Source organism: Rhodococcus sp. T2V (assembly GCF_029269925.1).
GTDB classification, from domain to species: domain Bacteria; phylum Actinomycetota; class Actinomycetes; order Mycobacteriales; family Mycobacteriaceae; genus Rhodococcus_F; species Rhodococcus_F koreensis.
This window is the reverse complement of the sequence record NZ_JARJBD010000061.1, coordinates 1-57035: the sequence shown is the minus strand read 5'-3', so window position 1 is coordinate 57035 and position 57035 is coordinate 1. Positions and strand designations below refer to the sequence as shown.

General features: G+C 68.8%; 55 protein-coding genes and 2 riboswitches (1 of these 57 running past the window's edge). Of the genes, 29 read left to right on the top strand and 26 right to left on the bottom strand.

Features of this window, described 5'->3' with window-relative positions:
• A protein-coding gene (pta, locus tag P3H15_RS36195) for a phosphate acetyltransferase (RefSeq protein WP_276141643.1) crosses the window boundary here: on the top strand, positions 1 to 702 show its end. The gene continues 1419 nt to the left of window position 1, outside the view; 702 of the gene's 2121 nt are visible here — the last part of the coding sequence; its start codon lies beyond the left edge, outside the window; the stop codon is at positions 700 to 702.
• Complete coding sequence (locus P3H15_RS36190; RefSeq protein ID WP_276141642.1) at positions 699 to 1901, top strand: acetate kinase; 1203 nt, start codon at positions 699 to 701, stop codon at positions 1899 to 1901. The genes pta and P3H15_RS36190 overlap by 4 nt, the downstream gene beginning before the upstream one ends.
• A gap of 3 nt (positions 1902 to 1904) precedes the next feature.
• On the opposite strand, the gene P3H15_RS36185 is transcribed toward P3H15_RS36190, so the two are convergent.
• Genes P3H15_RS36185 through P3H15_RS36175 form a run of 3 tightly spaced genes read right to left on the bottom strand, consistent with a single transcriptional unit; the run spans position 1905 to position 6623 of the window.
• The gene (locus P3H15_RS36185; RefSeq protein ID WP_276141641.1) at positions 1905 to 4262 is read right to left on the bottom strand and encodes a serine/threonine-protein kinase; all 2358 of its coding nucleotides are present in this window, start codon (positions 4260 to 4262) and stop codon (positions 1905 to 1907) included.
• A gap of 7 nt (positions 4263 to 4269) precedes the next feature.
• Positions 4270 to 5244 carry a glutamate ABC transporter substrate-binding protein gene (locus tag P3H15_RS36180; RefSeq protein ID WP_276141640.1) on the bottom strand — a complete coding sequence of 325 codons (975 nt, stop codon included), beginning with the start codon at positions 5242 to 5244 and terminating at the stop codon, positions 4270 to 4272.
• Entirely contained in the window at positions 5241 to 6623 is a 1383-nt protein-coding gene (locus tag P3H15_RS36175; protein WP_276141639.1) for a hypothetical protein, read from the bottom strand. The genes P3H15_RS36180 and P3H15_RS36175 overlap by 4 nt, the downstream gene beginning before the upstream one ends.
• Before the next feature lie 123 nt (positions 6624 to 6746).
• Here P3H15_RS36175 and P3H15_RS36170 point away from each other — a divergent pair, with 123 nt between their 5' ends.
• Positions 6747 to 7505, top strand: a complete 759-nt coding sequence (locus P3H15_RS36170) for an NUDIX hydrolase (RefSeq protein WP_276141638.1) — start codon at positions 6747 to 6749, stop codon at positions 7503 to 7505.
• Here the strand turns inward: P3H15_RS36170 and thiE are convergent, their stop codons facing one another.
• Positions 7506 to 8204, bottom strand: coding sequence for a thiamine phosphate synthase (gene thiE, locus P3H15_RS36165; protein WP_072948505.1), 699 nt, complete (start codon positions 8202 to 8204; stop codon positions 7506 to 7508).
• A gap of 24 nt (positions 8205 to 8228) precedes the next feature.
• Positions 8229 to 8343, top strand: a riboswitch (TPP riboswitch).
• On the opposite strand from thiE, the gene thiO reads away from it, so the two are divergent.
• The 7 genes from thiO to P3H15_RS36130 all read left to right on the top strand — a co-directional run bounded on the left by thiO (position 8340) and on the right by P3H15_RS36130 (position 14749).
• A complete protein-coding gene (thiO, locus tag P3H15_RS36160) occupies positions 8340 to 9407 on the top strand; it encodes a glycine oxidase ThiO (RefSeq protein ID WP_276141637.1) in 1068 nt (355 codons plus the stop codon). Its footprint overlaps the riboswitch before it by 4 nt.
• Positions 9408 to 9409: 2 nt before the next feature.
• Positions 9410 to 9634: a sulfur carrier protein ThiS gene (thiS, locus tag P3H15_RS36155; protein WP_087558912.1), complete on the top strand. Its 225-nt coding sequence runs from the start codon at positions 9410 to 9412 to the stop codon at positions 9632 to 9634.
• On the top strand, positions 9627 to 10394 hold the full coding sequence (locus P3H15_RS36150; RefSeq protein ID WP_072948501.1) for a thiazole synthase: 768 nt from the start codon (positions 9627 to 9629) through the stop codon (positions 10392 to 10394). The genes thiS and P3H15_RS36150 overlap by 8 nt, the downstream gene beginning before the upstream one ends.
• Before the next feature lie 112 nt (positions 10395 to 10506).
• Positions 10507 to 11448, top strand: coding sequence for an ABC transporter ATP-binding protein (locus P3H15_RS36145; protein ID WP_011594987.1), 942 nt, complete (start codon positions 10507 to 10509; stop codon positions 11446 to 11448).
• The gene (locus tag P3H15_RS36140; RefSeq protein ID WP_276141636.1) at positions 11448 to 12242 is read left to right on the top strand and encodes an ABC transporter permease; all 795 of its coding nucleotides are present in this window, start codon (positions 11448 to 11450) and stop codon (positions 12240 to 12242) included. The genes P3H15_RS36145 and P3H15_RS36140 overlap by 1 nt, the downstream gene beginning before the upstream one ends.
• A 145-nt stretch (positions 12243 to 12387) precedes the next feature.
• Positions 12388 to 13842: a M20/M25/M40 family metallo-hydrolase gene (locus tag P3H15_RS36135; RefSeq protein WP_276141635.1), complete on the top strand. Its 1455-nt coding sequence runs from the start codon at positions 12388 to 12390 to the stop codon at positions 13840 to 13842.
• 52 nt (positions 13843 to 13894) lie between these two features.
• Positions 13895 to 14749, top strand: a complete 855-nt coding sequence (locus P3H15_RS36130; RefSeq protein ID WP_276141634.1) for an adenylate/guanylate cyclase domain-containing protein — start codon at positions 13895 to 13897, stop codon at positions 14747 to 14749.
• Between the two features lie 32 nt (positions 14750 to 14781).
• Here P3H15_RS36130 and thiD read toward each other — a convergent pair whose 3' ends face one another.
• Complete coding sequence (gene thiD / locus P3H15_RS36125) at positions 14782 to 15627, bottom strand: bifunctional hydroxymethylpyrimidine kinase/phosphomethylpyrimidine kinase (RefSeq protein ID WP_276141633.1); 846 nt, start codon at positions 15625 to 15627, stop codon at positions 14782 to 14784.
• 10 nt (positions 15628 to 15637) lie between these two features.
• Positions 15638 to 17284: a phosphomethylpyrimidine synthase ThiC gene (gene thiC / locus P3H15_RS36120; protein WP_276141632.1), complete on the bottom strand. Its 1647-nt coding sequence runs from the start codon at positions 17282 to 17284 to the stop codon at positions 15638 to 15640.
• A riboswitch (TPP riboswitch) is annotated at positions 17277 to 17385 on the bottom strand. It overlaps the preceding gene by 8 nt.
• Before the next feature lie 135 nt (positions 17386 to 17520).
• Here thiC and P3H15_RS36115 point away from each other — a divergent pair.
• From P3H15_RS36115 to P3H15_RS36105, 3 genes are all read left to right on the top strand, one after another.
• Entirely contained in the window at positions 17521 to 17898 is a 378-nt protein-coding gene (locus P3H15_RS36115; RefSeq protein ID WP_276141631.1) for a GNAT family N-acetyltransferase, read from the top strand.
• Positions 17899 to 17998: 100 nt separating this feature from the next.
• Entirely contained in the window at positions 17999 to 18403 is a 405-nt protein-coding gene (locus tag P3H15_RS36110) for a GNAT family N-acetyltransferase (protein ID WP_276141630.1), read from the top strand.
• Positions 18404 to 18495: 92 nt separating this feature from the next.
• Entirely contained in the window at positions 18496 to 19173 is a 678-nt protein-coding gene (locus P3H15_RS36105) for a hypothetical protein (protein WP_276141629.1), read from the top strand.
• On the opposite strand, the gene P3H15_RS36100 is transcribed toward P3H15_RS36105, so the two are convergent.
• Genes P3H15_RS36100 through P3H15_RS36090 form a run of 3 tightly spaced genes read right to left on the bottom strand, consistent with a single transcriptional unit; the run spans position 19140 to position 21523 of the window.
• Positions 19140 to 19943, bottom strand: a complete 804-nt coding sequence (locus P3H15_RS36100; RefSeq protein ID WP_072948485.1) for an exodeoxyribonuclease III — start codon at positions 19941 to 19943, stop codon at positions 19140 to 19142. The genes P3H15_RS36105 and P3H15_RS36100 overlap by 34 nt on opposite strands.
• 34 nt (positions 19944 to 19977) lie before the next feature.
• Positions 19978 to 20943, bottom strand: coding sequence for an N-acetyltransferase (locus tag P3H15_RS36095; RefSeq protein ID WP_276141628.1), 966 nt, complete (start codon positions 20941 to 20943; stop codon positions 19978 to 19980).
• Positions 20933 to 21523, bottom strand: a complete 591-nt coding sequence (locus P3H15_RS36090) for a peptide deformylase (RefSeq protein ID WP_276141627.1) — start codon at positions 21521 to 21523, stop codon at positions 20933 to 20935. Before P3H15_RS36090 ends, P3H15_RS36095 begins: the two co-directional genes overlap by 11 nt.
• 178 nt (positions 21524 to 21701) lie before the next feature.
• Between P3H15_RS36090 and P3H15_RS36085 the strand changes: the two genes are divergently transcribed.
• The 5 genes from P3H15_RS36085 to P3H15_RS36065 all read left to right on the top strand — a co-directional run bounded on the left by P3H15_RS36085 (position 21702) and on the right by P3H15_RS36065 (position 25990).
• The gene (locus P3H15_RS36085) at positions 21702 to 22040 is read left to right on the top strand and encodes a DUF3263 domain-containing protein (protein ID WP_072948479.1); all 339 of its coding nucleotides are present in this window, start codon (positions 21702 to 21704) and stop codon (positions 22038 to 22040) included.
• A 24-nt stretch (positions 22041 to 22064) separates the two neighbouring features.
• On the top strand, positions 22065 to 22613 hold the full coding sequence (locus tag P3H15_RS36080) for a LytR C-terminal domain-containing protein (protein ID WP_276141626.1): 549 nt from the start codon (positions 22065 to 22067) through the stop codon (positions 22611 to 22613).
• 73 nt (positions 22614 to 22686) lie between these two features.
• Positions 22687 to 23388 (top strand): superoxide dismutase family protein, encoded by a 702-nt coding sequence (locus P3H15_RS36075; RefSeq protein ID WP_276141625.1) that lies wholly within the window; start codon positions 22687 to 22689, stop codon positions 23386 to 23388.
• Positions 23389 to 23463: 75 nt separating this feature from the next.
• On the top strand, positions 23464 to 24588 hold the full coding sequence (locus P3H15_RS36070) for a glutamate--cysteine ligase (RefSeq protein ID WP_095862474.1): 1125 nt from the start codon (positions 23464 to 23466) through the stop codon (positions 24586 to 24588).
• A 118-nt stretch (positions 24589 to 24706) separates the two neighbouring features.
• A complete protein-coding gene (locus P3H15_RS36065) occupies positions 24707 to 25990 on the top strand; it encodes a phosphatase PAP2 family protein (protein WP_276141651.1) in 1284 nt (427 codons plus the stop codon).
• Here the strand turns inward: P3H15_RS36065 and mnhG are convergent.
• The 6 genes from mnhG to P3H15_RS36035 are packed head-to-tail and all read right to left on the bottom strand — an operon-like array spanning position 25959 to position 32139.
• Entirely contained in the window at positions 25959 to 26297 is a 339-nt protein-coding gene (gene mnhG / locus P3H15_RS36060) for a monovalent cation/H(+) antiporter subunit G (RefSeq protein WP_005264391.1), read from the bottom strand. The two genes, P3H15_RS36065 and mnhG, sit on opposite strands and share 32 nt — an antisense overlap.
• Positions 26294 to 26554 (bottom strand): monovalent cation/H+ antiporter complex subunit F, encoded by a 261-nt coding sequence (locus P3H15_RS36055; protein ID WP_005251754.1) that lies wholly within the window; start codon positions 26552 to 26554, stop codon positions 26294 to 26296. The genes mnhG and P3H15_RS36055 overlap by 4 nt, the downstream gene beginning before the upstream one ends.
• Complete coding sequence (locus P3H15_RS36050; protein ID WP_012689088.1) at positions 26551 to 27123, bottom strand: Na+/H+ antiporter subunit E; 573 nt, start codon at positions 27121 to 27123, stop codon at positions 26551 to 26553. Before P3H15_RS36050 ends, P3H15_RS36055 begins: the two co-directional genes overlap by 4 nt.
• On the bottom strand, positions 27120 to 28742 hold the full coding sequence (locus P3H15_RS36045) for a Na+/H+ antiporter subunit D (RefSeq protein WP_276141624.1): 1623 nt from the start codon (positions 28740 to 28742) through the stop codon (positions 27120 to 27122). Before P3H15_RS36045 ends, P3H15_RS36050 begins: the two co-directional genes overlap by 4 nt.
• The gene (locus P3H15_RS36040; protein WP_276141623.1) at positions 28739 to 29308 is read right to left on the bottom strand and encodes a Na(+)/H(+) antiporter subunit C; all 570 of its coding nucleotides are present in this window, start codon (positions 29306 to 29308) and stop codon (positions 28739 to 28741) included. Before P3H15_RS36040 ends, P3H15_RS36045 begins: the two co-directional genes overlap by 4 nt.
• The gene (locus tag P3H15_RS36035) at positions 29308 to 32139 is read right to left on the bottom strand and encodes a Na+/H+ antiporter subunit A (RefSeq protein ID WP_276141622.1); all 2832 of its coding nucleotides are present in this window, start codon (positions 32137 to 32139) and stop codon (positions 29308 to 29310) included. Before P3H15_RS36035 ends, P3H15_RS36040 begins: the two co-directional genes overlap by 1 nt.
• Positions 32140 to 32340: 201 nt before the next feature.
• Here P3H15_RS36035 and P3H15_RS36030 point away from each other — a divergent pair, with 201 nt between their 5' ends.
• Positions 32341 to 32751, top strand: a complete 411-nt coding sequence (locus P3H15_RS36030) for an NUDIX domain-containing protein (protein ID WP_276141621.1) — start codon at positions 32341 to 32343, stop codon at positions 32749 to 32751.
• On the opposite strand, the gene P3H15_RS36025 is transcribed toward P3H15_RS36030, so the two are convergent.
• Positions 32748 to 34100, bottom strand: a complete 1353-nt coding sequence (locus P3H15_RS36025) for a hypothetical protein (RefSeq protein WP_276141620.1) — start codon at positions 34098 to 34100, stop codon at positions 32748 to 32750. The genes P3H15_RS36030 and P3H15_RS36025 overlap by 4 nt on opposite strands.
• A 111-nt stretch (positions 34101 to 34211) precedes the next feature.
• Between P3H15_RS36025 and P3H15_RS36020 the strand changes: the two genes are divergently transcribed.
• Complete coding sequence (locus P3H15_RS36020; RefSeq protein ID WP_276141619.1) at positions 34212 to 34964, top strand: isocitrate lyase/phosphoenolpyruvate mutase family protein; 753 nt, start codon at positions 34212 to 34214, stop codon at positions 34962 to 34964.
• Positions 34965 to 35003: 39 nt separating this feature from the next.
• On the opposite strand, the gene P3H15_RS36015 is transcribed toward P3H15_RS36020, so the two are convergent.
• The 6 genes from P3H15_RS36015 to P3H15_RS35990 form a co-directional block, all read right to left on the bottom strand.
• Positions 35004 to 37187 carry an AAA family ATPase gene (locus tag P3H15_RS36015; protein WP_276141618.1) on the bottom strand — a complete coding sequence of 728 codons (2184 nt, stop codon included), beginning with the start codon at positions 37185 to 37187 and terminating at the stop codon, positions 35004 to 35006.
• A gap of 27 nt (positions 37188 to 37214) precedes the next feature.
• Positions 37215 to 38078, bottom strand: a complete 864-nt coding sequence (gene pssA / locus P3H15_RS36010) for a CDP-diacylglycerol--serine O-phosphatidyltransferase (RefSeq protein ID WP_276141617.1) — start codon at positions 38076 to 38078, stop codon at positions 37215 to 37217.
• Positions 38075 to 38788 carry a phosphatidylserine decarboxylase gene (locus P3H15_RS36005; protein ID WP_276141616.1) on the bottom strand — a complete coding sequence of 238 codons (714 nt, stop codon included), beginning with the start codon at positions 38786 to 38788 and terminating at the stop codon, positions 38075 to 38077. The genes pssA and P3H15_RS36005 overlap by 4 nt, the downstream gene beginning before the upstream one ends.
• A gap of 63 nt (positions 38789 to 38851) precedes the next feature.
• Positions 38852 to 39889: a MerR family transcriptional regulator gene (locus P3H15_RS36000; RefSeq protein WP_276141615.1), complete on the bottom strand. Its 1038-nt coding sequence runs from the start codon at positions 39887 to 39889 to the stop codon at positions 38852 to 38854.
• The gene (locus tag P3H15_RS35995) at positions 39864 to 40409 is read right to left on the bottom strand and encodes a hypothetical protein (RefSeq protein ID WP_276141614.1); all 546 of its coding nucleotides are present in this window, start codon (positions 40407 to 40409) and stop codon (positions 39864 to 39866) included. The genes P3H15_RS36000 and P3H15_RS35995 overlap by 26 nt, the downstream gene beginning before the upstream one ends.
• A 34-nt stretch (positions 40410 to 40443) precedes the next feature.
• Positions 40444 to 40899: an SRPBCC family protein gene (locus tag P3H15_RS35990; RefSeq protein ID WP_276141613.1), complete on the bottom strand. Its 456-nt coding sequence runs from the start codon at positions 40897 to 40899 to the stop codon at positions 40444 to 40446.
• A 476-nt stretch (positions 40900 to 41375) separates the two neighbouring features.
• On the opposite strand from P3H15_RS35990, the gene hutH reads away from it, so the two are divergent.
• Positions 41376 to 42923, top strand: a complete 1548-nt coding sequence (hutH, locus tag P3H15_RS35985; RefSeq protein WP_276141612.1) for a histidine ammonia-lyase — start codon at positions 41376 to 41378, stop codon at positions 42921 to 42923.
• A gap of 53 nt (positions 42924 to 42976) precedes the next feature.
• Positions 42977 to 43840: an alpha/beta fold hydrolase gene (locus P3H15_RS35980; RefSeq protein ID WP_276141611.1), complete on the top strand. Its 864-nt coding sequence runs from the start codon at positions 42977 to 42979 to the stop codon at positions 43838 to 43840.
• Positions 43841 to 43847: 7 nt separating this feature from the next.
• Here P3H15_RS35980 and P3H15_RS35975 read toward each other — a convergent pair whose 3' ends face one another.
• Together P3H15_RS35975 and P3H15_RS35970 are read right to left on the bottom strand one after the other, a co-directional pair.
• On the bottom strand, positions 43848 to 45104 hold the full coding sequence (locus P3H15_RS35975) for an FAD-binding oxidoreductase (protein WP_276141610.1): 1257 nt from the start codon (positions 45102 to 45104) through the stop codon (positions 43848 to 43850).
• Positions 45105 to 45208: 104 nt separating this feature from the next.
• Positions 45209 to 46372, bottom strand: a complete 1164-nt coding sequence (locus P3H15_RS35970; RefSeq protein WP_276141609.1) for a helix-turn-helix domain-containing protein — start codon at positions 46370 to 46372, stop codon at positions 45209 to 45211.
• Between the two features lie 148 nt (positions 46373 to 46520).
• Here P3H15_RS35970 and P3H15_RS35965 point away from each other — a divergent pair, with 148 nt between their 5' ends.
• From P3H15_RS35965 to groL, 5 genes are all read left to right on the top strand, one after another.
• Positions 46521 to 47522, top strand: coding sequence for a zinc-binding alcohol dehydrogenase family protein (locus P3H15_RS35965; protein WP_276141650.1), 1002 nt, complete (start codon positions 46521 to 46523; stop codon positions 47520 to 47522).
• A gap of 12 nt (positions 47523 to 47534) precedes the next feature.
• A complete protein-coding gene (locus P3H15_RS35960) occupies positions 47535 to 48428 on the top strand; it encodes a universal stress protein (RefSeq protein WP_276141608.1) in 894 nt (297 codons plus the stop codon).
• 20 nt (positions 48429 to 48448) lie between these two features.
• Positions 48449 to 49228: an HAD-IIA family hydrolase gene (locus P3H15_RS35955; protein ID WP_276141607.1), complete on the top strand. Its 780-nt coding sequence runs from the start codon at positions 48449 to 48451 to the stop codon at positions 49226 to 49228.
• An 80-nt stretch (positions 49229 to 49308) separates the two neighbouring features.
• The gene (locus P3H15_RS35950) at positions 49309 to 49863 is read left to right on the top strand and encodes a DUF6764 family protein (protein WP_276141606.1); all 555 of its coding nucleotides are present in this window, start codon (positions 49309 to 49311) and stop codon (positions 49861 to 49863) included.
• Between the two features lie 229 nt (positions 49864 to 50092).
• Positions 50093 to 51718, top strand: coding sequence for a chaperonin GroEL (gene groL, locus P3H15_RS35945; RefSeq protein WP_005251801.1), 1626 nt, complete (start codon positions 50093 to 50095; stop codon positions 51716 to 51718).
• A gap of 179 nt (positions 51719 to 51897) precedes the next feature.
• Here groL and P3H15_RS35940 read toward each other — a convergent pair whose 3' ends face one another.
• Positions 51898 to 52104, bottom strand: coding sequence for a PspC domain-containing protein (locus P3H15_RS35940; RefSeq protein WP_072948529.1), 207 nt, complete (start codon positions 52102 to 52104; stop codon positions 51898 to 51900).
• A 735-nt stretch (positions 52105 to 52839) separates the two neighbouring features.
• Here P3H15_RS35940 and P3H15_RS35935 point away from each other — a divergent pair.
• Together P3H15_RS35935 and P3H15_RS35930 are read left to right on the top strand one after the other, a co-directional pair.
• A complete protein-coding gene (locus tag P3H15_RS35935; RefSeq protein ID WP_276141605.1) occupies positions 52840 to 53883 on the top strand; it encodes an alpha/beta hydrolase family protein in 1044 nt (347 codons plus the stop codon).
• 73 nt (positions 53884 to 53956) lie between these two features.
• Positions 53957 to 54790, top strand: coding sequence for an alpha/beta fold hydrolase (locus tag P3H15_RS35930; protein WP_276141604.1), 834 nt, complete (start codon positions 53957 to 53959; stop codon positions 54788 to 54790).
• Between the two features lie 49 nt (positions 54791 to 54839).
• Here P3H15_RS35930 and P3H15_RS35925 read toward each other — a convergent pair whose 3' ends face one another.
• A complete protein-coding gene (locus P3H15_RS35925) occupies positions 54840 to 56915 on the bottom strand; it encodes a prolyl oligopeptidase family protein (RefSeq protein ID WP_276141649.1) in 2076 nt (691 codons plus the stop codon).
• Positions 56916 to 57035 lie beyond the last annotated feature (120 nt).

Below are 57035 nucleotides of genomic sequence, written 5' to 3'. Positions count from 1 at the left end.
GTGGACCGCGCCCGCGAGGTGATGACCGACATCTCGTACTTCGGAACCATGATGGTGCACTTGGGAATCGCGGACGGTATGGTCTCCGGTGCCGCGCACACCACGGCGCACACCATCCGGCCGTCGTTCGAGATCATCAAGACGCAACCGGGTGTGTCCACCGTGTCGAGCGTGTTCCTGATGTGCCTGTCCGACCGGGTGCTCGCGTACGGAGACTGCGCGGTGGTGCCCGACCCCACGGCCGAGCAGCTGGCCGACATCGCGATCTCGTCGGCGCAGACGTCGTCCCAGTTCGGCATCGATCCGCGCATCGCGATGCTGTCGTATTCGACGGGCGACTCGGGCAGCGGCGCGGATGTCGACAAGGTGCGCTCCGCGACCACACTGGTGCGGGAGCGTAGGCCGGACCTGTTGGTGGAAGGCCCCATTCAGTACGACGCCGCCATCGAGCAGAGCGTGGCCGACAAGAAGATGCCCGGTTCGGAGGTGGCGGGCAAGGCGACGGTCTTCATCTTCCCCGACCTCAACACCGGCAACAACACGTACAAGGCGGTGCAGCGCAGTGCCGGAGCGATCGCGGTCGGGCCGGTGCTGCAGGGTCTCAACAAACCCGTCAACGACCTGTCGCGAGGGGCGTTGGTCGAGGACATCGTGAACACCGTGGCGATCACCGCGATCCAGGCGCAGGGAGCAGAGCAGTGAGCGAAGGCAGCGAAGGTTCCGTCCTGGTGGTCAATTCCGGTTCGTCGTCGATCAAGTTCCAGCTGGTCCACCCGGACACCGGGAAGTCCTCGGCGTCCGGTCTCATCGAGAGGATCGGGGAACCCGAGGGGCGCATCGTCTATCACCACCGCACCGGGTTGGCGGAGCGCCACGTCCACATCGCCGACCACCGGGCGGGGCTGAAGATGGTGTCGGACATCGTCGCCGAGGTGGGACGTCCGCTGCGGGAGGCGGGGATCGTCGCGGTCGGGCACCGCATCGTCCACGGCGGCGACGTGTTCTACGAGCCGACGATCATCGACGACGCGGTGGTGCAGTCCATTGCGGACCTGTCGGCGCTTGCGCCGCTGCACAATCCGGCGAACGTGATCGGGATCGAGGTGGCGCGCGAGGAGTTGCCGGACATCCCGCACGTCGCGGTGTTCGACACCGCGTTCTTCCACACTCTGCCTGCGGAGGCGTCGACGTATGCGATCGACCGGACGGTCGCGCAGGAGCACGCCATCCGGCGGTACGGCTTCCACGGCACCTCGCATCAGTACGTGTCGGGGCGGGCGGCCGAGTTTCTCGGCCGCGACCTGTCGGAGCTGAATCAGATCGTGCTGCACCTCGGGAACGGCGCGTCGGCGTCCGCGATCCGCGGGGGACTGGCCGTCGACACGTCCATGGGCCTGACTCCGCTCGAGGGTCTCGTCATGGGCACGCGGTCCGGCGACGTCGACCCCGGGGTGATCCTGCACCTGCACCGCAGCGGCATGGGTGTCGATCAGATCGACGACCTGCTGAACCGGCACTCCGGACTCAAGGGCCTGTCCGGGGTCAACGACTTCCGGGCGCTGCTGGCACTCGTCGGCAAGGGCGACGAGGACGCGGCGCTGGCGTACGACGTGTACGTGCACCGGCTCCGCAAGTACATCGGCGCCTACCTGGTGGAACTGGGCGGCGTGGACGTCATCACGTTCACCGGGGGAGTCGGCGAGAACAACGTCGACGTCCGCCGCGACAGCCTGGCGGGGCTGGGCCGCCTCGGCATCGTCGTCGACGACGACCGCAACCGCGCGGATTCCCGGGACGCCCGCCGCATCTCGGCGGACGAGTCCGACGTCCAGGTGCTGGTCGTGCCGACCAACGAGGAGTTGGCGATCGCCCGTGCGGCGGTGGAGCTGGTCGGGGTCTGAGTGTTACAGCAGGCTCCTGGGCCTGATGGCGTTGGCGAGGTCCACCAGCGTGTACCGGTGGGTGCGCTCGGGGGCGTTGCGGGCCAGCGCCCGCAGACCGGCCTCGGCGCCCTTGCGTAGTCCGCGTTCGGTGAACGGCACCCCCAGGATCTGCTCGAGTTCCGTCGCCGACGTGTGACCGGCACGCATCCAGTCCAGCGCCGTGCCCAGCACGAGTGTGCGCATTTGCAGCGCCCGGCTCTCCTCGGGTGCGAGCGCGGTGACGCGGAGCGCCGCCTCTCGCAGCGCCGCCTCGTCGATCTCCTCGATCGGCCTGCCGGACAGCAGCATCAGCACACTCGTCATTCGGGCCATGGTGAAGTGCCGGGACGTCGCGGGAACCTGATCGAGCGCGGCGATGGCGCCGGGCAGATCTCCGCGTTCGGTGAGTTGGCGGGCCAGCCCGAATGCGGCGCTCACCAGGCTGTGATCGGTGCGCCACACCGTCCGGTAGTACTTCTCGGCGAAGGTTCGCCACCGGTGGGAATCGGAGCTTTCGCAGTGCTGCAGAATCAGTTCGGCGGTGGCCGCGAGCGCAAGTTTGGGAGCCGTTTCACCGGGCATCGCCTGCAGCACCGACTCGAACCGGGAGAATGCCGTCTCGTACTCGCCGTCGATCAGCGTCGCGAGTCCGGCGTACCAGTCGACGCGCCAGTTCCCGCCCATCTCCGTCTCCAGGTCGCGGAGGAGTGTGGTCGCGGTGGCGGCGTCCCCGAGGTCGAGGTGCGCCTTGATCTCGGCGAGGGTCAGTTCCCGGGAGAACGACACGTCCAGGTCGCCGACGACCCGCTCGATACCGCTCTCGCGGGCGTGCCGAATGGAATCGAGGGTCTGCTGCGGTTCGCTGTGCACCGCGGCGGCCAGGAGCTGGGCGTTGGGATCGGCCGGGTCGATCAGCGGCACCGCCAGGGCCTGCGCCACCGACACCGGGTCGAGATTCCTGTCCCGTTCGACGCCGTCGACGTACACGTCCGTCTGCTCGACCGCCTCGTTCGTGCCGAAAGTCGTTCGCTGCTTGCTGAACACGGTCGACAGTCCGGGATGCTCCTCGCCGGTCTGTTGCGCGAGCACCTCGCGGAGTACGGCGGTGAGCTGACCGGCCATCTCCTCGGCGGACGCGAACCGCCTGCTCGGATCGGGGTCGGTGGCGCGCAACAGGAGTCGGTGGAAGAACTCGTATTCCGCCAGGAGCGGCGCCTGCTCGGGGGAGGGGATCCCGTCGAGGTACCGGCCCTTGTCGGACGGCATGTCGAGCGTCAGCACCGCGAGTGTGCGCCCCACCGTGTAGATGTCGGAGGCCACGGTCGGGCCGGTCTTGACGATCTCCGGCGCCTGATACCCCGGCGTGCCGTACAGGTAGCCGTAGTCCTCGATGCCGGCGACGGCGCCGAGGTCGATCAGCTTCAGGGCGTCCTCGGTGACCATCACGTTGTCGGGTTTGAGGTCGTTGTACACCAGACCGGTGGAGTGCAGATATGCCAGTGCGGGAAGGATTTCGAGCACGTACGCGATGGCCTGCTCGACCGGCATGCGCTCGGGCCTGATGTGCGTCGACAGGACGTCGCGCAGCGAATGACCGCCCACGTACTCCATGACGATGTAGCCCATCGGGGTTCCGTCCGACCGGGGATGCTCCACGAAGTTGAAGATCTTCACGATGCTCGGGTGCGCCACCTCCGCGAGGAACTGGCGTTCGGCCACCGCCACCGCCTGCGCCTCGGCGTCGCCGAAGTGCAACAGCCCCTTGAGAACCACCCACCTGTCGCTGACGTTGCGGTCGATGGCCAGGTAGATCCAGCCGAGGCCGCCGTGCGCGATGCAGCCCTGCACCTCGTACTGGCCGCCGATCAGTTCGTTCGGATCGAGGAGCGGCCGGAAGTCGAAAGTCGCTCCGCACGAGGGGCACAGGCCGAACTCGGAGGCCTCGGACGTGGGGCCACTGCGGCCGACCGGCTTGTTGCACTTCCAGCAGAAACGCTTGCCCTCGGGGACCTTCGGGTCGGTCATCACCGCCGACGCCGGGTCGAGTGTCTTGACGACGGGCACCTCGACGAGTCCGCCGCCGAGACGCAGACGCTGCCCGGACCGGGTGCGCGGTGACCGCGTCGAGCGACCGGTGCCGGACGCACCCGACGGCCGGGACGTCGGCGCCGCCTGGGTGGCCGGCCCCTCGTCCAGTTCTTCCCGAACTGCTGCCTGCGTGGCCTCGTCCAGTTCTTCCCGGACCGCTGCCTGGGTGGCCTCGTCCAGTTCTTCTCGAACTGCCGCCTGGGTGGCGAGGTCCGGTTCGGTGGACTCGGGGTTCTTCGAATGTTGCGGCATGCGTCCCTCAGTCCTGGTACACGGCGGACGGCGGGGCGGGGGACGGGCCCAGCACCGACAGCCACTGGTCGTACATTCTGGTCCAGGTTCCGTCGCTGCGGATCCGTTCGAGTGTGCGGTTGACGAACCGCACGAGGTCCTCGTTCGCCTTGGTGATGCCGATGCCGTACGGTTCGGCGCCCATGCTGTCCCCGACGATCTCGAGGTACGGGTCCTGGGACGCCAGGCCGGCGAGGATCGTGTCGTCGGTGCTCACCGCGTCGACCTGCCGCTGCTGCAGGACCACCAGGCAATCCGACCACATGGGGACCGTGAGGATCTCGGCGGTCGGCGCGACCTTCTGCAACCGGGTCAGCGACGTCGTGCCGCGGACGGCGCAGACCCGTTTTCCGCCCAGGTCGGCGGCGCTGCGGATCGGGGATCCCTTCACGACCAGGACCCGCTGCTGCGCCTCGAAGTACTCGGAGGAGAACGCCACCCGTTCCTTGCGGTCGCAGGTGATGGTCATCGTCTTCGCCACGATGTCGACCATCGACTCCTGCAGCGCCTTCTCACGATTCGCCGATGTGAGGATGCGGTAGTCGAGCCGGTCCGGGTCGCCGAACAGGTCCCGCGAGATTTCCCGGGCGACGTCGACGTCGAAGCCCTCGATGGCGCCGGTCGCGGGATCGCGGAAACTCATCAGGTTGCTGCCCGTGTCGAGGCCGACGACGAGACGACCCCGCGCGCGGATGGCGTCGACCGTCGGCATCGGCGTGTCGGGGTCGGGGAACGGGCGCAGGCTCGCGGTGGGGTCGCCGCAGTCCTTCTCGGGAGTAGGCGGGGCGGCGCTGGTCTCGGGGGCCGGTGCCGCGGCCGCGGGAAGCGGGGGTTCGGTGTAGGACACGCTCGGCGAGCCGACGTGCTCCGGAGCGGCCTCGGCGCACCCGCCGATCAGCAACGTGGCCGCCAGCAGCACCAGCGCGATCCGGCGCCGCCTCACTGGTATTCCCTCAACCGAGGCCACAATCCGATGATAATTCCGGCGAACGCGACCAGCGTGAGGACGAGGGCGCCGGAACCGAGTGCGGTCAGCACCCGGGCCGCGGACTCGACGTTCGACCGCAGATGGTCGCGGGCGGTCCCGATTCCGTCGGTGAGCGCGTCGTCGACGGCGGCGAACTGGGCCGCGGAATCCGAGGGGCCCGGCCCGATGGCAACCGTTGCCGCCGAGGCGAAGTCGCCCTTGGCGAGGATCTCGTTCATGCGATCGTGCGCCGAAGACCAGTTTTTCCAGGCGTCCTCGGCCCGCGCCACCTCGTCGTGGCCGACCGCGCGGTCGCCGTCGTGCGGATAGCCCGACAGCAGGGTGTCGAGCTGACCGGACTTGTCCTCGAAGACGGCGTCGTAGTCGCCGTTCGAATCCCGGCGGACCAGTTTGAGCGTCTCCTCGGTGCGCGCCTGCTGCGCCAGGATGCGCGCCGCGGTCAACTCGTGCATCGGTCGGGCACCCTGGGTCAGCGCGCGCTTGGTGTCGAGGGAGGAGACCAACCCGGCGACCAGCATCCACACCAGGAGGATCGCGGTGCACGACGACGCCAGGATCAACCCGAGATTGAACGTGCGCCTGCTGAGCCGCGCGAGGACGACCTGCGCGACGAGCAGCGCGACGAGCGCGACGAGGACCAGGATCAGCGCCGTCCAGGGCGGACGGGAGTAGTCCCGCTGGATGTCCGCGACATCGGTTTCCTGCCGGGCGTGCAACTCCTGGGCCTTCGGCAGCATGCTCGTCTGCATCAGCGTGGACGCCTCGCTGAGGTAGGCCGCGCCGACGGGGTGACCGGTGCGGTTGTTGGCCCGCGCGGTCTCGACGAGACCGGAGTAGACGCTGAGGTCGGTGGAGATGGAGGCGAGAAGGCGCCTGCTGTCCACGTCGCTGGGGGCGAGCCCGCCGGACGCGTACACGAGGTCGGCGGAGGCCGTGCCGAGCGCCTGCGCGTACGTGTCCCGGAGTTCGGGGGGTTCGAGACCGCCGGAGATGAACGCGGTGGTGGCCGCGGCGTCCGCCACCGACAGGGCGCTGTAGAGGTTCTGCGCCGAGAACGACAGCGGTTCGGTCTCGGCGAGGACGCTGTCGAGGGTGGCTTCCCTGCCGTTCACGGTCGACGCGGCCACGAATCCGGCGGTCAGGGTGAGCAGCACCAGGAGCGCGCCGAGGGCGGTGAGCTTGGCGGGCGTCGACCCCAGGAAGGCTCGAAGTTCCTTACGACGCGCGACGGCGGGGTCGACGTCGTCGTCCGCGGCGGCAGACAGGGCGCGGCTGCCGTGGGGTTCGATCGACGGCGCCTCACGCAGAACCACGTCGCACCCCTCCCGTGTCACGGCCGCACCTTGTGGGGAGCATATAAGCAGGAGTCGGTGACTGGGGATATCGGGCAGTTCCGGCAGAAACCGTTAGTGTGAGGGAACTGCAGGGAGACCCATCAGGTCGGACAGGGGTAGTCGATGCGTGGTGACGGTGACGGCTGGGCGACCGGGCCGGACGGCAGTCGTCATTGGGGCAAGCACGGTGCGGCCGGGTTGTTGCTGCGTGCGCCGCTCCCGGACGAGACGCCGGCCGTGCTCTTACAGCACCGTGCGGCCTGGAGCCACCAGGGCGGGACGTGGGCGCTGCCCGGCGGTGCCCGGGACAGCCACGAGACCACGACCCACGCCGCGGTACGCGAGGCGCACGAGGAAGCCGGCATCGAGAGTGCGGCCATCCGAGTCCGCACCGAGGTCGTCACCATGAAGGCCGCGAGCGGCTGGAGTTACACCACGGTCATCGCCGACGCCGAGCGTCCACTGCCCACCGTCGCGAACGGTGAGAGCACCGAACTGCGCTGGGTGCGGGAAACCGACGTCGCCGGGTTGCCACTGCACCCCGGATTCGAAGCGGGGTGGCCGCAACTGCGCACCACCGAGGTGCGGCTGCTGCTCGATCGGCACGACGTGCTGGGTGAGGGCGGCGCGCTCGCGCAGCTGTCGAAGGCACTGCCCCGCACCGTGCACCTGCCCGACGGCACCTACGGGTGGCTGCCGCGCGTCGAGGTGCTCGAGGCACTGGACACGGTCGGTCGCCTCGCCGAACCGGCAGGTCACGGGACCACGCTGGGAACGGTGACCGCGATCGTCACCACCGACCCCGATCTGATCGAACAGTTGCCCGCCACCGTCGTGGTCCTGCCGCCCGCCGCGGTGCGCGACTGGCTCCAGCAGGCGTAACTACGCGTTCTGCTGCAGCAGGGCGGACAGTGAGCGCGCGGCGGCCTGCGGGTCGCGGGCCTCGGTGATGGCCCGCACGACGACGATCCGGTCGGCGCCTGCGGCGAGGATCTCCGGAACCCGGGACTCGTCGATGCCGCCGATCGCGAACCACGGGCGGTTCGGCGCCGAGTCGGCGGTCGAGCGCACCAGGTCGATGCCCGACGCGGTCCGCCCGGGCTTGGTGGGGGTCGCCCACACCGGTCCGGTGCAGAAGTAGTCGACGCCGTCCTCGATCGCCGCGAGGCTGGCCTGGGCGCGGCTGTGCGTGGACCGGCCGATCAGGACGTCCGAACCCACGACGGTCCGGGCGTAGGGGACAGGCAGGTCGCCCTGGCCGAGGTGCAGGACGTCGGCGCCGGCGGCCAGCGCCATGTCGGCCCGGTCGTTGACGGCGAGCAGCGCCCCGTGCCGCCGGGCCGCGGCCGCGAGCACCGACAGTGCCGCCAGTTCGTCCCTGGCGTCCATCGTGCCGAACTTCTTCTCACCGGCCGAGCCCTTGTCGCGGAGCTGGATGATGTCGACGCCGCCGGACAGCGCGGCCTCGGCGAACTGCGCCAGGTCGCCCTTCTCGCGCCGAGCATCGGTACACAGGTACAAACGTGCTGTTCCGAGGCGGCGCCGACGGTCCGTGAGGTTGCTGTGATGTGAGGTGGTCACGGCATGACGGTAGCCTCTACGGTGAAAGTGCAACACGGGAGTCCCGGGGAACGTGGGGCTGAGAGGGGCTCACGCCGAGCCCGACCGTCATACCTGACCCGGATCATGCCGGCGCAGGAAGTGAGGTGGAGTTCAATGGCGAGATCGGTATCCGTCGTCGGAGGCGGAGTGATCGGCCTGTCGATTGCGTGGCGAGCAGCCCGCAACGGCTGGTCGGTGAAGCTGTACGACCCGTCGATCGGTTCGGGAGCGTCCTGGGTGGCGGGCGGCATGCTCGCCCCGTTGTCGGAGGGCTGGCCCGGTGAGGAGAGCGTCCTCGAACTGGGGAGCGCGTCGCTCGACCGGTGGCCCGAGTTCGGGAAGGAACTGGAGGCCGGGGCCGGCGTCGACCTGTTCACGTCGGAGAGTTCGCTCACCGTCGCGCTGGACGGCGCCGACGCCGAAGACCTCCGGACCATCGCCGAGTGGGTCGGGGCGCAGGGCCGGGATCTGCAGATCCTGAATCGCGCCGAGGTCCGCGCCCTCGAGCCGATGCTGGGTCGCGGAGTCCGGTTGGGGCTCTTGGCCGTCGACGAACTGGCCGTCGACAACAGGCTGCTCCTGCAGGCGTTGCAGCGGTGTGCCGTCGACGCCGGGGTGGAGCTGATCGGTGAGGCCGTGCGCAGTCTGGACGGGCTGGGCACGGACCAGATCGTCGTCACCGCGGGCATCGCGTCACCGGCACTGTGGCCGGGACTTCCGGTGCGCCCGGTGAAGGGCGAGATCCTGCGGTTGCGGGCCCGTCCCGGGGTGACCCCCGCACCGGGCCGGACCATCCGCGGCAGCGTCCACGGCAGGCCCGCCTACCTGGTGCCGCGTGCCGACGGCATCGTCGTCGGCGCCACCCAGTACGAATCGGGCAACGACACGCAGGTCACGGTGGCCGGTGTGCGCGACCTGATCGCGGATGCGGAGGCGCTGATGCCCGCCATCGGCGAGTACGAGCTGCGTGAGACCTCGGCGGGTCTGCGTCCGATGACCCCGGACAACCTGCCGCTGATCGGCCGGGTGTCCGATCGGGTCGTGGTGGCGACGGGACACGGCCGCAACGGCATCCTGCTCACCCCGGTGACCGCCGACGCGACGGTGGCATTGTTGGAGGGCTCGGCACTGGTCGAGGCGAAAGCCGCCGACCCCGAACGTTTCGAGAAAGTAGCGAGGTAGAGATGAGTGAGCAGCAAGTAGTGGTGCCGATCGGCATCAGCGTCAACGGCGAGGATCACGAGTTCACGGAACCGTTGACCGTCACCGGGCTGCTGGAGGCGCTGAACCTGCCGACCAAGGGCATCGCGGTGGCCGTGAACGGCGCCGTGTTCCCCCGCGCCCGGTGGGACGAGTTCGTGGTCCGGGGCTGGGAGATCGAGATCCTCACGGCGGTGCAGGGTGGCTGACGCGACGCCTGGCGTGCAGAAGGGCCTCACGATCGCGGGCCGCACGTTCGGTTCACGGTTGATCATGGGCACCGGCGGCGCCGCCAACCTGACGGTGCTCGAGGAGGCGCTCGTCGCGTCCGGCACCGAGCTGACCACGGTTGCGATGCGCCGCGTCGACGCCGTCGGCGGGACCGGGGTGCTGGACCTGCTGCGCCGGCTCGACATCGCGCCGCTGCCCAACACCGCGGGGTGTCGCGGTGCGGCCGAGGCGGTGCTGACGGCGCAACTCGCCCGGGAAGCGCTCGAAACCGACTGGGTGAAGCTCGAGGTCATCGCCGACGAACGCACCCTCATGCCCGACGCCATCGAGTTGGTCAGCGCCGCCGAGCAACTGGTCGACGACGGATTCGTCGTCCTGCCGTACACCACCGACGACCCCGTCCTGGCCCGCAGGCTCGAGGACGTCGGCTGCGTGGCCGTGATGCCGCTGGGTTCGCCGATCGGCACCGGGCTCGGTATCGCGAACCCGCACAACATCGAGATGATCGTGGAGGGTGCCGGGGTACCGGTCATCCTCGACGCCGGCATCGGGACCGCCAGCGACGCGACCCTCGCGATGGAACTCGGCTGCGACGCCGTCCTGCTGGCCACTGCGGTGACCAGGGCGAAGGATCCGGCGCTCATGGCGTCGGCGATGCGCGGGGCCGTGGTGGCGGGGTACGAGGCGCGGCATGCGGGCCGCATCCCCAAGCGGTTCTGGGCGCAGGCGTCGTCGTAGAACTCGGGGTCGTGTCGGGGTCCGGTTCGGGGTCCGACCGGTACCAGGGGACGAGTCGGGAGTAGACCTGCGGCCGATGCGCGCCGGCCGCAGGTTCCGGCATTCTTCTCACATGATTGAAGTGAGGGGACTTTCGAAGACCTTCGGTGCGACGAAGGCGGTGGACAACCTGACGTTCAACGTGAAGCCGGGCATGGTCACCGGCTTTCTCGGTCCGAACGGTGCAGGCAAATCGACGACGATGCGCATGATCCTCGGGCTGGACCGCCCGACGGCGGGCAGCGCGTTGATCGACGGCAAACCGTACAGCGACCTGGTGCAGCCGCTGCGGACGGTGGGGGCCCTGCTCGACGCGAAGTGGGTGCACCCCAATCGCTCGGCCCGCGCCCATCTCCAGTGGATGGCGGCGTCCAACTCGCTGCCGAAGAGCCGGGTCGACGAGGTGCTGCACCTCGTCGGGCTCACCGAGGTGGCGGGGAAGAAGGCCGGCGGGTTCTCGCTCGGCATGTCCCAGCGACTGGGCCTGGCCGCCACGCTGCTCGGCGACCCGAAGGTGCTGCTGTTCGACGAGCCGGTGAACGGGCTCGACCCGGAGGGCATCGTCTGGATCCGGAAGTTCATGCAGCGCCTCGCCGCCGAGGGCCGCACGGTGCTGGTGTCGAGCCACCTGCTGTCCGAGATGGCGCTCACCGCAGAACATCTGGTGGTCATCGGCCGCGGGCGTCTGATCGCCGACACCACCGTGTCCGAGTTCGTCAGCAAGTCCTCGGAATCGACGGTGCGCGTGCGGAGCCCACAGCTCGACGCGCTGCGCAGCGCGCTCACGTCCAACGGACTCACCGTGCGCGAGGACGGATCCGACGGGCAGCAAGCGCTCGTCGTGGTGGATTCGTCGACGGACGTCGTCGGTGGGATCGCCGGTTCGCAGGGCATCGTCCTGCACGAGTTGGCATCTCAGCGCGGATCGCTGGAGGACGCCTTCATGAAGTTGACCGGAGACGACGTGCAGTACCACGCAGAGGGCGTCGAAGATGTGATGAGGGGTGCACTGTAATGGCTGTTCTCAATGCCGAACGGATCAAGATCACGTCGACGAGGTCACCGTGGTGGTGCACCGTCGTCATCATCGTGCTGGGCCTCGGTCTCGCCGCGGTCATCGGGCTCAGCGCGAAGGCCAGCATCAACTCCTTCAACAACCAGATCGCGGACGGTAGGCAACCCGATTTCGATCCGTTCCTGCCGCAGATGGCGGACGCCGTGGGCGGTGTGTCCGGTTTCGGCGTACTGGTGCTGATGATCCTCGCAGCGCTCGCCGTGACCAGCGAATACCGGTTCGGCGTCATCCGCACCACGTTCCAGGCGATCCCGAACCGGGCGTCCGTCCTGATCGCGAAGGCGGGCCTGATCGGCGCGTTCGGCGCCGTGCTGACGTTCGTCCTCACGTTCGGTGCGTACGCCATCGCGAAGGCGACGGCCGGCGACGAGGCCGGAGCGGCACTCACCCTGACCGGTGCGGACGCGTGGCGGTCGATCTACGGCGTCCCGATCTACGCGTTCCTGTGCGTGGTCCTCGCCGTCGGAGTCGGCACCCTGCTGCGTCAGTCGGCGGGGGCGATCGCCCTGCTGCTGCTGTGGCCGCTGTTGATCGAGAGCCTGTTCAACCTGTTCGGCTCGTTCGGCCAGAAGATCATGCCGTTCCTGCCGTTCCTCAACGCCAACAACTTCCTGGGAGCGTCGCAGGGAGTCGATTTCCACTGGGGCCCGTGGGGCAGCCTCGTGTACTTCGCGGTGTTCGTCTTCGTGATCTTCGGGGCCGGTCTGGTGGTCGTCAACAAGCGCGACGCCTGACACCCGATACAGTGATCTCGCCCTGCTCCTCCGCCAGGTGATCGTCGGGAGGCCTGGCTGAGGGCGACGGTGGGGCGGGAGCCTGTGGGCCGGTGCGAAATCCATTCGCGCCGGCCCACAGGTGCTTCTGCGTTAGGCTCCCGACATGCGACTACTGGGAGTTTTCACAGTCGGAGTGGCCGCTGCGATGATCCTGGCCGGGTGCTCGTCGACGAGTGAACCCGATTCGCCGCCGGTCGACGCGAGCGCTCTCGCGGCCTCGGTCACCGAGAGCGGTGTGGTGGGGCACCTCGAGCAACTGCAGACGATCGCCGAGAGCAACGACGGCAACCGCGCGGCCGGAACGTCCGGCTACGACGCGAGCGTCGACTACGTCGCACAGATATTGGAAGACAAGGGCTTCGACGTTCAGACCCCGGAATTCGACTTCCACAAGTTCGACGTGCGAACGGAGGCCCTGCGGTCCGGCGACCGGGACTTCGACGTGCGGGCGCTGTCGTATTCGCCGTCGACCGGTCCGCAGGGGCTCACCGCCCGCCTGGTGCCCGCGGCGAAGGACGACAGTCCGGGATGCGAGGTCACCGATTACGACGGCCTCGACGTGACGGGCGCGATCGTCCTCGTGAACCGCGGCGTGTGCCCGTTCGCGGCCAAGCAGCAGGTGGCGTCCGAACGCGGTGCCGCAGGCGTGATCGTCGTCAACAACGAGGACGGACCGATGAGCGGCGGCACCCTCGGCGACCCGGACGTGGGCAAGGTCCCCACGGGCGGGGTGAGCAAGGCGGACGGCGCCGCGCTCGAACAGGCGGGGGGCGACGTCACCCTCACGCTCGACACCACCACCGAGTCGAGCACCGCGCGCAACGTCATCGCCCAGACGAAGACCGGCTCGACCGAGAACGTCGTGATGGTCGGAGCGCATCTGGACAGCGTCCCCGAGGGCCCCGGCATCAACGACAACGGCACCGGCGTCGCCGCGACCCTCGAAACGGCCGTGCAACTCGGCGGTTCGCCCGACGTCGACAACGCCGTGCGCTTCGCGTTCTGGGGCGCCGAGGAATTGGGTCTGCTCGGATCGGAGGCGTACGTCGACAGCCTCAGCGAGGAGCAGCGGAACGACATCGCGCTGTACCTGAACTTCGACATGCTCGGTTCCGAGAACGCCGGCTACCTGGCCTACGACGGCGACAACTCCGACAACGTCGGTGAGGGGCCCGGACCCGAGGGGTCCGCGGGCATCGAGCGCACCTTCACCGAGTTCCTGCAGGGCGACGGCATCGCCGCGGACGGCACGGACTTCGACGGCCGATCCGACTACGGTCCGTTCATCGAGCACGGCATCCCCTCGGGCGGGGTGTTCAGCGGCGCCGACGAGACGAAGACCCCCGAGCAGGCGCAGAAGTGGGGCGGCACCCCGGGTGTCGTGTACGACAAGAACTACCACAGCGCCACCGATACCCTCGAGAACGTGGACCGTGCCGCGCTCGCCAAGAATGCCGCCGCGGTCGCGTATGCCGTCGGGGTGTACGCGGAGTCGCTCGCGGGTCCGAACGGAGTCCCCATCGGTGCGGACCGGGAGAAGGCGCGGGCCACCGAGTGATGTCCGATTCGTCACGGGTTTGTGCATGTGACGCTGAGTTACTCTTACTCTCGTGAGCGACGACCCCGCCGAAGAGAGCAGTGCCGAGCTCGGCGCTGCGCAGACGCCGAAACGGGGCGACAAGGTGCTGGGCTGGGTGGGATCGGTCAACCGGCAGCCGCAGCTGATCGAGGGGCTGCGGAGGGTTCGTCGCGCGCTCCCCGGCGATCCCGCGTTCGGCGACCCACTGTCGACGGCGGGCCCCGGAAGCGCGCGGGCCATCGCCCGCGTCGCCGACCGCTTCCTCGACCACCAGCCGGGCGCGTCCCGCGAGATGAGCCTCGGCGCGCTGCAGGTGTGGCAGGCACTGCTCGAGCGCACCGGACGCGGCCGCGGAACACAGGAGGTGACCATCGTGTTCACCGACCTCGTCGGGTTCTCCAGTTGGTCGCTGCCCGCCGGTGACAGCGCCACGCTCGCCCTGCTGCGCGCCGTCGCCCGGGCCGTCGAATCCCCCATCGTCGACCGGGGCGGGCATGTGGTCAAACGACTCGGCGACGGTGTGATGGCCGTCTTCTCCAGCCCCGACCGCGCGATCGACGCCGTCTTCGCCGCGCAGGCAGCCCTCGCGGACGTCGAGGTGGACGGCTACCGCCCCCGCATGCGCGTCGGCCTCCACACCGGTTCGCCCCGGCAGATCGGCAGCGACTGGCTCGGTGTCGACGTGACCATCGCGGCCCGCATGATGGAACTCGGCGGCGACGGCAACGTGATGGCGTCGTCCGCCACGCTGTCGAGCCTGCAGCCGGGCACCCTCGACGAACTGGGGGTCGGGGTCAAGCCGTGGCGGCGCGCGTTCTTCGCCCCCGCCCCCAACGGAGTGCCGTCCGACCTCGGTATCTGGCGGTTGCGGCTCCGCCGCCCGTGAGTACTTGTTAACCGCCGGACGTTAACAAGTACTCACGGGTGCCGCAGGCGCCACAGGGGGGAGACGGGGCCGTGACCGGCACCCAGGTCGTACGACGCCTCCAGGCACTTGGTGACCCACTCCTTGCCGAACGCCACGGCGTCGGGCACGGACCATCCGTGGGCGAGTGCGCTCGCGATGGCGGCCGCGAGGGTGTCGCCGCCGCCGTGGTCGTTGCCGGTGTCGATCCGGGGACTGCTGAACTCGAGGAATCGGTCGCCGTCGAACAGCAGATCGGTGCTCGACGCCGACGTCCGGAGATGCCCGCCCTTCACGATCGACCACTGCGCGCCGAGTGCGTGCAGCGCCTCCGCGGCCCGGCGCGCGGTCGCGTCGTCCACCACGTCGATGCCGGTGATCAGCCGGATCTCGTCGAGATTCGGGGTGACCACCGTCGCGATCGGGATCAGCGTGTTCCGCACGGCGTCCAGCGCCTCGGCGTGCAGGAGCGGATCGCCGTGCATCGACGCGCACACCGGGTCGACGACCAGCGGGACCGGGTGGTCCCGGCCGATCCCGACCTCGGTGCACACGGCGGCGACGGCCTCGATGATGGCCGTCGACGCCAGCATCCCCGTCTTCGCTGCCCCGACCCCGATGTCGTCGACGACGCACCGCACCTGCGCGGCCACCGTCTCCGGCGGAATCTCGTGGAAGCCGCTGACCCCCACCGAGTTCTGCACCGTCACCGCGGCGACCGCGACACATGCGTGGACGCCGCACAGCGCCATCGTCCGCGAGTCCGCCTGGATCCCGGCGCCACCGCCGGAATCGGTGCCGGCGATGGTGAGGACGCGGACGGGGGTCTGGCCGTCGGGGGTCAGGGGCAGCAGCTTCACGAAGGGGACCTTACCGATTCTCTGAGGTGACGGATTCGACGGGCAGATACACGCGGCCACCTGCGTCGACGAACTCGCTCGACTTCTCTGCCATGCCCGCCTCGATGGCTTCGACCGAATCGAGTCCGTGCTGCTGCGCGTACTCCCGCACGTCGGCGGAGATCCGCATGGAGCAGAACTTCGGGCCGCACATCGAGCAGAAGTGGGCCGTCTTCGCCGGCTCGGCGGGCAGCGTCTCGTCGTGGAACTCCCGCGCCGTGTCCGGGTCCAGGGACAGCGCGAACTGGTCGTGCCAGCGGAACTCGAACCGGGCCTTCGACAGTGCGTCGTCCCGCTCCTGCGCCCGCGGATGCTGCTTCGCGAGGTCCGCGGCGTGCGCCGCGATCTTGTACGTGATGACCCCGGTCTTGACGTCGTCCCGATTCGGCAGTCCCAGGTGCTCCTTGGGCGTCACGTAGCAGAGCATCGCGGTGCCGGCCTGCGCGATCATCGCCGCGCCGATCGCGGACGTGATGTGGTCGTACGCCGGTGCGATGTCGGTGGCGAGCGGTCCGAGCGTGTAGAACGGCGCCTCCTCGCACAACTCCTCCTCGAGCCGCACGTTCTCGACGATCTTGTGCATCGGCACGTGCCCGGGACCTTCGATCATCACCTGTACGCCATGCGATTTCGCGATCTTCGTGAGCTCGCCGAGGGTGCGGAGTTCGGCGAACTGGGCCTCGTCGTTGGCGTCCGCGATGGACCCGGGACGCAGGCCGTCACCCAGTGAGAACGTGACGTCGTAGCGGTGGAGGATTTCGCAGAGTTCGTCGAAGTGGGTGTACAGGAACGATTCCCGATGATGGGCCAGGCACCAGGCCGCCATGATCGAACCGCCGCGGGAGACGATGCCGGTGACCCGGCGCGCGGTCAGCGGAATGTAGCGGAGCAGCACCCCGGCGTGGACCGTCATGTAGTCGACGCCCTGCTCGCATTGCTCGATCACGGTGTCGCGGTAGATCTCCCACGTGAGCGCGGTCGGATCGCCGTTGACCTTCTCCAGCGCCTGATAGATCGGCACGGTGCCCACGGGTACCGGCGAATTGCGCAGGATCCATTCCCGGGTCTCGTGAATGTTCTTGCCGGTGGACAGGTCCATGATGGTGTCCGCGCCCCACCGCGTCGCCCACACCATCTTCTCGACCTCTTCCGCGATCGACGACGTCACCGCGCTGTTGCCGATGTTCGCGTTGATCTTGACCGCGAACGCCTTGCCGATGATCATCGGCTCGAGTTCGGGGTGGCAGCGGTTGGCCGGGATCACGGCGCGACCTGCCGCGACCTCGGCGCGCACCGTCTCTGGTGAAACACCCTCTCGTGCAGCGCAATACCGCATCTCGGGGGTGACGGTTCCGGCGCGGGCGGCGTCGAGTTGGGTGCCCGCCCGGTCGGCGATCCACGACGCCCGCAGGTGCGGAAGCCCCGCGTCCAGGTCGATCGTGGCGTCCGCGTCGGTGTACGGGCCCGACGTGTCGTACACGTCGAGGTGCTCACCGTTGGTGAGGTGTACGCGCCGGACCGGCACCCGGACGTCGTCGCCCGACAGCAGGTACTGCTTGGTGCTGCCCTGGATCGGTCCCGTGGTGACGGACGTGGCTGTAGATATGGTTGTGCTCATCGATGATGCTCCCTACGCCGGCATTACCCGGACAGGTTCGACGGTCGACGGCCCCTAGCCGTCCTCTCAGCCCGCTGGTGCGAGCCCCCGTGGATGTGTAGTTGTCCCGGAGACTGTAACCGAGAGATCTCTGAGAGTGAACATTCGGGGGAAACTTGGACAGCGGTTCCGTGCATCGGTATAAAGGGTGATGAACATCACATTTCGATTACGACACATACCCCCAGGAGATAGCCATGCTGACGGACGCGCAGGTTGTGGACGTGATCGACAACGCCGATCAGAACCGATTCGAACTCCGACTGAGTGGTGACCTGGTCGGCATCCTCGGATACTTCGCCCTCGCGGACACCCCACCGGGTGCGGGTGCGGGAGTGGTGGCCCGGCCGCCGGGCCCGAGGAGTCGGGGGCGTCAGGCCCCGGTCGTCTCGTTCATGCATACGGTGATCGTGGAGGACTTCGGTCACCGCGGACTCGCCGCGCTCATGGTGGGCCGCTCCCTCGACCTCGCCCGCGGGTACGGCTGGAAGGTCCGGCCCGTCTGCACGTACGTGCAGCGCTTCGTCGCGGGGCATCCCGACTACCGCGACCTCATGGTTCCGGTGGACGCCTGACGCGGTCGGGACACGAATCGACCACTCGTCGGCAACGAAACGATTCCGGGGCCGGTGATTCGGATCGCGACGGTGCTCGTGAACTGATTCCATGAGTGGCATGGATCACATTTCGGACGGTTCCGAGCCGTCGGGGAGCATCACGGCCACTGATGCTGGCATCACGGCCACTGATGCTGGCATCACGGCCCCTGATACTCGCGTACTCGACAACCCCGCCCACGAACGATTCGACCTGTGGCTGGGGGACGAGCTGGTCGGCATTCTCGGCTATCGCGACGAGGACGACATCCCCGGGTTCGCCGCCGAGCCTGGCGAGGTGGTCGCGTTCATGCACACGGTGATCGTGGAAGACTTCGGTGGCCGCGGCCTCGCTGCGGTCCTCGTGGGCGAGGCGCTGGGTTCGGCGCGCCGGCGGGGCTGGAAGGTGCGTCCCATCTGCACGTACGTCCGGCGCTACGTGGCGCTGAACCCGGAGCACCTCGACATCCTGGTCGCCGACTAGAACGACTTCCGAGAGCACTGCTCTTGCTGGACGTCGATTCGTGGTGAATACTGCTCTGTATAGAGAGCGGTGCTCACAATCGGAGGCGTGTCATGGTGGTGTCGGATCGGATCGACGGTCGTCCCGGGATCGCACGGATCTCCGCCGCAGCGCTGTTCGTCCTCGCGGGTGCGCTGTTCGTCGTCTACCCCGTGGTGCGTCCGTACGCGGCGGGCGGGGCGCCGGACGGGCGGGCGGAATTCGCCTCACCGTGGTGGCTCGTCGCCCACCTCGCCGCCGTCGGCGGATTCATCGCATTCGCACTTGCGCTCGTTCCGCTCGCCGGCCTGCTGGAGGGGACGGCCGGCAGGCGGGTGGGCGTGGTCGCGGTGGCGGCGTCGTGGATCGGCATCGGACTGACCCTGCCGTACTACGGGGCCGAAACGTTCGCGCTGCACACCCTCGGCGACAGCGGCCTGGACGACGGTGCCGTCACCGCCCTCGCCGAGAGCGTGCGGATGGGAGCGGCGCAGGCGGCGCTGTTCGCCACCGGCCTGCTCCTCGTCGCGGTCGGCGCGGCGGCGGCCGCCGTGGCCATCGCCCGCGCCCGGCTACTCGCCGGCTGGTCGGGCATTCCGATGGCAGTGGGGTTCGCACTGTTCATCCCGCAGTTCTACGCCGACGCCCCGCTGCGCATCGCGCACGGAGTACTCATCGGGTTCGGTTGTGCGGTCGTGAGTCTCGGGTTGCTGCGTTCTCAGTCGCCGAGGTCGACGATGACCGGCGCGTGATCGCTGGCACCCTTGCCCTTGCGTTCGTTGCGGTCGATCTCGGCCTTGTCGACACGGCCCGCGAGGGCGGGCGACCCGAGCACGAAGTCGATGCGCATTCCCTGCTTCTTCGGGAACCGCAGCTGGGTGTAGTCCCAGTAGGTGTAGACACCCGGGCCGGGGGTGTGCGGCCGGACGACATCGGCGAATCCCGATTCGACGAACGCCTGGAAGGCCTCGCGCTCGGGGACGGACGTGTGGGTCTTGCCCTCGAACAGCGCCGGATCCCAGACGTCCTCGTCGGTGGGCGCGACGTTCCAGTCGCCGACCAGCGCGATCTGCGCGTCCGGATTCCGGTCCAGCCATCCGACCGCATCCGTGTGCAGCTTCGCCAGCCACTCCAGCTTGTACGTGTAGTGCGGATCGGCGAGCTCACGGCCGTTGGGGACGTACAGGCTCCAGATGCGGACGCCGTTGCAGGTGGCGCCAATGGCGCGGGCTTCCTGCGCGGGCGCGACCTCCGGGTCCTTGTGGAACCCGGGCTGATCCTCGAAGCCGATCTGCACGTCGTCGAGACCGACACGGGACGCAATGGCGACACCGTTCCACTGGCTGAGGCCCACGTGCGCGACCTCGTACCCCAGTTCGCGGAACCGCTCGTACGGGAATTGCTCGTCCTTGCACTTGGTTTCCTGCATCGCCAGCACGTCGACGTCGGACCGCTGGAGCCAGTCCAGGATCCGGTCGGTACGGGCACGAACAGAGTTCACGTTCCAGGTTGCGATGCGCACGGCAGCCACCCTAGCGGCACGCTCCGACAGATTTTCAGTCGCCGGGTTCGGTGGCGTAACGGTACCGGTGGTGCGCCACGAAGCCGACGTTGCGGTACATCGCCTGCGCGCCCTCGTTCTCGACGGCGACCTGCAGGCACGCGTGGGTCGCGCCGTGCTCGCGTCCCCAATTGATCATGTCGCCGCAGATCAGGCTGCCGATTCCGCGGCGGCGGTGGGCCTGCGCCACCTCGACCGCGGTGAGCCCGACCCAGCGGCGGTCGTCGGGCGCGGTCGTGACGGATCCGCGGGCGACGGCGAGGAGCGTCGAGTCGGCGGCGCCGATCCGGCCGAAGCCGAGCGTCCCGCCACGGACCGCGTTCAGCACGTCGACCGCGAAGTCGGGCAGCGCGGACCCGCGGTAGCGGTACAGGGCGAGCCAGTCCGAATCCGGGTGATCGGTGACCGTCGTCGTCCGCGGACCCTCGGGCAGCGCCAGGTTGTCGACGTCGGCGGCCATCACGACCACTTCGTCGCTGACGTTCCAGCCCAGCGGCACCTCGCCCAGGCGGTCGGGGATCAGCAGTCGCAGCGGACGGTCCCGTTCGGCGTACCACTCGCGCAGGCGGTCGAGCGTGCCGCCGGGGGAGGGGTCGTCGAGACTCCCGATCGTCCCGCGGTCGCTGAGCGGCGCAGCCGAGTTGGCGCGTCCGGTGAAGCCGTGGCCGTACCGGGCGAGCCAGCCGTCGATCCATGCGTGCTCGATACCCGGCCAGCCGTCGGCGGAGGCCAGTTCGAGGGACCGGATCTCGCTCGCCCGCACCGGTCGTGCGGGGACCGCCTTCAGCGCGACCACCCGCTCCGGCTCCACTTCGATCGCGGAGCCGGCCGCGTCGCGGACGACCACGACCGGCTCGATGCTCTCGAGCACCCCGATGACGTCGGTCATCGGATGGCTGGACCCGGGCGGCAGCTGGTAGCGCAGCACCACCCGGCTTCCGAGCGGAATGTCAGTCGTCATGCCCGAACGGGTCTTCGACCGTTCCCGGCACCCAGCTGAGCCCGGGAACTCCCCAGCCGGCGCGCTTGATGGTCTTCTTGGCGGCGCGTGCGTTACGGCCGACGAGCATGTCGACGTAGAGGAAACCGTCGAGGTGACCGACCTCGTGCTGCAGCATGCGCGCGAAGAAGTCGCGTCCCTCGATCTCGACGGCGTTGCCGTCGGCGTCGGTGCCTGTGACCTTCGCCCACTCGGCCCGGCCGGTGGGGAACTGCTCGCCGGGAACCGACAGGCAGCCCTCGACGTCGTCGTCCGGGTCCGGCATGGTCTCGGGGCGTTCCGACGTCTCGAGGACCGGGTTGACGACGCAGCCCCGGCGGCGGAACGGCTTTCCGTTCTCGTCGACGTCCGGGCAGTCGTAGACGAACAACCGCATCGGCAGGCCGACCTGGTTGGCGGCGAGCCCGACGCCGTTGGCGGCGTCCATCGTGTCGTACATGTCGGCGATGATGTCTGCGAGTTCCGCAGGTGACTGGGACACCGTCTCGGTCGGTTCGTGCAATACCGGGTCGCCCACGATCCGGATGGGGAGGATGGCCATGGTCGTCAAGGATAGTGCGGCGCGCCCGAGCCGTTCGCACTGCCCGCGGGGTTCGTCGTGGTTGAATGGTCGCTGAAGTACAGCTGTGTAATTCGTTGCTCGGTCGGCCACGCGATCGAGGAGCCGGGGGAACGTGGTTTCGCTGACGTCGAGCGAGAGCTAGTAGTCGAGGAGTGAGATGGACGGCGCAACAGCGCGTAGTCGGAACCAGTCCGAGCGCACCGACAGCGACACTTCCGTGGGGGTCGACGACGTCGTCGACGACGGTCTCTCGCGTCGGGAGCACGACATCCTGTCCTTCGAGCGCCAATGGTGGAAGTACGCCGGCGCGAAGGAAGAAGCGATCAAAGAGCTGTTCGACATGTCTGCCACCCGGTACTACCAGGTGCTCAACGCGCTGGTGGACCGGCCGGAGGCACTCGCAGCCGACCCGATGCTCGTGAAGCGCCTACGACGGCTGCGCGCGAGCAGGCAGAAGGCCCGCGCGGCCCGTCGCCTCGGGTTCGACGTCACGTAGCACCCGGTCGCTAAGGTCGACATCGTGAGTACTCCGAAACCCGAATCGTCCGGCCCGCCGTTACGTGCCCTCGCGATGGTGCTGATCGCCCTCGCGATTCTCTTCGCGGGTCTCGGGTTCGCCTCCCTCGGAGGTTCGGACTCGGAGGAGACCGCAGCCACCGTCACGACCTCGGCGGCTGCCACGACCACCGCCGCCCGTCCGACGACGGCCGCCGGAGCGGCGGGAGGCACCTCGGCTTCCGCGGCGAGCACGACGTCCGGTGCGTCCAGTACCACGAAGGCCGCCGACGCAGCGTCGGTGCCGGTGCGGGTGCTCAACAACAGCAACGTCACGGGTCTCGCGAGCCAGACCGCCACCGAACTGATGTCCTCGGGATGGACGGTGTCGGAGACCGGCAACTACAGCGACGGCACCATTTCCGAAACCACCGTGTACTACGGGACTTCCGCCGCGGAGAAGGAAGCGGCCACCGAGATCGCGGCGCAACTCGGAGTGTCGGCCGAGCCGAAGTTCCCGGGAATCGCGAATTCGTCTGCCGGTGTGGTCGTCATCGTCACTTCCGCGCAGTAGACCGGACGGTCGGTGCATCGGCGCCGCGGTTATGATCAGGTGCACTTCTTCGCCACCTCAAAGGAGCGGTTTGATGGCCTCGAGTTCTACCCGTCGGATGTCCTGGCGCATTGTCACCCCGGTGGTGGCCATTGCGGCACTCGGACTGACCGCCTGCAGTAACAACGAGGAGCCGTCCGACGTTCCCGGCACCACTCCTCCCGTCTGGACCGGCGCCGCCGATCCCAGTGCCGCAGGCGTTCCCGGCGATGCCGAGAGCGGTTCGGGCGAACACGCGGAGAGCGGCGCGCTCACCGCGACGCTGAAGAACGCGGAGGGCGTGAACGTGGGTACCGCCACGTTCAAGCAGTCGGGAAGCCACGTCGAGGTCACCGTGTCCGTCAAGGATCAGACGCCCGGATTCCACGGATTCCACGTGCACTCCGTCGGAAAGTGTGAGACGAACTCCGTGGCACCGACCGGTGGTGCGCCCGGAAACTTCCTGTCCGCGGGCGGGCACTTCCAGGCCGCGGGCCACTCGGGGCATCCCGCGAGCGGCGACCTCACCTCGCTGCAGGTGCTGGAGGACGGCACCGCCGAGTTGGTCACCACCACCGACGCCTTCACGGTCGAGGACCTGAAGAACGGCGACAGCGGCACCGCGGTCATGATCCACTCGGGTCCCGATAATTTCGCGAACATCCCCACCCGTTACGCACCCGCTCCCGATCAGGAAACCCTGAACACCGGTGACGCAGGCTCTCGTGTGGCCTGCGGTGTCATCGGCGCCAGCTGAGTCGCGTGACACCCCGGCTGCGGCCGGGGTGTCGGCGCGCTGCCGCGGGCCGCGGCCTGTGGTTGGATCGAAACCGTGGTAGTTCCCTTTCCCGGTTCGCCGCGGCCGACACTGGGTGTCGAGTGGGAGATCGCGCTGGTCGACAGGGTCACGCGGGATCTCTCCAACACGGCCGCGGAGGTGTTCGACGCGGTCGCGAATCTCGCGGGTCCGGAGGATCCGCGGATCACCAAGGAGTTGCTGCGCAACACCGTCGAACTCGTCACCGGCATCCACTCCACCGTCGGTGAGGCGATGGACGACCTCGACGAGTCGCTCGACCTGCTGCGGCGGGCGGCGAACCCGCTCGGGGTCGATCTCATCTGCGCCGGAACGCACCCGTTCGCGCAGTGGTCGACCCAATTGGTCACGCGGACACCGGATTACGACGAGCTGATCGAGCGCACGCAGTGGTGGGGCCGACAGATGCTGATCTGGGGTGTGCACGTCCACGTGGGTGTGTCCTCGCCGCAGAAGGTGTTCCCGATCCTCAACGCGCTGTTGCAGCGGTACCCGCATCTGCTCGCGCTGTCCGCGTCGTCACCGATGTGGGCGGGCGTCAACACGGGGTACGCGAGCAATCGCGCCCTGATGTTCCAGCAACTTCCCACCGCGGGGCTGCCGTACCAGTTCGCGAACTGGGCGCAGTACGAGGATTTCATCAGTGACCAGATGAAGACCGGGGTGATCACCAAGATCGGCGGGATGCACTGGGACATCCGGCCCGCGCCGCGGTGGGGCACCATCGAGGTCCGCGTCTTCGACGGTATCTCCACCCGCGCCGAACTCAGTTCTCTCGTCGCGCTCGTGCACTGCCTGATCGTCGACCTGGACCGGCGTTTCGAGGCGGGCGAGAACCTGCCGAACCTGCAGCCGTGGCACGTGAAGGAAAACAAGTGGCGGGCCGCGCGGTATGGGCTCGACGCCGAGATCATTCTCGACGAGGACAGCAACGAGCGACTCGTCACCGACGACCTGAACGACCTGCTGGAGAAGCTGGCGCCGACCGCCGTGCGTCTCGGCTGCGCGGACGAATTGGCCGCTGTGGCGGAGATTCCCCGCCGCGGCGCCTCCTACCAGCGGCAACGTCAGGTCGCGGAGGCGACCGGCGGTGACCTGGTGGCCGTCGTCGATGCGCTGGTGAAGGAGCTCGGGACCTGAAAGCCGGTCTCGGGCAGGATACTCGTCCACCTGCCGTTCACGTGTTGTTTACACTTGGCGGGTGTCGATCGACGATGTTGCCGTTGTACGGCCGGGTGGGCCCGTCGATCGTTCCCGCATGTTCGTCGCGGTCGGGGCGCTCGGTGTCGCGATCCTGCTGGTCGTGGTCCAGGCGGTCGCGTCCGTCCAGGGTTTCCAGGGGCCGCTGGAGAGCCTGTTCCGCGACTACGTCCTGACCCCCAAGTCGGCGTCCGTTCCGTGGGCCGGCCTCGCGCTCGCGATGGTCGGGCTCAGCAACCGGCAACGGGTCGTGGCGCTGTCCGCGGCGGCGGGCATCGACGTGGTGGTCGCGGCTGTGCGCTACCTGTCGGGTGGCCCGCTGACCGTGGGTAACGGCGCGACGTGGGTTCTGACGGCGGTCGGTGTCCACGCCGCGGTCCGGTGGACGGGTGAGGAGCGGCGCAGCGCCCTGAAGGGTGTCGGGCTGGGTGCGCTGCTGATTCTCGCGACCAAGTTCGGCGACGCCTGGCTGCAGGTCACGATCATGGCCGGGCCGATGGTCCTCGACGAGTTCGCCCAGCTCGCGGATCACGCGCTGGGAAGCCCGTCGTGGCACATGGGGCAGTTCGTCGACGCGCTCGGTCCCGTCGGATACGGCATCCTGCACTGGGTCTACATCGAACTGCCCGTCGCGGCCATCGCGGTGGCCGTCTACCAGCTTCGGAACGGATGGCCCTCGCACTACCTGGTGCGCACGTTCCTACTGATCGGTCTCGTCGGTCCCATCTTCTACGTGCTGTTCCCCGTGGTCGGTCCGATCTTCGCGTTCGGCACCGAAGGGCAGGGGTTCCAGGTCGGCGACTACTGGCCGAACCTCGTCCCGGCACCCGACTTCGCGCCCGAACCCCTGTCGTTCGATTCGACGACCCCGCGCAACTGCATGCCGAGCCTGCACACGGCGTGGGCACTCGCGCTGTTCATCCATTCCCGGCAGGGCGCGTGGTGGCTGCGGCTCGGCGGCACGTTCTGGCTGGTGTGCACACTGACCGCGACCCTCGGGTTCGGCTACCACTACGGCGTCGACCTGGTCGCCGGAGCTGTCCTGTGCCTGACCGTCGAGTCCGCGCTCCGCGACCCCGAACGCGGGTGGGGCTGGTTCCGGGTCCGTCTCGTCGGCGGTGGCGTGCTGGTGCTGACGGGACTGCTGCTCAGCTACCGCTACCTCGCGGTGCCGATGGGCCGATTCCCGGAGATGTCCGGACCGCTCGTTCTCGGCGCCCTTGCCGCGATGAGTCTCGGCTTCTATGCGACGTTCTTCGCCCGGCCCGACACCGCGCTCGCCCGGTGGGGCAACGGCGCGAAGGCGGCGGTCACGGACGTTCTGGTGGCTCCAACTCGTTGATCATCAGCAGCCCGTCCTGATCGCGCTGCTCCCGGTACGCCACCCGGCCGACGCTGTGCGCGATGACCGGCGCGGTGAACAGGGTGAAGATGCCGACGAGGATCAGCATCCAGATGTCGACGTTGCCGCGCAGTTCGAGGACTGCGCCCGCGAGCACCATGATGAGACCGACCACCTGCGGTTTGGTGGCGGCGTGCATGCGGCGCAGGGTGTCCGGGAAGCGGACGATGGCGATGGCGGCCGTCAGTGCGAGCAACGACCCGCACAGCATGAGGGTGGCCCCGATGACGTTCAGCACGGTGGTCACGACTTGTCACTCACCCGGAACCGGGCCACCGACACCGAGCCGATGAACCCCACCAGCGACAACGCGACGATGGCGGGCACGATCGTCGTGTCGCCGGTGTACGCCGCCCACACGGCGAGCCCGCACATCGCGAGGGCGATCAGGGTGTCGAGGGCGACGAGACGATCTAGCGAGTTCGGACCGTCGAGCAGCCGGAACGTCGTCAGCACCCCGGCAACGACCAGGATGATTCCGGATATGACCGATACGACTGTCATGAGCTGCCCTCCTGAGCGGGGTCGTCGTACTGCTGGTCGCGGTTGTGCCAGGGGCTCGGTTTCCAGTCGGAGTCCCGTTCGAACGCCTCGATGAACAACCGCTCCAGCTGCGCGACCGTGCGGTAGAACTGGCTGACCGCCTTCTGCGAGCCCATGTCCAGGACGTGGACGTAGACGATCCGCCGGACCTGGTCGATCTCGAGAACCATGGTCCCGGGGATGAGGTTCAGCACGTCGATGCAGAGGGTCAGCACGAGGTCCGACTTGATCCCCAGCTGGTACCGCAGGACGCCGGTGACGGGCGGCGGCCCGGGCCGGAGTGCGAGCCACGCGATCTGGAGGCTCGACTGGAGCGAGTAGTACACGAACATCACCGCCAGCCGCAGCAGCGGCAGGACATGCACCCGGCCCTCCACCGGCACCCGCGGCAGCGGCATGAGCACCATGATGATCGCGCCGACGGCGAGTCCGCCGAGGATGTTGCCCCAGCTGACGTTGCCCCACAACAGGATCCACACCGACATCAGCCACAGCAACGCGCCGAACTGGAGAATTCTCTCGCGTTTCATCGCGGTGCCTCCTGCGCTTCGCCGCCGGGGTGACCGCCGAGGACGGCGTCGATGTAGATCGACCGGTTCTGCAGATCGCTCGCCGCGCGATCGCTGATCTGGATGATCTGGCCGGCGAACACCGTCATCGCCAGCCCGACGGCGACGAGGGCGACGGTGGGGATCAGCATCATTGCGGGGATCCGGCCCACGTCGGCGCGGTCGTCGAACGCGATGTCGGCCTCGGACTCGTCGAGCAGCGCCGACGGGCTGACGTCCGCGAGGTCGCCCTCGGGGGCGTCGGCGCGGGCCCGCCAGAACGCCTTGGTCCACACGCGTGCGACGACGTACAGGGTGAGGAGGCTGGTGACGGTTCCGCCTGCGACGAGAGTCCACGCCAGCACGCTCGCGTCCGACGAGCCGGCCTGCAACAACGCGACCTTGCCGATGAACCCGGAGAACGGGGGAATGCCGCCGAGGTTGAGGGCCGGAATGAGGAACACGATGGCCAGGACGGGGCTGGCCGCGGCGAGCCCGCCGAGACGCCGCAGCGACGAGGACCCGGCCTGGCGTTCGATCAGACCGACCACCAGGAACAAGGTGGTCTGCACGAGGATGTGGTGGGCGACGTAGTAGATGGCACCCGAGAGCCCCGACTGCGTGGACAGCGCGACACCGAACACCATGTACCCGATGTGGCTGACCAGGGTGAAGGACAGCAGACGTTTGATGTCGCTCTGCGCGATCGCACCGAGGATACCGACGAGCATCGTCAGCAGGCCGCACACCATCAGCACGTTGTCGAGTTCGCCCTCGGGGAAGAGCAGCGTGTGCGCGCGGATGATCGCGTACACACCCACCTTGGTGAGGAGGCCGGCGAACACGGCGGTGACCGGGGCCGGCGCGGTGGGGTAGGAGTCCGGCAGCCACGTCGACAGCGGGAACACCGCGGCCTTGATGCCGAACGCGACGAGCAGCACGCCGAAGATGGCGGTGCGGGTGCCGGACGGGATGCCGTCGAGGCGGGTGGCCATGTCGGCGAGGTTGAGGGTGCCGGTGGCCGCGTAGGCGAACGCGATGCCCGCCAGGAAGATCAGCGAGGACACCATCGACACCATCACGTACGACACACCCGCGCGGACGCGGTCGGCGCTCGCGCCCAGTGTCAGCAGCACGAAACTGGCGGCGAGGAGCACCTCGAAACCGACGTACAGGTTGAACAGGTCGCCGGCGAGGAACGCGTTGGAGATGCCCGCCGTCAGCGCCAGATATGTGGGCAGGAAGATCGAGACGGGCTGGTCCTCGCTGCCGTCGCGGATACCCTGACCCACGGCGTACGCCATGACGGCGAGCAGCACGATGGACGAGACCACCAGCATCATCGCGGACAGCCGGTCGACCACCAGCGTGATGCCGATCGGCGAGTCCCAGCCGCCCACCTGAACGGCCGTCGTGCCGTCGCGGTCGGCGAGGAACAGCAGCAGTCCCGACACGACGAGGACGCCGATCAACGCGACGAGCGTGATGATCCGCTGGGCCCGCGGACGCCGTCCGAGCACCAGCGTGGCCGCGGCGGCGAGCATCGGGACGAGGACGGGCAGCGGCGCGAGCGCCGTGATGACGTGCGGGGAAATGGTCACGACTTCTCCCCGATCCCAGCCTTGTCGATGTCCTCGTCGTCGTCGAAGTCACCGTCGTGCAGGTCTTCGTAGCATTCGAGGTCTTCGAGGTTCTTCAGTTCGTCCAGGGGAATGGGGTTTCCGTCCTTGTCGAAGGCGTCGCCGCTGAAACTCGGCTCGCCGGTGACCGGGTCGTCGGAGCGGTCGCGGTCCGGGGCCTCGGCGGGGGACCGGCGCCGCAGGACCTTGGTGTCCTCGGGGTCGTTCTCGACGGCGTCCTGCGTGGTGATCTTGAACGACCGGTACGCGAGCGCGAGCACGAAACCGGCGATGCCCATCGTGATGACGATCGCCGTCAGGATCATCGCCTGAGCCAGCGGGTCGGCCATCGACTCGTGAATCGACTCGCGGCCCACGATGGGCGGATTGCCGTCCCGCCCACCGGACGTGAGGATGAGAAGGTTGATGCCGTTGCCGAACAGCAGCAGTCCCAGCAGCATGCGGGTGATGCTGCGTTCGATGAGCAGATAGACGCCGGCCGATACGAGGACGCCGATGATGACGAGAAATCCGAGGTTGGCGCTCATTACTGGTTCACCTCGACCTGTGCGTCGAGACGTGCCCCGAGACTGCGGAGTACGTCGAGTACGAGTCCGACCACGATGAGGTACACACCCAGGTCGAAGAACAGGGCGGTGACCATTTTGACGTGACCGAACACCGGCAGCGTCACCTCGAACACCGCGGAGGACAGCGCGGGGGCACCGAGGAACAGCGACGCCAGCGCGGTGCCTGCGGCGAGGGTGAGCCCGAGCCCCAGGATCTTGCCCGCGTCGATCGGGACCGTCTCGCCGAGTTCGTACCGCCCGCCCGCGAGATACCGCAGGACCAGCGCCAGACCGGCGGTGAGGCCGCCGGCGAAACCGCCGCCGGGCGCGTTGTGACCGGCGAAGAAGAAGTACACCGACAGCACCATGATGGTCGGGAAGATCAGCCGGGTCGTCACCTCGAGGACCAGTGACCGGTGTTTCGGATCGATGAGGTCGCCGCCGAGCAGCCACGTCGTCTCGGAATGCGAGGCCGAAGACTCGGCCATGACCGCGGGGGCGTCGGCCACCCGGGGTGCGCTGCCGAAGCGGCGGTTCCGGAACACCAGGCTCGCGACACCGGTGGCCGCGACGAGCAGCACCGAGATCTCGCCGAGCGTGTCCCAGGCGCGGATGTCGACGAGCAGGACGTTGACAACGTTCTTGCCGTTGCCGAGGTAGTACGCCGCGTCGGGGAGTCGCTCGTAGATCGGCACCGAGTTCCGCGCGTTGATGGCGTACGCGCCGATCGTGGTGATGGTGGCACCGACCGCGACCGCCAGCAGCGCCCGCGGAATCTTGAATCCGATCGCCCGGCGCTCGTCCACCTCGGCGGGCAGTTTCCGGAACACGAGGACGAAGATGACGAGCGTCAGTGTCTCCACCAGGAACTGGGTGAGCGCGAGGTCGGGGGCGCCGTGGAGAGCGAACAGCACACCGCAGCCGTAGCCGCTGAGACCGACGAGGATCACGCTGGCCAGACGGTTGCGCATCACGGTTGCGGCGAGCGCGGCCGCGACCATCATCAGCCCGATCACGAACTGCACCGGCGAATCCCACAGGCGCACGTCGGCGCCGGTGTCGGTGCCGACGACGAGCAGCACCAGCGGCACCAGCACCAGGGTCCCGAGGATGGTCGCCTGGGTCAGCGGTAGCGAACCGCGCTGGGTGGCACCGGTCAACCGCATCGACAGGGCGTCCATGCCGCGCAGCGTCGCGTCGTAGATGCGGTCGGCGTTGCCGAGCGGCGGGTGCTCGAACCGCAACCGGTTGACCCAGCGCTGCGCCACGAAGAGCGCGGTGCCGAGGGCGAAGACGAGCAGCGTCAGCAGCAGCGCCGTGTTGACGCCGTGCCACAGCGCGAGGTGGTAGTCGGTGGCGGCCTCCGCGGGCAGGGTGCGCGAGTACGGCGTCAGCAGCTTCTCGAGCTGCGGCGCCGCCAGTCCCGCCGCCAGACTCAGCACCGCGAGGACGGCGGGTGCGGCGAGGAACAAGGGCCCGGGCGCGTGCATGCCCTGCACGGCCGGGCTCGGCCGCGCTAGCCGCTTGCGGCCGAAGGCACCCCACATGAAGCGCACGCTGTAGGCGAGCGTGAGAATCGAACCCAGCACGACGACGCCGACGGTGGCGATCCGCGCCGGGTCGGCGAGGACGGTCGTGCTCAGCAGTGAGTCGAATGCGGCCTCCTTGCCGACGAACCCGAGGAACGGCGGAAGCCCGGCCATGCTGGCCGCGGCCAGCGCGGCGAACACCATCAGCGCCGGCGCACGATTGCCGAGGTGCGCGAGTTTGCGGATGTCGCGGGTCCCCGTCGTGTGGTCGATGATGCCGACCACCATGAACAGTGCCGCCTTGAACATCGCGTGCGCGACGACCATCGTCATGCCGGCGAGCGCGGCGTCGCGGGTGCCGAGACCGACCAGCACCATCATGAAGCCGAGCTGGCTGACGGTGCCGAACGCGAGCACCAGTTTGAGGTCGAACGCGCGCATCGCCCGCCACCCGGCGAGGACCATCGTCAGCAGGCCGAGCGTGACGATCGTGAACCGCCAGGGCGCCGCGTCGGCGAAACCCGGCGACAACCTGGCCACGAGATAGATACCGGCCTTCACCATCGCGGCGGCATGCAGATAGCCGCTGACCGGGGTCGGGGCCGCCATCGCGCCGGGCAACCAGAAGTGCAGCGGGACGATCGCCGACTTCGACAGCGCACCGATGAGGACCAGCACGACACCGACACCGGCGAGCCAGCCGCGAGGTGCGACCTCGATCAGTTCGGACAGGTTGTACGTGCCCCCGACCTGGCCGAGGATGATGATGCCGACGAGCATCGCCAGACCACCCGCGGTCGTGACGAGCAGGGCCTGCGTCGCGGCGCGGCGGCTCGAGGCGCGTTCGGCGTAATGCCCGACCAGCAGGAACGACAGGACCGTCGTCAGCTCCCAGAAGGTGTACAGCAGCAACATGTTGTCGCTCGCGACGAGCCCGAACATGGCCCCGGCGAACGCCACCATCTCGGCGGCGAAGATGCCGAGACGGGGTTCGTCGTCGGTGAAGTAGCGGGCGCAGTAGACCAGGATCAGCGTGCCGATGCCCAGCACCAGCACCGACATGATCGCGGCGAGCGGATCGAACCAGAAGTCGAGGTCCATCGACAGGCCCGGAGCCCATTCGACGGACACGGTCTGCACCGTGCCCCAGTTCGCGATCACCCATCCGAGTGACACCAGCGGGACGAGGGAGAGGGGATAGAAACCGTTGCGGCCGAACTGGCGCACCACAAGCGGAGCCAGAACGGCGGCAACGGCATGGGCGAGCAGAACAGCAAGCAAAAGGCACTCCGTCGGGGGTCAGCGGGCGGCGGGGTGTCGGAACGAAACGAACCGAGTCGTGTAGACCGTTCGCTTAGCTAGCGAACTGGGCTACGTGTACATCCTACTGGGTCGGTTATTCGGACCCACAATCGCGGCAAATCGGACTAATGGGGCGCATTGTGTTATGGGCGCGTGCCCGGACTGATCTATCTTGGGTCGGTGCCAGCCGAGATTCGAACCGCCGCGCTCGCCCATATCCGTGACCGCAAACTCCTCCAGACGCGTTCGGCGGGGAAGACCGCGTTCTACATGGCAGGCGGCAAGATCGACCCGGGCGAGAACGCCGAACAGGCTCTGCACCGCGAGATCCGGGAAGAACTCGATGCCGGAATCGTCGACGGGACGCTCGAACGTCTGGGGGTCTTCGAGGCCCCCGCGTACGGACATCCCGAGGGCACGGACCTGCACATGACCTGCTTTCTCGCCGAACTGAGCACCGATCCGCGGCCGACGAGCGAGATCGCCGAACTGCGGTACTTCACCGTCGACGAATACGCGGCGATGCCGGACGTCGCGCCCGGCTCGATGCTCGTGTTCCGCCGGCTGCAGTCGCTCGGCCTCCTCGACTAGGTGAGTGGCGCGGTGCCCTCCGGTGCACCGTGGCGCTCACGGAGCGAGTAGACGCAGAACGCGACGACGAGCAGCATCGCGACACCGGCGAGATGGTCGGACGCGGCGGTCGAGGCCGGCGACGACGGCAGACGGTGTTCGCTCGGCGCACCCGAGTAGACCACCCGGCTGCGGGGGACCGTGGTCGCCGCGACGAACACCAGCGACGCGAACGGCAGCGCCAGACCGAGCACCGCGACCGGCGCAGAACCCGGCAGCGCGGAGGCGAGCGCGAAACCCGTCCCGCCGCCCAGGACCCCCAGCCGGAGCAGGAGCGCGACGCCGTCGTTGCCGAAGTCGGGCGAGATGGTGGCGACCAGCGGAACGACGGCGGCGACACACAGACCCCACCCGGGCCGTCGCCTCTTCGGCGGAACCCTGACCGCCACCGCCATTCCCGCGGCGAGGGTGACGACGCCGACCGCCAGCAACGCCGGCGCGGGCGTCGTCACCCGCGGGGTCCGGAGGTCGTCGAGGACGAGCACGGCCGCGGCGGTGACCCCGGTCGCCGCCACCAGGAAGTGTCCGTCGATCCCGGGGAGCCGTCGCCCGATCAGCACGGTCACCCCCAGGATCACGGCGAGTGAGAACGCCACGATCAGCCAGACCGTCAGGGGTTCGCCGAATTCCTGATCGTCGATCCACGCCCCGAGCAGCCGGTTGAGCAGCGCGAGTCCCAGGGCTCCGACCAGCGCGGTGAGCAGGGTCTTCCGTTCGGGGCGTTGCACCCGGAACTGCGACCGCGCCAGCACCGCCGACGCGAGCGCGAGCACGAGGACACCGATCAGCAGCCACTGCGGAGGTTCGCCGATCGCCGAGGTGCTCATGCTCGCGGGCTCGACATATGCGGTATCGCCGCGCGGCAGTTTCTGCACGCTCGCGAGGAGGAACGCGCCCGCCACTCCGAGAGTCAGCGCCAGCTGCGAAGCCCAGCGACCCCACACCGCGGCGACCGCCGCGCCCAGCAGGAACCCGGCAGTCGCGGTCTTGGCGAAGTGCAGGGCGATCAACGTGTCGACGCCGCCGGCGCCGGGAACCGCCCAGCGCGCGCCGATCAGGACGACCGCGCACACCGCGGCCAGGAGCCACGACACCCGCCGGGAGCCCGACCGTTGCAGACCGCCCACCGCGATGACGGCGAGAACCAGGGCCACCACCACACCCGTCGGCTGGCTGCTGATCCACCGGTCGATCTCGCGATCGGAGGCGTTGATCGTCCAGGCCCGGTTACGGGGATTGGTGAGGACGAACCCGGCCAGTGCGCCGGACGCGAGAGCGGCCGCGGCGGACAGGGGTTCCCGGAAGTCCATTTGCCCACGGTACTCGAGCGGGTAGGAATGGAAATGGCGAACCCGGCGTTGGCACCGAAGGCGTGCCCGAGAACGACTCCGATCGAATACACCCGAGGCGAGGAGCCCCCTATGACGTCGATCAACGAGAAGGCCACCACCCTGCTGGAGCTGCACCGGCCCGGCAACCCCGTCATCCTGCCCACCGTGTGGGATGCGTGGTCCGCGAATCTGGCTGTGTCCGCCGGGTTTCAGGCACTGACGGTCGGAAGCCACCCGGTGTCCGACTCGATCGGCAAGCCCGACAACGAGGGGATCACGTTCGACGAGCTGCTGCACCGCATCTCGCAGATCACCGCCGCGGTGGAGCTGCCGCTGTCGGTGGACATCGAATCCGGCTACGGGCTCGAGCCTGCCCGCCTGATCGAGGGACTGATCGGTGCGGGTGCGGTGGGTCTGAACATCGAGGACACCGTCCACAGCGAGGGCGGACGCCTCCGCGAGGCGCAGGAGCACGCCGACTTCGTCGGAGGGTTGCGGCAGGCCGCCGACGCCGCCGGGGTCCACGTGGTCGTGAACGCGCGGACCGACCTGTTCGTGAAGCAGGTGGGCGACGAGTCCGACCGTGTCGACCGCGCGATCGCGCGCCTGAAGCTCGCCGCCGAGGCCGGAGCCGACGTGCTCTACCCCGTCGGCCGTCACGACGACGCCACCCAGAAGCGGCTCACGTCGGAGCTTCCGCTGCCCGTCAACGCGATCGGGCTGCCCGATCAGGACGATCCGGCGAGCTTCGGACCGCTCGGCGTCGCGCGGGTGAGTTTCGGCCCGTTCTTCCAGGCCGCGCTCGCCGCACACGCGGCCACCCTGCTCGGCCGCTGGTCCTGACCCGTGAGTACTTGTTAACCGCCGGCGGTTAACAAGTACTCACGGGCGCGACAGCGCATAGGCCTCGAGGTGCGCCACTTGCTCGGGATCGAGTGAGGGGCGCACCTTTTCGCGTGCCTCGGCCACGTCGGCCGCGGTGACGTCGGCGGCGTCGATGTTCCGGCGCATCGCGGCCAGCGCGGCTTCCCGCAGCAACGCCGAGCAGTCGGCGGCCGAGTAGCCGTCGAGATCGTCCGCCAGAGCGTTCAGGTCGACGTCGTCGGCGAGCGGGACCGCTTTCCCGGACGTCCGGAGGATCGCGCGGCGGGCGTCGCCGTCCGGCGGCGGCACGAACACCAGCCGCTCCAGGCGGCCGGGGCGCAGCAACGCCGGGTCGATGAGATCGGGCCGGTTGGTGGCGCCGACGACCACCACGTCGCGCAGCGGTTCGACGCCGTCGAGTTCGGTGAGCAGCGCGGCGACCACCCGATCGGCCACCCCGGAATCGGAACTCTGGCCGCGCCGCGGCGCGAGCGCGTCCACCTCGTCGAGGAAGATCATCGACGGGGCCGAATCCCGTGCCCGCTGGAACAGTTCGCGGACCGCCTTCTCGGACGCGCCCACCCACTTGTCCATCAGCTCGGCGCCCTTGACGGCGTGCACACTCAGATGTCCCGAACTGGCCAGCGCCCGAACGAGATACGTCTTGCCGCAGCCGGGCGGGCCGTAGAGCAGCACGCCGCGCGGCGGATCGACACCCAGCCGGGCGAACGAATCCGGGTGCTGCAACGGCCACAGCACGGCCTCGGTCAGCGCCTGCTTGGTCTCCACCATGTCCCCGACGTCGTCGAGGGTGACGCTGCCGATCGCGAGTTCCTCGCTGCCCGATCGCGACAGCGGGCGGATGACATCGAGTGCGCCGAGGAGGTCGTCCTGGGTGAGCGCCGGCTCGACGGGTTTCCTGGCCGCACGGGACGCGGCCCGAAGGGCGGCTTCCCGGCACAGCGCGGCGAGATCGGCGACGACGAACCCGGGCGTGCGGGCCGCGATCGCGTCGAGGGCGATGCCGTCGCTGGGGACCTTCCGCAGGAGCAGTTCCAGCAGGGCCCGGCGGGTGGAGCCGTCGGGCAGCGTGAGGGCGAGTTCGCGGTCGCACAGGTCCTGCCCGCGCAACCTGGTGTCGACCGACTCCGGGTGCGCCGACGTCGCGACGAACGCGACCCCGACGGTCTCGACCGCGTGGCGGAGCTGTTCGATGATCAGCGCCGACACCGGCTCCGGGGTGGACGGCAGCAGGGCGTCGATGTCGGTGATCAACAGGACGCCGCCGCTGCGGATCGCCTCGACGGCCGCGGTGACCCGCTGCAGCCGGGATCCCGCCTCCAGCGCGCCGGCACTCGGCCCGTCGAGTTCGACCACCCGCCGGGACGCGAGAACCGCACGGGCGAGCGTCGCCTTCCCGACACCGGCGGGCCCGGTCACGAGGACGCCCAGGTGGGGCGAGGCCCCGAGCGTGCGGAGCAGTTCGGGTTCGTCGAGTGCCAACCCGAGCCACTCGGTGAGCTTGGCGGCCTGGGTGTGGGCGCCGACCAGGTCCTCGACCGGGACCGGGGGCACCTCCTCGGCGGGCCGGACCGGCGGCGCGGGCAGGCGGGACGGCGGCGCGGTCACCGTCGCGCGCACACCCTCACCCCACCCGACCGCGGTGTTGGGCTGCACGCTCACCGGACCACCGGCCGGGTCGACCCCGGTCACGGTGAGCAGTTCGGACGTCCAGGCGACACCGAACGTCCGGGACAGGGCCTGTGTCGCGGGGGCGGTGCTGGTTCCGGGGCCCAGGTCGCGGGGCAGCAGCGACACCGTGTCGCCGACCGTGAGGACCTTGCCGAGCAGGGCGTGACGCAGGGTGACGTCGGAGACGGAGTTGACGGCCAGATTGGAGCCGCTGACCGTCACCGTCTTCCCGCCGTACACCGTCACCGGTGTCACGACGACCGTGCTGTTCTCGGACAGCCCGGCGTTGGACAGCGTCACGTCGTCGAGGAGCGCGGTGCCGGTGGGGGTTCCGGCAGGCGCGCGACCGGCCACGGCGGCGGTGCGGCGCGCACCGATCAGGGCGATCGCGTCCCACTCGCGGAGACCGAGCGCGGCCAGGGCTTCCGGATGCAACCGGACCACGCCGCGCCGGGTGTCGGCGGCCGAGGTGTTCAGTCGGACTGTGAGCGCGAGTTCCGGGGAGGTCACGCCGTCGAGCCTACGTGCGGGAGCGACCTACCGGGCCCGGGGACGGCGCAGTCCGAGTCGTGCCGCGGACCGCCTGCCGCGGGCGTCGGGCTGACGCCGGATGGCCCGCCGCTCGGACGGCTTGATGTCCCACGTCTCGGGCCGCGCGGCCACCCACCGCTTCGAGTGGACGGCGAACGGAATGTGCCCGAGGTACACCACGACGAGGACGATCAGCAGGATGTACGGGTAGGTGACCAGGGCCGCCGCCGCGAGCGCGACGAGGACGAGCAGGCCGGCCGCCATGTGCGGGGGCACGGACACCGTCTTCAGTGCGAGCGTGGGGATCCGGCTGACGATCAGCGCCGCGGAGAACACGGTCCATGCGACGACGACGGGATACGACGACCACCAGCCGTCGCCCCACTGCGCGGCGGCGGCCAGCGGGGCCAGCGCGACCAGCGCACCCGCCGGCGCCGGGACACCCGTGAAGTACTCGTTGGCGTAACCCGGCATGTCGTCCTCGTCGAGGAGCGTGTTGAACCGGGCCAGCCGCAGCACGATGCTCACCGCGTAGATCAGGGCGATGATCCAGCCGAAACTCTGGCCGTCCAGCAGCGTGACGTAGAGGACGAGAGCCGGGGCGACGCCGAACGAGATGGAATCGGCGAGCGAATCCAGTTCGGCGCCCATCTTGCTGGTGGCGTCGAGCAGCCGCGCGATCCGCCCGTCGAGCGAGTCGAGCACCGCGGCGGCACCGATCATGGCCAGCGCCGTTCCCAGATCCTCGTCCAGCGCGAACTTGACGGCGGACAGTCCCGCACACAGCGCGAGGATCGTGACGACACTCGGCAGGAGCCGGACCGCCTGCTGGGGTCGTCCCCTCCGCTGTTTCTTCGCGTTGGCGATCACGGCAGTTGTGCGATGACGGTCTCGGCGCCGATCGTCCGCTGTCCCCGCTCGGCGAGCAGCGTGGTGCCCGCCGGGAAGTACGTGTCGACGCGGGAGCCGAACCGGATCAGGCCGTACGTGTCACCGATCGGGAGGGTGTCGCCGGCCTTGGCGTCGCAGACGATCCGGCGGGCGAGCAGACCGGCGATCTGGACGACGGCGACGTCGTGGCCCTCCGCGGTGTGCAGCAGCATGCTGTTGCGTTCGTTGACCTCGCTGGCGTCGGCGAGGTCGGCGGAGAGGAACTTGCCCGGCCGGTGGACGACCTTTTTCACTTCGCCGCCGACGGGGCTGCGCTGGACGTGCACGTCGAGCACGGACAGGAAGATGCTGACCCGGGGGAGCGGTTCGGTTCCCATGTCGAGTTCGGACGGCGGGACCGCGGAGTCGACGAGCGCGACCTCACCGTCGGCGGGTGCGACTGCGACGCCGACACGGTTCGGCGGAACGCGGTGCGGATGCCGGAAGAAGGCGGCGCAGGCGGCGGCGGAGGTCAGTGCTCCGCGACGGACCCATTTGCGGTTGCGGCCGAGGACGGCCACGCCGAGTGGTGCGAGGACGAAGGGCAGCCCGGCCGGATGCAGGGGCGGAACTGCTCCGCGGACGAGGTCGACGATGTGCCCGACGCTCGTGGCTTGCGGGGTTCCGGGGGGTGTGGGCTTGCGTGCCACGGGCTCCTCTAACTGTGTTCGGACGGACGTGCTGCCTGCGCGCCATCGCGCCGCACCCACAGGTTACGTGAGCGCTTCCGGCTGCAACGGCATCAGGAGAGAGTACGCACTCGCCGGGTCCGGTGTGTGAACGGATCGTGGCCGGATGGCGAGGGGTGTGATGGGTCCACCGACCCGGAACGTCAATTGCTCGCCGGGCAGCGCGTCGACCGCTTCGAGGAGAAAACCGGTGTTCACCTGCACACGGAAGCGGACGGGCCGCTCGGTGCCCGGGTGGCCGACGACGATCTCGCCCGACTCGAGAACCCCCAGATCCACCCGGTCACCCGCGTCGGCCAGGAGTGCCCGCAGGGCCGCCGAGGAGAAGGTGTGTTCGATTCCCGGGTCGCGGGGCGACAGGCTGCGATGGTCGGGGAAGACGCCGTCGACGAGACCGGTGGTGAGCTGTTCGCGGCCGCAGCGGAGGGTGATCGAGTCGGCTCCCACGACGACGGTCACCGTGTCGTGGCGCCACAGCAATCCGGCAGCGTCGTCCAGGAACGTGCACGGGACGATCACGGAGATCGGCGGGTCCGGCGGTTCGAGCACGGTCGCCGTTCCGACCGCCAGCCGGTAGCGGTCGGTGGTGACGAGCCGGAGCACGTCGTGGTCCGTCTCGAAGAGGCAGCCGCGCAGCACCGGGAACTCCGAGTCGGCGTCGGCGGCGAACCGCACCGCGCCGACCGCGGCGCGGAGGTCGGCGGTGCGGAGGACGACCGTCCGCGTCCGGTCCGTTCGGGTGTCGAGCAGGCGGTGAATCCGCGTCAGTTCACGGCGGGCGTCGTCCAGCCCCTGCTCCAGCCGGCCGAGGTGCCGGTCGAGAAGTCCGTGGGCGTCGGTGCCGCCCAGCACGGCCGCCATCTCCTTCACCGGCATTCCCACCCGGCGCATCGCGGCGACGAGGACGGCGGCGTCCACCTGCCGGTCGGTGTACCAGCGGTAACCGGTGCGCGGATCGACCGCGTGCGGGGTGAGCACCCCGGCCTTGTCGTAGAACCGCAGTGCGCTGACCGACAGACCGGACGCGCGAGCGAGTTCACCGATGCTGAGCACGGCGTCCACTCTGCCCCGGCGGTCCGACAGTCGCGTCCAGTTCGGCGCGGAGCCGGGTGACGGCGCCGCGGATCATCCGTCCGTAGCCGTAGCCGTAGCCGTAGCCGTAGCCGTCGTCGGCGAGGTGTTCGCAGCTCTGCGCTGCCCGATCGAGATGGTGGCGCGCCTCGGACGACTGGCCGAGGGCGTGATGAGCGGCCGCCACGTTGAGGTGCAGCGACGGGTAGAAACCCGCGACCGACAGCGACGAGTGATGTTCCCGCGCCCGGTCGTCGGTCAGCGAGTCGGCGGCGCCGAGGGCTCGCAGGTCCCAGCGCAACTCCTCGGCGGGGTCGGTCTGGACGTCCGCCATGTAGTGGGCCAGCGTGACGACGTGCAGCGGGTCCGGCGCGGTGTCGCCGGACCCCTGGAGGGCGTCCCACACCTCCTCGAAGATGCGCCGGGCGCCCTCACGGTCACCCGCTATCGCCCGTTCCTGCCCCTGCGCGATCCTCGCCATGACGGCGTCCGGTGTGTCCATGCGGACCACGCTGAGGCCTCGACCAGGTCGAGGGTCAACCCGGCTACTTGCCCTCGGCCGCCGACTTGATCCGGGCGAGGGTGGTGTTCATGCCGTTCACGAGGTCGACCTCGAAGTCCTCGTTGCCGCCGAGGACGGTCTTGACGAGGAACTGCGACACCTTGGACGTTCCGGTCGGGGCTTCGCGGCGCTCGATGACCTTGGTTCCGCTTGCGGTCGGCTCGAGTTCGTACGACCAGATCGTGCGGTTCTCGAGGATCCGGAAGGCGATGGCCTTGTTGGGCTGGAACTTCACGACCTTCGACGTGGTCGGCCACACGAGGAAGCCCTTGCGGTTGATGTTGACGGTTTTCGTGCCCGCCTCGACGACGCCGCCGAGGACGCGCATCTTGCGGCACTGCGGGCTCCATTCGCCCATCCGCTTCAGATCCGAGACGACCGCCCACACGTCTTGCGGGGTCGCGTCGATGTCGATGCTTGCTTCGAGGGTGGTTGCCATCGGCTGTCTCCAGTCAGGGAAGGTGGTACGTAAGGTAACAATTACTTTCGCGTCATGGTAGGCCCTGTGGCCGGCGAGCTGTGCGGTAGGTCACTGAAACGTGGCCCGGACTGCAGTTTTCCAGCACTTCCGCGCGCCTCATCGAAACCGTGTAACCAAAGGGGCACGATTGGCGATGAGTCAATAGTGCGACGAACTGTCGCCGATGCAATGGCGCAAATTGGAAAGTTGTCGAGTCGGTGTTCGGAAGTGATCGGTAGTGAATGTTCATTCGATCCTGCGGTGGGACCGCAGCCCTCTCCCTCTACTCGAATCAGCCCGATTGCAAGGACGTCCGTCCTCGTGGCCGAGTGAAAAGCTCGAACGTCTGATGACGCCACGCGAAATCGAGGAAGCTCTCCGCGGCCGGTTGTAGACACGGTCGGGGCTCCCGCAATCCCGTCACTCTCCGCCCGGACGCGGGGGAGACTGGGGTTGTGGGAGCCGAAGAGTGTGTCGTGGTCGGAACCGGTGCGGTCTCCGCCGAAGAAGTGATCCGGGTGGCGCGCCACGGCGCGCCCGTGCGGATCTCGCGGGACGCGATGTCGGCGATGGCGGAAACCCGCAAGCGCATCGAGGCGCTGGCCGCGGACCCGAAGCCCGTCTACGGCATCTCGACGGGGTTCGGGGCCCTCGCCACAAGGCACATTCCCTCTGCCCTGCGCACGCAACTGCAGCGCAGTCTCGTCCGCTCGCACGCCGCCGGAAACGGGCCCGAGGTGGAACGCGAGGTGGTGCGCGCTCTGATGCTGCTCCGGCTGTCGACCCTCGCCACCGGCAGGACCGGCGCCCGGCCGGAAGTCGCGCAGGTCTACGCCTCGCTGCTGTCGGCGGGGATCACTCCTGTGGTGCACGAGTACGGCAGCCTCGGGTGCTCCGGCGATCTGGCGCCGCTGGCCCACGTCGCGCTCGCGGTGATCGGCGAGGGCACCGTGCGGGACGCGGACGGCGAACTCGTGCCGGCCGCGGCAGTGTTGTCCGCGGCCGGGATCGTGCCGGTGGTCCTCGAGGAGAAGGAGGGACTCGCCCTCATCAACGGCACCGACGGCATGCTCGGCATGCTGGTGCTGGCGTGCGAGGACCTGCACGCGCTCCTGCGGCTGGCCGACGTCACGGCAGCGATGAGCGTCGAGGGGCTGCTCGGCACCGACAAGGTGTTCGCCCCCGACCTGCAGGCGCTGCGGCCCCACCCCGGCCAGGCCCGCGCCGCCGCGAACATGGTCCGCCTGCTCGCCGGCTCCGAGATCGTGCAGAGCCACGCCAACCCGAGTTGCACCGTGGTGCAGGACGCCTACTCGTTGCGGTGCGCGCCGCAGGTCGCGGGTGCCGCGCGGGACACGCTCGCGCACGCCGAGCAGGTGGCGTCGTGGGAACTGGCGAGCGCCGTCGACAACCCGGTGGTCACGCTCGACGGCCGGGTGGAGTCGAACGGCAATTTCCACGGGGCGCCGGTCGGGTACGTCCTGGACTTCCTGGCCATCGTCGTCGCGGACGTCGCGAGCATGAGCGAGCGCCGCACCGATCGGTTCCTCGACGTCGCCCGCAACCACGGGCTGCCGCCGTTCCTGGCCGACGATCCGGGGGTGGACAGCGGCCACATGATCGCGCAGTACACGCAGGCCGCGATCGTGTCCGAACTGAAGCGGCTCGCGGTACCGGCGAGCGTCGACTCGATTCCGTCGTCGGCGATGCAGGAGGACCACGTGTCGATGGGGTGGTCCGCCGCCCGGAAGCTGCGCCGGGCGATCGACGGGCTCACCCGGGTCCTCGCCGTCGAGGCGCTGACGGCTGCTCGCGCGCTCGACCTGCGGGCCCCGCTCGCACCGTCACCGGCGACGGGCGCGGTGCGGGACACGATCCGCGAGCACGTCGCCGGACCGGGAACCGACCGTCACCTCGCGCCGGAGATCGAGGCCGCGGTAGCCCTCGCCGCGTCCGGCGCACTGGTCGCGAGCGCGGAGGCGGTGGTGGGGCGGCTGGACTGACGGCGTCAAGTCTCGAGTCTTGCGACTACCGTGGACTGCAGGAGATGGTCCGCATGACTCTCGCGGAGTTCGACACACGCCGGAAGACCGTCGACACCGACCGTGGACCGGTCAGCTACCTCGATTCCGGCGCCGGCCGGGTGGCGTTCTTCATTCACGGCGTCGGGACGTCCGGCTATCTGTGGCGCAACGTGATCCGTCAACTCGAGGACGAACGACGGTGCATCGCCCTGGACCTCCCGCTGCACGGTCGCACCCCCGCCGCACCCGATCAGGACTTCACGCTGGGCGCACTGGCCGACGTCGTCGCGGCCACCTGCGACGCGCTGGGTTTGGGGAAGGTCGACGTGGTCGCCAACGACACCGGCGGCGCTCTCGCGCAGATCTACGCCGCCCGGCACCCCGACCGGTTGTCGACGCTGACGCTGACGAACTGCGACACCCAGGACAACGTGCCGCCGAAGGCATTCCTGCCGGCCGTGCTGCTGGCCCGGGCCGGACTGCTCGCCCGCATTCTGCCGCCGTTGACGCGGAAGGTGACGAGGGCTCGTAAGCTGTTGTACAGCACCGGATATCAGAACGTGCGTTCGCTGCCGGAAGAGGTCGTGGCGGCGTACGTCGAGCCGCTGCTCGGCACCCGCGACCGCGCGTTGCTCTTCCAGCGCTGGATCGCCTCCCTGCATCCGCGCGATCTGCTCGCGGTCGAGTCGGACCTCGCGGCGCTCGAGGTGCCCACGCTCATCGTGTGGGGCACCGGGGACCTGTTCTTCCGGACCTCGTGGGCCTACCGCCTCCGCGATCTCATTCCGGGAGCGCGGGAAGTCGTGGAGATCCGGGGCGGCAAGCTGTTCTTCCCCGACGAGCGTGCGCGGGAACTGGTCGTCGAACTGCGCAGATTCTGGGCGGCCCGGTCCTGAGCCGTGCTCAGCGCAGCGGGTCGAAATGCCGCATGACGGCGGGAACCTCGCCCCCGGTCATGGAGTCGGCCATCATGCGTCCGGTCAGCGGGCCCAGCGCGATGCCCCACATGCCGTGGCCGCCCGCCACGTGCACACGGGGGGAGCGGGTGGCGCCGACGAGCGGAAGTCCGTCGGTGGTGCAGGGCCGGGATCCGACCCACTCCTCTCGCCGCGATTCCCAGTCGATGCCGGTGAACATGGGCGTCGCGGCCGCGATGATCGCCTGCACCCGGCGCGGGTCGAGAGGTGCGTCGGGACTGCGGAATTCCATCATTCCGGCGACGCGGAAACGGTCGTGCAGCGGGGTGCACGCCACGCGCTGGGTGGGGAAGTAGATGGGGTTCTTCGGCATCTGCTCGGGCTGGACGCTGAAGCTGTACCCGCGGCCGGCCTGCACCAGGGCGCGGACACCGAACGGGCGGGCGAGAGTATTGAGGTGTGCGCCGCCCGCGAGGACGACGGAATCGGCGGTCACCGTGTCGCCGGAAGCCGCGACCAGCCGGACGCCCGACTGCCCCTGATCCTGCACCGTCGCGACGTCGAAGCCGGACCTGATCTCGCCGCCCCGGGCGCGGACGGCGTCGGCGAGCGAATGCACGAAGCGCGGCGGGTCGATGAAACGCTGGTTGCGCAGCCGCAGACCGGAGTGCACGCCGTCGCCGAGACTCGGCTCGAGAGAGTGGATCTCGTCCCGGTCGACGCGGTCGTACTCGACCTCGCCGCCCGCGGCCTCGACGTGACGGAACTCGTCGACGAGCGCTTCCCGGTCCTCGTCCGACTTGAACGCGGTGAGGAACGGGTCGGCGAGATGCGTGTGCTCCCGGACGCCGCCGTCCGCGAGTTCGTCGTAGGCGCCCAGGGAGATCCGGTTGACCTCGGCGTACACCTTCATCGCGTCCGCCCACCGGGACGGCGTGCAGTGCCGGGCGAAACCGACGAGGAAACGCACCAGCCGCAGATCCGTCGTGAACGGCACATAGACCGGCGAGGACGGATTCAGCATCGCGCGCAGGCCGTACCGCAGCACGGCCGGTTCGGGCAGCGGCAGCGTCAATGCCGGTGCGAGCCAACCCGCATTGCCCCACGACGCGTCCGCCGCGACACCCGCACGGTCGACGACGGTGACGCGCACGCCACGCTCCTGGAGGAACCACGCCGTGGACAATCCGACGACGCCTGCTCCGACGATCGCGACATGGTCAGGGCGCTGCACTGTGCTCATGACTCCATCATCGGCGGGCGACGGAGCCGGGGCAGTAGCCGTTCGGCCAATCCCGGACAGCGCCCCCTGTGCAATCGGCCAGGGGGCACAAATTCCCCCAGCGGTCACCGATCCCGCAGTCCCGTCAGCTTCAGGTGGAGCATCAGAATGAGCCGGGTGTCCGCGTCGGTCAGGTCCACGTCGCACGAATCGACGCAGCGCCGCAGCCGATTCCTCAGCGTGTTGGGGTGCACGTGCAGCGCCGCGGCGGCATCGGCGACGTCGCCGCCGTGCGCCAGGAAGGCGCGGGCCGTGGCGACGAGATCCGTGCCGTGCTGCTCGTCGTGCCGAGTGAGCGCCGCGAGCGGGGTGAGCTCGCCCAGGCCGTCGAAGATGTCGGCGACGCGCAACGCCAGCACGGACGCGAGACTGTCCCGCATCGTCCCGGCGACACCACCGGACCGGGCGTGCTGCAGCACGGTGAGTACCCGGTCGGCGTCCCCGCGCGACAGGTGTGCCTGGCTGGCCGTGCTCACCTCGCGTCCGACGGCGACCACGAACGTAGCTCCGCTGCGGGCGCGACCGAGGAAGTCCTCGGCGAGGCGCCGGACGTCCTTCTCCGACGCGGCGATGACCACGTAGATGACGTCGTCGAGCTGGGCGGCCACCGAATCGACCGCCAGTGTGTCGAGGTACAGGCCGAGGGAGGCGAGCAGACCGGACGGCAGCGGGCGCCCGATCGCGACGGGGGCGGCCGCCGCGACCGTCAGCCGTCCCTCCAGCCGGAGGTCGTCGGCGGCACGGAAGGCGGGCTCGCCGCCGTTGATCAGCGCGCGGACGCGGTCGACCTGCATCCGGCGCGTCACGTCCACTCGTTCCCGCTCCGCCGCGATGTGCTCGGCGACGACCGGGACCGCGGACCGCAGGATCGATTCCTGTTCCGGGGTGGGGGCCGACGTCATCGCCGCCCAGATCGACCCGACCGACCGTCCCGCGTCCCGCACCGCGATCACCGCGCGGGGAGTCATGTCCGGCAGTCCCATGTCCACGTAGAAGACGTCGGTGTCCCGGTGCAGGCGCTCGAAGACGCCCGCATCCTCGAGGAGTTGCCGGTACTTCCCGGGCACCTGCCGTCCCAGGATGGTCTCGATGCGCGCTTGGTCCACGGCCTGCTCGCCGCTCGAATAGGCCAGGACCGTCGAGTTCTCGTCCTCGATCGTGATCGGGGCCCCGATCAGCTCGGCCAGCGACCCCGCCACCGTGAACAGGTCTTCACCGCGCAGGTCCATGGGTGCGAGCCTAGTTGCCGGCCGCGGTCCGGCCGGGTCTTCGCCGCCGTCCCGTGTCGTCGAGACACGGCCCTCTTCGGTCCTGGCGGTGGCCACCAGTCACGGGCATTGTGGGGGTATGGCGGCGACGCAGGGCGGAACCGGAACGATGACCGCGTGGCGCGTGGTCGCTCCAGGCCCCGTCACGGGCCACCCGCTGGAACGGGCGAGCGAGCCGATACCCGAGCCGGCGCCGGGCGAACTTCTCGTGAAGGTTCTGGCGTGCGGAGTGTGCCGCACCGACCTGCACGTGACCGAGGGGGATCTTCCCGTGCACCGGCCCCGGGTGATTCCCGGCCACGAGGTGGTGGGGGAGGTTGCCGCACTAAGTGATTCGGTGACCGAATCGTTCGCCGTCGGGGACCGGGTGGGCATCGCCTGGCTGCGGCACACGTGCGGACGGTGCGCGGCCTGCCTGCGCGGCGCGGAGAACCTGTGCAGGCAGTCGCAGTACACGGGATGGGACGCGGACGGCGGGTACGCCGAATTCGCGACGGTCCCGGCCGGCTACGCGCTGCACCTGCCGGCGGGGTACACGGACACCGAACTCGCCCCGCTGCTGTGCGCCGGGATCATCGGCTACCGGGCACTCGAGCGCGCCGCGGTCCCCGTCGGAGGCGTGCTCGGCATCTACGGGTTCGGCGGCAGCGCGCACCTCACCGCCCAGGTCGCGTCGGCGCGCGGCGCCCGGGTGCACGTCATGACGCGAGGGGCGGAGGCCCGGGCATTGGCGGGACGACTCGGGGCGACGTCCGTGCAGGGCGCGCGCGACACACCGCCGGAGCCCCTCGACTCGGCGATCCTGTTCGCCCCGGTCGGCGACCTGGTGCCCGTCGCGATGGAGGCGCTCGCCGACGGCGGCACCCTCGCCGTCGCCGGAATCCACCTCACCGACATTCCCGCGCTCGAGTACCAGCGGCACCTGTTCCGGGAACGGCAGATCCGCAGCGTCACTGCCAACACCCGTTCGGATTCCGTCGAATTCCTGCGCATCGCAGCGGAACACCGGCTGAGCATCGACACCCACCCGTACCCACTCGACCGCGCCGATCGGGCCCTGAAGGATCTGGCAGGCGGAAAGTTCAGCGGTGCAGCAGTTCTCGAGCCGTAGAGGGAGAGAGATATGAGCGAACACGCAGGGGCACCCGTCGTCGTCGGTATCGACGGGTCCCGGGCCGCGCTCGACGCGGCGCGCTGGGCCGCGGGCACGGCGGTCCGGCTCGGCGCCCCGCTCCTGCTCGCCCACACGTACCCGGACGAGGCCACGTTCTACAACGGCACCGCGATGATGATCGACGCCCAGTTCATCCAGGAACTGCGCGAGGACGGCAACTCGATGCTCGACGCCGCCACCGCCGCGGCCCTGCAGGATCAGCCCGGACTCGCCGTCGAGCGCGACGTCCGATCCGGCACCGCGGCATCCCACCTGATCGAGCTGTCCCGGGCGGCGCGGATCGTGGCGGTCGGCGCGCAGGGTGCGGGTGCGGTCACCGACTATCTCCTCGGATCCACGGTCCTCCGGACGGTCAATCACGCGCACAGCCCGGTCGCGGTGGTCCGGGGAGAGCCTGCGCCGGCCTCACCGGACGCCCGCCCGATCGTCGTCGGCGTGGACGGCAGCCAGGTCAGTGAGAAGGCCGTCGAGGAGGCGTTTGCGCTCGCGTCCGCGTTCGGGGTCGGTCTGGACGCGGTGCACGCATGGAGCGGGGAGAAGCAGCACGGACTCGCGCACGCGTCGAAGTACGTCGACTGGGCCGCGTACGAAGAAGGGGAGAAGGCCGTCGTGTCCGAATGCCTCGCCGGGATCCGGGACGAGTATCCCGACGTACCGGTGACCGAGGTGACGACACAGGGCGCGTCCGCCGACGTCCTGCTGCGGCACGCGGCGACCGCGCAACTGCTGGTCGTCGGAAGCCACGGCCGGGGCAAGGTGATGGGTGCCCTGCTCGGATCCGTCAGCCAGAATCTCGTGCATCACGCTCCCTGTCCCGTCCTCGTCTGCCGGACTCGGCAGTGACGCCGGGATAGGCTCCTGTCATGGCTGGGGTCGAGGGTGTCCTGCTCGATATAGACGGTGTGCTGGTCACTTCGTGGCATCCGATCGACGGCGCCGCCGCCGCGGTGCGGGAGGTGCGCGAGCGCGGACTCGCGTGCGCATACCTCACCAACACGACGTCGAGGACGTGCGACGAGGTCGCGGACGGCCTCCGGTCGGCGGGCATCGAAGCCGACTCCAGCGAGATCGTCACCGCGGCCCGGCTCACCGCCGAGTACGTCCGGTCGACCTACCCCGGGTCGCGGGCCTGGGTCCTCAACAGCGGCGACATCACCGCCGATCTGTCCGGGATCGAACTGGACGACGACGACCCGGAGGTGGTGATCCTCGGCGGCGCCGGGCCCGAATTCACCCACGACGCACTCAGCCGCGTGGTCGAGTTGATGCTCGACGGCGTCCCCGTCGTCGCGATGCACCGGGGCACCACGTGGGCCACCCACGACGGGCTGCGCATCGACACGGGCACCTACCTCCCCGGGATGGAGGAGGTCGCGGGAACCAACGTCGTGTCGGTGGGCAAGCCGTCGCTCGCCGCGTTCCTCACCGCCACCGATCTGATGGGCACGGGACCGGACGTGACGATGATGGTCGGCGACGATCTGACGGGTGACGTCCTGGCTGCGCAGCGGGTGGGACTCATCGGTGTGCTGGTGCGGACGGGCAAGTTCCGCCAGTCGATTCTGGACCTCGCCGCGCAGCGACCGGACCACGTCGTCGACTCCGTCGCGCAGCTGCCGAAGCTCCTCGACGAACTCGCCTGAGCGGGGTCCGGGACTAACCGGCCCGGAGCGGGTACTCTCGCGGCGAATCCTCCAATTCGACGTTCCCAGAAGGAGCTTCCATGCTCGCTGTCTCCACCCCCGTCACCTCGACCGCCTCGGCATCGCGTACTCGTATCTCGTCTCTCTTCGGCCGACGGCTGGCACGTGTGGGAGCGGCGATGGCCGTGGGTCTGGGCGTCGCGGCGGGAATCTCGGTGGCCGGCGCAGGCGTCGCCGGTGCCGCCCCCGTCAACTGCGTCTCGCCGCCGTCGGCCAACGACGTCCAGGTGTCGGACACCGCGAGCTGCGGCGCCAAGGCGACCGAGGCCGGCACCGCCCACGCGATGGCCGCGGACAGCGGCACCGCGGTGAGCGTCGCCAACGGGCACAGCGGCGCCACCACGTACGCCAACGGATACGGAACGTCTCTCGGTGCGGCGACGGGCTCGGGTCAGGCGTACGCCGTCTCGCTCGGCGGCGGCATCGCCCGTTCCGGCGCGGCCGACGGCACCACCACCGTCGCGATCGCGGGCTGGGGTTCGGGCGCGACGGCCGACGCGAACGGCGTGGACTGCGTCGGCGCGCTGTCCCTCGCCTTCAACCTGAACACCGGTCAGGTCTGCGCGATGCGCTGATCGCGCCGGCACAGCGCTTCCGTCCCGACCTTGCACTCACCCTGTTCGAGTGCTAAAAATGCACTTGGCACTCGCCACGGGTGAGTGCCAGGTCGGGACGGTGAGACCGGGAACCACAGACACCCCTGGTCGTCCGTCGCGGGCACCGAACTCGGCCGAAGGCGTAAATGAGGCGACCCGACTAGCGGTCGCCTTGTGTGTCACCCCCAATCCGGAGGATCACTTCGCAATGGCCAAGATCATCGCGTTCGACGAAGAGGCCCGTCGCGGCCTCGAGCGGGGACTCAACGCCCTCGCCGACGCAGTCAAGGTGACGTTGGGCCCCAAGGGTCGCAACGTCGTGCTCGAGAAGAAGTGGGGCGCCCCCACGATCACCAACGATGGTGTGTCCATCGCCAAGGAGATCGAGCTCGAGGACCCCTACGAGAAGATCGGTGCCGAGCTGGTCAAGGAGGTCGCCAAGAAGACTGACGACGTCGCCGGCGACGGAACCACCACCGCTACCGTTCTCGCCCAGGCTCTCGTCCGTGAGGGCCTCCGCAACGTCGCTGCCGGCGCCAACCCGCTGGGTCTGAAGCGCGGCATCGAGAAGGCCGTCGAGGCCGTCACCGTGCGTCTGCTCGAGACCGCCAAGGAGATCGACACCAAGGAGCAGATCGCTGCTACCGCTGGTATCTCCGCAGGCGACCCGTCCATCGGCGAGCTCATCGCCGAGGCCATGGACAAGGTCGGCAAGGAAGGCGTCATCACGGTCGAGGAGTCCAACACCTTCGGCCTGCAGCTCGAGCTCACCGAGGGCATGCGCTTCGACAAGGGCTACATCTCGGCGTACTTCGCCACCGACCCGGAGCGCCAGGAAGCCGTCCTCGAGGACGCGTACATCCTGCTCGTGAGCTCCAAGATCTCCACGGTCAAGGACCTGCTGCCGCTGCTGGAGAAGGTCATCCAGTCCGGCAAGCCGCTGGTCATCATCGCCGAGGACGTCGAGGGCGAAGCCCTGTCCACCCTGGTGGTCAACAAGATCCGTGGCACCTTCAAGTCCGTGGCCGTCAAGGCTCCCGGCTTCGGTGACCGTCGCAAGGCTCAGCTCGCCGACATCGCCATCCTCACCGGTGGCGAGGTCATCAGCGAAGAGGTCGGCCTCTCCCTGGAGACCGCCGGACTCGAGCTGCTCGGCCAGGCACGCAAGGTCGTCATCACCAAGGACGAGACCACCATCGTCGAAGGCGCGGGAGACCCCGAGGCCATCGCCGGTCGCGTGTCCCAGATCCGCGCCGAGATCGAGAACAGCGACTCCGACTACGACCGCGAGAAGCTGCAGGAGCGCCTGGCCAAGCTGGCCGGTGGCGTTGCAGTCATCAAGGCCGGCGCTGCCACCGAGGTGGAGCTCAAGGAGCGCAAGCACCGCATCGAAGATGCCGTGCGTAACGCCAAGGCTGCCGTCGAAGAGGGCATCGTCGCCGGTGGTGGCGTGGCGCTGCTGCAGTCGGCTCCCGCACTGGACGACCTGAAGCTCGAAGGTGACGAGGCCACCGGTGCGAACATCGTTCGCGTCGCCCTCGAAGCACCGCTGAAGCAGATCGCCTTCAACGCGGGCCTCGAGCCCGGCGTCGTTGCCGAGAAGGTTCGCAACCTGCCCGCAGGTCACGGCCTCAACGCCTCGACCAACGAGTACGGCGACCTGCTCGAAGCCGGCATCAACGACCCGGTCAAGGTCACCCGCTCCGCGCTGCAGAACGCAGCGTCCATCGCGGCTCTGTTCCTGACCACCGAGGCCGTCGTCGCCGACAAGCCGGAGAAGGCCGGAGCGCCCGTGGGCGACCCGACCGGCGGCATGGGCGGTATGGACTTCTAAAGGCGGCCACGCCTACCGTGCGTGGCTGAGGAGTCCTCGGACTCGTTCACCGCGCACGGGCACGAAGTGCTCCGAAAGAGCCCGGGACACCAACTGGTGTCCCGGGCTCTTTCTCGTCTGTGCGTCGTTTGCCGGGTCCGTTTCACGGCCACAGTGCTTTTCGGGGTTGTGTTCTCGTCTCAGTGTCCGGCAGGCATCAGCATCCAGGCGGCGAGGTAGACGAGGGCCGCGGTGCCGCCGGTGACCAGGGTGGCCACCACGGTGAGCAACCGGACGAGGTTGACGTCCACCGAGAAGTATTCGGCGATGCCGCCGCAGACGCCTGCGAGCATCTTCTGGCTGTCGGAACGGGTGAACTGGCGGGGAGTGTTGCTGTCGAATGTCATGCCTCCATCCTGTTCGGCGGGACCGGCCCGCACCATCGGGATGTACCCCGATCTCTACCCTGGTCTTTCACCCTGAGCAGTGACGACGCGCCCAGGAACTCCGAAATCCCACTCTTCGGGTCAAATTGGTGTAATAATGAAGAATTTTTTTGCGTCATCCATTTTTCTGGACAAATGAGATGCGCGTACCACGGCCACAGAAGAGATGTGCGAAATTCGCCAACTCTTCGTTTCTTCGGAGGGGAATTCAAGGGAAACGACAAGAAAATGCCCGGAAACGGTGAATCGAGGTATGTTCTGTCGCTCTTCGATTACGGGATCGGGAATCCGGGGGTCGAGGTCTCGGCGTATTCCCTGGTGGTGCGGCGTGTTTCGGAGGTAATTGGGGATTAGCCGGTGTTTGATCAACGGTTCTTCGTTAAGTCAACGATCGCAAATGTTTACCACTTCGTGCTTATTCGGAGCGAAAACTCGGGTACAAATGACGGAGCCCCTGATCGCAGGGGGAGTTCGAAAATCCACTGCGTCGAATAGGAGTAATACTATGTCCGACAGCCTTTTGGGTCTGCTCGAAGCGCTCACCACACTGATCGGCTTCCTCGGGTCCGTCGGGGGATAGGGACACCCCGTTTCGACCCCACTTCTGAACGAGAGCTGGAGTTCGCATGACATCATGTGGGCTCCAGCTCTCGCCTCTACGGAGTCGGGCAGGCGACGTCGCAGCGAAGGAGAACGATGGTCAACCGCACTGCAGCGGGTAGGTACGGGGTGCGCTTGGCGCTCGCGGTCGCTCTGACGACGGCCGTTCCCTGCCTCGGGGTCCAGGCGTCCGCTTCCGCAGATCCCGCCGAAGACGCCACTGTCGCGGACGGCGGCTCCCACCTGGTGAGCACCGACCCGATCGACGACCGGCAGTCGACCATTCACGTGTACTCGGCGTCCATGGACCGCGAGATTCCGCTGCGGGTGATCACCCCCGCGGACACGAGCGCGCCGAGGCCGACGCTCTACCTGCTCAACGGTGCGGGCGGCGGCGAGGACTCCGCCACGTGGCAGGCCCGGACCGACGTCGTCGACTTCTTCGCCGACAAGAACGTCAACGTCGTCACGCCCATGGAGGGCGCGTTCAGTTACTACACGGACTGGGAGCAGACCGACCCGGAACTGGGCAACAACAAGTGGACGACGTTCCTCACGAAGGAACTTCCGCCGATCGTCGACTCCGCGCTCGACACCAACGGCGTCAACTCGATCGCCGGCATCTCGATGGCCGGCAGCTCCGTGCTGAGCCTGGCGCAGTCGGCGCCCGACCTGTACCAGAGCGTCGGCGCCTACAGCGGGTGCGCGATGACCAGTACCGACCCCGGTCGCGCGTACGTACGTATGGTCGTCGAGGGTCGCGGCGGCGGCGACACCGCCAACATGTGGGGTCCTGAAGACGGTCCGGGGTGGGCCGCCAACGACCCGTACATCAACGCGGAGAAGCTGCGCGGACTCGACATCTATGTCAGCAACGGATCCGGGCTGCCCGGGGCGGGCGATCAGCTGAACGCACCGGGAATCAACGGCGACATCGGGACGCTCGCCAACCAGATCCTCGTCGGCGGCGCCATCGAGGCCGCCACCAACCAGTGCACCCACGCGCTGGCGGACAGACTGAACGAACTGCAGATTCCTGCGACGTTCGACTTCCGGCCCACCGGCACCCACTCCTGGACCTACTGGCAGGAAGACCTGCACAAGTCGTGGCCGATGCTCGCCGCGTCGATCGGCCTCTAGCGTCCGGTCTCGGAACAGAATCGACCCCCGCAGATCCCGGATCTGCGGGGGTCGAGCCGTCTAGTCTGACGAAGTGGAGACAGTACCGATCCAGATGCCCGACGGAACCACCACTCCGGTTCGCCTGTTTCCCGGCCCGGACGACGCCTCCGTGATCGTGGTGTTTCCCGGCCTGGGAATTCCCGCCGGCTACTACGAACCCTTCGCCGAGGAACTCGTGTCCCGGGGATTCAACGCGGCGATCGGCGAACTCCGCGGCCAGGGCGACAGCCGCCCCCGCCCGAGCAGCGACAGCACGTACGGCTACCACGAACTGGTGGCCCTCGACTTTCCCGCGATTTTCGAAGTGGTGCGCGAGCGTTTTCCTGCGGCGACGCCGTTCCTGCTGGGGCACAGCATGGGCGGTCAGCTCGGTGTGATGTACGGGGCACGGATCCGGGGCCGGCTCGGCGGAATCGTGCTCGTTGCGTCCGGGTCGCCGTATCACCGCGGGTTCCCCGGGATCCATGCCCCGAGGATGCTCGTCGGTGCCGCGGCGATGTCGATGACCGCCAACCTGGCCGGGTTCTGGCCAGGCGACAAACTGGACATCGGCGGGTTCGGGCGGCAGTCGAAGGTGCTGATCACCGATTGGTCGCGATTCGCCCGCACCGGCAGGATCGAACCCGACGGAGCCGACATCGACTACGAGGAACGCATCGCCCGGCTGACACTGCCGGTGCTGTCCGTGACGGTCGAGGGCGACGATCTGGCGCCGGAATCGGCGGCGAAGAACCTCCTCGCGAAACTCCCCAACGCCGACGTCACGCTGTGGCACCAGCCGCAACCACTCGGCCACAACGGGTGGATCCGCGAGCCGGCGAGCACCGTCGACCGGATCGTCGACTGGATCCACGACCACACCTGACCTGTGAGTACTTCTTAACCGCGGGCGGTTGAGAAGTACTCACAGGGGGTCAACGGGTGAGCTGCTCCCACAGGAACGTGAACGTGAGCGCCGATTTGAACGCGGCCTGCGCGTTGTCCGCGGCCCCGCCGTGCCCGCCCTCGATGTTCTCGTAGTACCAGACCTCGTGACCCTGCTCCTCGAGCAGCGCCGTCATCTTGCGGGCGTGGCCGGGATGGACGCGGTCGTCGCGGGTGGAGGTGGTGACGAGGATCGGCGGGTAGTCCGCCGCCGGGTCGGTGTTCTGATACGGCGAGTACTCGCCGATGAACTTCCAGTCGTCCGGGTTGTCCGGATCGCCGTACTCGGCCATCCACGACGCCCCGGCGAGCAGCAGGTGGTACCGCTTCATGTCGAGGAGCGGAACCTGGCACACGATCGCGCCGAACAGTTCCGGATAGCGGGTGAGCATGACGCCCATGAGCAGCCCGCCGTTGCTGCCGCCCTGGATCCCGAGCTGCTTCGACGTGGTGATACCCCGGGTCACGAGGTCGCGGGCGACCGCGGCGAAGTCCTCGAACGCCTTGTGCCTGCCCTCCCGCACCGCCTGGGTGTGCCACGACGGGCCGTACTCGCCGCCGCCGCGGATGTTCGCGACCACGTACGCGCCGCCGCGTTCGAGCCACGCGAACCCGACCGACCCGCTGTACCCGGGGACCATCGAGTTCTCGAAGCCGCCGTATCCGTACAGCAGGGTGGGGCAGGGTCCGGTCACGTCGTCGCGGCGCACGACGAAGTAGGGGATCTCGGTTCCGTCGTCGGACACCGCGAAGTGCTGCGACACCGACATGCCGTCCGCGTCGAAGAACGAGGGTGCCTGCTTGACGGGTTCGAGCGCACCACCGACGGATCCGTACAGCAGCGTCGCAGGCGTGGTGAATCCGCTGGAATTGACGAAGAAGTCGTCGCCGGTGCGCGGGTCGGTGCTGATGACCCCGCTCGCCGTGAGTTCCGGGACACCGTCGAGAGGCTTCTCCTCCCACCCGGTGTCGTTCGGCGTGAGCACCGACAGCTTGGTCTGCACATCCGACAGTCGCACGAGGAGGAGGTGGTTTTTCGTCCACGTTCCCTGTTCGAGGGACGTGTGCTCGTCCGGCGTGAACAGCGGCGTCAGCTCACGGGACCCGGCGAGGAAGTCGGCGTAGTTCGCGGCGAGCAGCGACCCGGCCGGGTAGACGGTGCCGTCCACCTCCCAGTCGGTGCGCGGACGGATGGTCAGCCACTCGCGGTACACGGACGAACCCGCGTCGTCCGGGGTGTCGATCCGGACCTTCGACCCGTCGGGGAGCAGTTCGTAGCGTTCGGAGTTGTAGAAGTCCATCGACCGGCCGACGAAGTGCCGCTCGTACCCGGGGGTGTCGTCGTACGACGCGCCGACGGACACGTCGGTGGTCTCGCCCTCGAAGACGGTGACCGCTTCGGTGAACGGGGTGCCGCGATGCCAGCGTTTCGCGATTCTCGGGTAGCCGGAGTCGGTCATCGAGCCCTCGCCGAAGTCGGTCCCGACGTACACGGTGTCCTTGTCGATCCAGCTGATGCTGGTCTTCGCCTCGGGGACGTCGAACGCGTGGTCGCCGCCGACGAATTCGCGCTTCTCGAGGTCGAATTCGCGCACCACGGACGCGTCGGCGCCGCCGCGGGAGAACGACAGCAGGGCACGCGACTGCTCGGGTCGCAGCACGCTCGCGCCTGCCCACACCCAGTTCTCGCCCTCCCGTTCGGCGAGTGCGTCGACGTCGAGCAGGACGTCCCAGTCGGGGTTGTCGGTGCGGTACTGCTCCAGGGTGGTGCGCCGCCAGATGCCGCGCTTGTGTTCGCCGTCGCGCCAGAAGTTGTACAGGTACTCGCCGCGCATGCCCGCGTAGGGGATCCGGTCGTCCGTGTCGAGCACGTCCAGGATCCGGCTCTCCAGCGCGGAGAACCCGGCGTTCTCGGTGTACTCGGCGAGCGTGCGGGCGTTGCGTTCCCGGACCCAGTCGAGTGACCGTTCCGCGGTGACATCTTCGAGCCAGAGGAAGGGATCCGTCATGGCGCCATTCTTGCAGGCGGTGTCGTGCCTGGTCGCGGCGGGAAAGGTGTGACGGATGAGGCTACCCGCGAGTAACGCGACCGCGTGGAGACAGCGAATCGGGACGGGACTACCCTGAACAACCGTGACCTCACACTATGACGTCGTTGTCCTCGGAGCCGGTCCCGGTGGGTACGT

Excerpts from the sequence above, each read along its gene's own strand:
- P3H15_RS35955 (WP_276141607.1), top strand. The coding sequence starts at position 48,449 with ATGGCTGGGGTCGAGGGTGTCCTGCTCGATATAGACGGTGTGCTGGTC.
- P3H15_RS36170 (WP_276141638.1), top strand. The coding sequence starts at position 6,747 with ATGCGTGGTGACGGTGACGGCTGGGCGACCGGGCCGGACGGCAGTCGT.
- thiS (WP_087558912.1), top strand. The coding sequence starts at position 9,410 with ATGAGTGAGCAGCAAGTAGTGGTGCCGATCGGCATCAGCGTCAACGGC.
- P3H15_RS36135 (WP_276141635.1), top strand. The coding sequence starts at position 12,388 with ATGCGACTACTGGGAGTTTTCACAGTCGGAGTGGCCGCTGCGATGATC.
- P3H15_RS36065 (WP_276141651.1), top strand. The coding sequence starts at position 24,707 with ATGTTCGTCGCGGTCGGGGCGCTCGGTGTCGCGATCCTGCTGGTCGTG.
- P3H15_RS35950 (WP_276141606.1), top strand. The coding sequence starts at position 49,309 with ATGCTCGCTGTCTCCACCCCCGTCACCTCGACCGCCTCGGCATCGCGT.
- P3H15_RS36105 (WP_276141629.1), top strand. The coding sequence starts at position 18,496 with ATGGTGGTGTCGGATCGGATCGACGGTCGTCCCGGGATCGCACGGATC.
- P3H15_RS36055 (WP_005251754.1), bottom strand. The coding sequence starts at position 26,554 with ATGACAGTCGTATCGGTCATATCCGGAATCATCCTGGTCGTTGCCGGG.
- thiC (WP_276141632.1), bottom strand. The coding sequence starts at position 17,284 with ATGAGCACAACCATATCTACAGCCACGTCCGTCACCACGGGACCGATC.
- P3H15_RS35965 (WP_276141650.1), top strand. The coding sequence starts at position 46,521 with ATGACCGCGTGGCGCGTGGTCGCTCCAGGCCCCGTCACGGGCCACCCG.
- P3H15_RS36110 (WP_276141630.1), top strand. The coding sequence starts at position 17,999 with ATGGATCACATTTCGGACGGTTCCGAGCCGTCGGGGAGCATCACGGCC.
- P3H15_RS36095 (WP_276141628.1), bottom strand. The coding sequence starts at position 20,943 with ATGACGACTGACATTCCGCTCGGAAGCCGGGTGGTGCTGCGCTACCAG.
- thiO (WP_276141637.1), top strand. The coding sequence starts at position 8,340 with ATGGCGAGATCGGTATCCGTCGTCGGAGGCGGAGTGATCGGCCTGTCG.
- P3H15_RS35980 (WP_276141611.1), top strand. The coding sequence starts at position 42,977 with ATGACTCTCGCGGAGTTCGACACACGCCGGAAGACCGTCGACACCGAC.
- P3H15_RS36040 (WP_276141623.1), bottom strand. The coding sequence starts at position 29,308 with ATGAGCGCCAACCTCGGATTTCTCGTCATCATCGGCGTCCTCGTATCG.
- P3H15_RS35970 (WP_276141609.1), bottom strand. The coding sequence starts at position 46,372 with ATGGACCTGCGCGGTGAAGACCTGTTCACGGTGGCGGGGTCGCTGGCC.
- P3H15_RS35990 (WP_276141613.1), bottom strand. The coding sequence starts at position 40,899 with ATGGCAACCACCCTCGAAGCAAGCATCGACATCGACGCGACCCCGCAA.
- P3H15_RS36140 (WP_276141636.1), top strand. The coding sequence starts at position 11,448 with ATGGCTGTTCTCAATGCCGAACGGATCAAGATCACGTCGACGAGGTCA.
- P3H15_RS36085 (WP_072948479.1), top strand. The coding sequence starts at position 21,702 with ATGGACGGCGCAACAGCGCGTAGTCGGAACCAGTCCGAGCGCACCGAC.
- groL (WP_005251801.1), top strand. The coding sequence starts at position 50,093 with ATGGCCAAGATCATCGCGTTCGACGAAGAGGCCCGTCGCGGCCTCGAG.
- P3H15_RS35975 (WP_276141610.1), bottom strand. The coding sequence starts at position 45,104 with ATGAGCACAGTGCAGCGCCCTGACCATGTCGCGATCGTCGGAGCAGGC.
- P3H15_RS36050 (WP_012689088.1), bottom strand. The coding sequence starts at position 27,123 with ATGAAACGCGAGAGAATTCTCCAGTTCGGCGCGTTGCTGTGGCTGATG.
- P3H15_RS35940 (WP_072948529.1), bottom strand. The coding sequence starts at position 52,104 with ATGACATTCGACAGCAACACTCCCCGCCAGTTCACCCGTTCCGACAGC.
- P3H15_RS35960 (WP_276141608.1), top strand. The coding sequence starts at position 47,535 with ATGAGCGAACACGCAGGGGCACCCGTCGTCGTCGGTATCGACGGGTCC.
- P3H15_RS36145 (WP_011594987.1), top strand. The coding sequence starts at position 10,507 with ATGATTGAAGTGAGGGGACTTTCGAAGACCTTCGGTGCGACGAAGGCG.
- P3H15_RS36090 (WP_276141627.1), bottom strand. The coding sequence starts at position 21,523 with ATGGCCATCCTCCCCATCCGGATCGTGGGCGACCCGGTATTGCACGAA.
- P3H15_RS36020 (WP_276141619.1), top strand. The coding sequence starts at position 34,212 with ATGACGTCGATCAACGAGAAGGCCACCACCCTGCTGGAGCTGCACCGG.
- P3H15_RS35935 (WP_276141605.1), top strand. The coding sequence starts at position 52,840 with ATGGTCAACCGCACTGCAGCGGGTAGGTACGGGGTGCGCTTGGCGCTC.
- P3H15_RS36115 (WP_276141631.1), top strand. The coding sequence starts at position 17,521 with ATGCTGACGGACGCGCAGGTTGTGGACGTGATCGACAACGCCGATCAG.
- P3H15_RS36075 (WP_276141625.1), top strand. The coding sequence starts at position 22,687 with ATGGCCTCGAGTTCTACCCGTCGGATGTCCTGGCGCATTGTCACCCCG.
- P3H15_RS36025 (WP_276141620.1), bottom strand. The coding sequence starts at position 34,100 with ATGGACTTCCGGGAACCCCTGTCCGCCGCGGCCGCTCTCGCGTCCGGC.
- P3H15_RS36185 (WP_276141641.1), bottom strand. The coding sequence starts at position 4,262 with ATGCCGCAACATTCGAAGAACCCCGAGTCCACCGAACCGGACCTCGCC.